At 69.9% G+C, this 55,665-nt stretch carries 53 protein-coding genes; 25 read left to right on the forward strand and 28 right to left on the reverse strand.

Annotation, left to right across the window (positions count from 1 at the left end; all coding sequences use genetic code 11):
• Together IE226_RS36615 and IE226_RS36620 are read right to left on the reverse strand one after the other, a co-directional pair.
• Positions 1 to 2,873 (reverse strand): non-ribosomal peptide synthetase (locus tag IE226_RS36615; protein WP_190085815.1); only part of this gene is annotated, 2,873 nt, incomplete at its 3' end.
• The gene (locus IE226_RS36620; protein WP_190085816.1) at positions 2,870 to 9,526 is read right to left on the reverse strand and encodes a non-ribosomal peptide synthetase; all 6,657 of its coding nucleotides are present in this window, start codon (positions 9,524 to 9,526) and stop codon (positions 2,870 to 2,872) included. The genes IE226_RS36615 and IE226_RS36620, both read right to left, overlap by 4 nt.
• Positions 9,527 to 9,840: 314 nt before the next feature.
• Here IE226_RS36620 and IE226_RS36625 point away from each other — a divergent pair, with 314 nt between their 5' ends.
• Positions 9,841 to 11,499, forward strand: a complete 1,659-nt coding sequence (locus IE226_RS36625; RefSeq protein WP_190085817.1) for a catalase — start codon at positions 9,841 to 9,843, stop codon at positions 11,497 to 11,499.
• A 107-nt stretch (positions 11,500 to 11,606) separates the two neighbouring features.
• Positions 11,607 to 11,924 (forward strand): hypothetical protein, encoded by a 318-nt coding sequence (locus IE226_RS36630; protein WP_190085818.1) that lies wholly within the window; start codon positions 11,607 to 11,609, stop codon positions 11,922 to 11,924.
• A 386-nt stretch (positions 11,925 to 12,310) separates the two neighbouring features.
• On the opposite strand, the gene IE226_RS36635 is transcribed toward IE226_RS36630, so the two are convergent.
• Together IE226_RS36635 and IE226_RS36640 are read right to left on the reverse strand one after the other, a co-directional pair.
• Positions 12,311 to 12,799, reverse strand: coding sequence for a DUF5709 domain-containing protein (locus IE226_RS36635; RefSeq protein WP_190085819.1), 489 nt, complete (start codon positions 12,797 to 12,799; stop codon positions 12,311 to 12,313).
• 477 nt (positions 12,800 to 13,276) lie between these two features.
• Positions 13,277 to 14,101 carry a SigB/SigF/SigG family RNA polymerase sigma factor gene (locus IE226_RS36640; RefSeq protein WP_190085820.1) on the reverse strand — a complete coding sequence of 275 codons (825 nt, stop codon included), beginning with the start codon at positions 14,099 to 14,101 and terminating at the stop codon, positions 13,277 to 13,279.
• Between the two features lie 470 nt (positions 14,102 to 14,571).
• Between IE226_RS36640 and IE226_RS36645 the strand changes: the two genes are divergently transcribed.
• Both IE226_RS36645 and IE226_RS36650 read left to right on the forward strand, forming a co-directional pair.
• Positions 14,572 to 15,771, forward strand: coding sequence for a hypothetical protein (locus IE226_RS36645; RefSeq protein WP_190085821.1), 1,200 nt, complete (start codon positions 14,572 to 14,574; stop codon positions 15,769 to 15,771).
• Between the two features lie 10 nt (positions 15,772 to 15,781).
• A complete protein-coding gene (locus IE226_RS36650; RefSeq protein ID WP_190085822.1) occupies positions 15,782 to 16,372 on the forward strand; it encodes a hemerythrin domain-containing protein in 591 nt (196 codons plus the stop codon).
• A 174-nt stretch (positions 16,373 to 16,546) separates the two neighbouring features.
• Here the strand turns inward: IE226_RS36650 and IE226_RS36655 are convergent, their stop codons facing one another.
• Together IE226_RS36655 and IE226_RS36660 are read right to left on the reverse strand one after the other, a co-directional pair.
• Positions 16,547 to 17,347 carry a bestrophin-like domain gene (locus IE226_RS36655; RefSeq protein WP_190085823.1) on the reverse strand — a complete coding sequence of 267 codons (801 nt, stop codon included), beginning with the start codon at positions 17,345 to 17,347 and terminating at the stop codon, positions 16,547 to 16,549.
• 167 nt (positions 17,348 to 17,514) lie between these two features.
• Positions 17,515 to 19,047, reverse strand: coding sequence for a monooxygenase (locus IE226_RS36660; RefSeq protein ID WP_190085824.1), 1,533 nt, complete (start codon positions 19,045 to 19,047; stop codon positions 17,515 to 17,517).
• 64 nt (positions 19,048 to 19,111) lie between these two features.
• On the opposite strand from IE226_RS36660, the gene IE226_RS36665 reads away from it, so the two are divergent.
• On the forward strand, positions 19,112 to 19,777 hold the full coding sequence (locus IE226_RS36665; RefSeq protein WP_190085825.1) for a TetR/AcrR family transcriptional regulator: 666 nt from the start codon (positions 19,112 to 19,114) through the stop codon (positions 19,775 to 19,777).
• A 292-nt stretch (positions 19,778 to 20,069) separates the two neighbouring features.
• The gene (locus tag IE226_RS36670) at positions 20,070 to 20,969 is read left to right on the forward strand and encodes an LLM class F420-dependent oxidoreductase (RefSeq protein ID WP_190085826.1); all 900 of its coding nucleotides are present in this window, start codon (positions 20,070 to 20,072) and stop codon (positions 20,967 to 20,969) included.
• A 140-nt stretch (positions 20,970 to 21,109) separates the two neighbouring features.
• On the opposite strand, the gene IE226_RS36675 is transcribed toward IE226_RS36670, so the two are convergent.
• Both IE226_RS36675 and IE226_RS36680 read right to left on the reverse strand, forming a co-directional pair.
• Positions 21,110 to 21,655, reverse strand: coding sequence for an anthrone oxygenase family protein (locus tag IE226_RS36675; RefSeq protein WP_229871769.1), 546 nt, complete (start codon positions 21,653 to 21,655; stop codon positions 21,110 to 21,112).
• A complete protein-coding gene (locus tag IE226_RS36680) occupies positions 21,652 to 22,503 on the reverse strand; it encodes an SDR family oxidoreductase (RefSeq protein ID WP_190085827.1) in 852 nt (283 codons plus the stop codon). Before IE226_RS36680 ends, IE226_RS36675 begins: the two co-directional genes overlap by 4 nt.
• Positions 22,504 to 22,568: 65 nt before the next feature.
• Here IE226_RS36680 and IE226_RS36685 point away from each other — a divergent pair, with 65 nt between their 5' ends.
• The 5 genes from IE226_RS36685 (at position 22,569) to IE226_RS36705 (ending at position 26,623) form a co-directional block, all read left to right on the forward strand.
• Positions 22,569 to 23,060 carry a MarR family transcriptional regulator gene (locus tag IE226_RS36685; RefSeq protein ID WP_190085828.1) on the forward strand — a complete coding sequence of 164 codons (492 nt, stop codon included), beginning with the start codon at positions 22,569 to 22,571 and terminating at the stop codon, positions 23,058 to 23,060.
• Between the two features lie 426 nt (positions 23,061 to 23,486).
• Positions 23,487 to 24,104, forward strand: a complete 618-nt coding sequence (locus tag IE226_RS36690) for an ABC transporter ATP-binding protein (protein WP_190085829.1) — start codon at positions 23,487 to 23,489, stop codon at positions 24,102 to 24,104.
• Positions 24,101 to 24,937, forward strand: coding sequence for an ABC transporter permease (locus IE226_RS36695; protein ID WP_190085830.1), 837 nt, complete (start codon positions 24,101 to 24,103; stop codon positions 24,935 to 24,937). The genes IE226_RS36690 and IE226_RS36695 overlap by 4 nt, the downstream gene beginning before the upstream one ends.
• Before the next feature lie 133 nt (positions 24,938 to 25,070).
• Positions 25,071 to 26,090, forward strand: a complete 1,020-nt coding sequence (locus IE226_RS36700) for an SDR family NAD(P)-dependent oxidoreductase (RefSeq protein ID WP_190085831.1) — start codon at positions 25,071 to 25,073, stop codon at positions 26,088 to 26,090.
• Positions 26,087 to 26,623 carry a nitroreductase/quinone reductase family protein gene (locus tag IE226_RS36705; RefSeq protein ID WP_229871770.1) on the forward strand — a complete coding sequence of 179 codons (537 nt, stop codon included), beginning with the start codon at positions 26,087 to 26,089 and terminating at the stop codon, positions 26,621 to 26,623. Before IE226_RS36700 ends, IE226_RS36705 begins: the two co-directional genes overlap by 4 nt.
• Positions 26,624 to 26,699: 76 nt before the next feature.
• Here the strand turns inward: IE226_RS36705 and IE226_RS36710 are convergent, their stop codons facing one another.
• The 4 genes from IE226_RS36710 to IE226_RS36725 all read right to left on the reverse strand — a co-directional run bounded on the left by IE226_RS36710 (position 26,700) and on the right by IE226_RS36725 (position 30,080).
• Positions 26,700 to 27,500, reverse strand: coding sequence for an inositol monophosphatase family protein (locus tag IE226_RS36710; protein ID WP_190085833.1), 801 nt, complete (start codon positions 27,498 to 27,500; stop codon positions 26,700 to 26,702).
• 116 nt (positions 27,501 to 27,616) lie between these two features.
• Positions 27,617 to 28,603, reverse strand: a complete 987-nt coding sequence (locus IE226_RS36715; RefSeq protein WP_190085834.1) for an aldo/keto reductase — start codon at positions 28,601 to 28,603, stop codon at positions 27,617 to 27,619.
• Between the two features lie 53 nt (positions 28,604 to 28,656).
• Complete coding sequence (locus tag IE226_RS36720; RefSeq protein ID WP_190085835.1) at positions 28,657 to 29,547, reverse strand: helix-turn-helix transcriptional regulator; 891 nt, start codon at positions 29,545 to 29,547, stop codon at positions 28,657 to 28,659.
• A 77-nt stretch (positions 29,548 to 29,624) separates the two neighbouring features.
• Positions 29,625 to 30,080, reverse strand: a complete 456-nt coding sequence (locus tag IE226_RS36725) for a MarR family winged helix-turn-helix transcriptional regulator (protein ID WP_190085836.1) — start codon at positions 30,078 to 30,080, stop codon at positions 29,625 to 29,627.
• Between the two features lie 71 nt (positions 30,081 to 30,151).
• Between IE226_RS36725 and IE226_RS36730 the strand changes: the two genes are divergently transcribed.
• Together IE226_RS36730 and IE226_RS36735 are read left to right on the forward strand one after the other, a co-directional pair.
• Positions 30,152 to 30,943, forward strand: a complete 792-nt coding sequence (locus IE226_RS36730; protein ID WP_190085837.1) for an SDR family NAD(P)-dependent oxidoreductase — start codon at positions 30,152 to 30,154, stop codon at positions 30,941 to 30,943.
• A 246-nt stretch (positions 30,944 to 31,189) separates the two neighbouring features.
• The gene (locus IE226_RS36735; RefSeq protein WP_190085838.1) at positions 31,190 to 32,191 is read left to right on the forward strand and encodes an aldo/keto reductase; all 1,002 of its coding nucleotides are present in this window, start codon (positions 31,190 to 31,192) and stop codon (positions 32,189 to 32,191) included.
• Between the two features lie 24 nt (positions 32,192 to 32,215).
• Here the strand turns inward: IE226_RS36735 and IE226_RS36740 are convergent, their stop codons facing one another.
• The 4 genes from IE226_RS36740 to IE226_RS36755 form a co-directional block, all read right to left on the reverse strand.
• Positions 32,216 to 32,923 carry a nitroreductase gene (locus IE226_RS36740; protein ID WP_190085839.1) on the reverse strand — a complete coding sequence of 236 codons (708 nt, stop codon included), beginning with the start codon at positions 32,921 to 32,923 and terminating at the stop codon, positions 32,216 to 32,218.
• Between the two features lie 86 nt (positions 32,924 to 33,009).
• A complete protein-coding gene (locus IE226_RS36745) occupies positions 33,010 to 33,744 on the reverse strand; it encodes an NADPH-dependent F420 reductase (protein ID WP_190085840.1) in 735 nt (244 codons plus the stop codon).
• Positions 33,745 to 33,889: 145 nt separating this feature from the next.
• On the reverse strand, positions 33,890 to 34,486 hold the full coding sequence (locus IE226_RS36750; protein ID WP_190085879.1) for a TetR/AcrR family transcriptional regulator: 597 nt from the start codon (positions 34,484 to 34,486) through the stop codon (positions 33,890 to 33,892).
• A gap of 341 nt (positions 34,487 to 34,827) precedes the next feature.
• Complete coding sequence (locus IE226_RS36755) at positions 34,828 to 35,511, reverse strand: GntR family transcriptional regulator (protein WP_190085841.1); 684 nt, start codon at positions 35,509 to 35,511, stop codon at positions 34,828 to 34,830.
• Positions 35,512 to 35,619: 108 nt separating this feature from the next.
• On the opposite strand from IE226_RS36755, the gene IE226_RS36760 reads away from it, so the two are divergent.
• Both IE226_RS36760 and IE226_RS36765 read left to right on the forward strand, forming a co-directional pair.
• Positions 35,620 to 36,786: a mandelate racemase/muconate lactonizing enzyme family protein gene (locus IE226_RS36760; RefSeq protein WP_190085842.1), complete on the forward strand. Its 1,167-nt coding sequence runs from the start codon at positions 35,620 to 35,622 to the stop codon at positions 36,784 to 36,786.
• Between the two features lie 171 nt (positions 36,787 to 36,957).
• Entirely contained in the window at positions 36,958 to 38,355 is a 1,398-nt protein-coding gene (locus tag IE226_RS36765; RefSeq protein WP_229871771.1) for a cation:dicarboxylate symporter family transporter, read from the forward strand.
• A gap of 163 nt (positions 38,356 to 38,518) precedes the next feature.
• On the opposite strand, the gene IE226_RS36770 is transcribed toward IE226_RS36765, so the two are convergent.
• Positions 38,519 to 38,746: a hypothetical protein gene (locus IE226_RS36770; RefSeq protein WP_229871772.1), complete on the reverse strand. Its 228-nt coding sequence runs from the start codon at positions 38,744 to 38,746 to the stop codon at positions 38,519 to 38,521.
• An 81-nt stretch (positions 38,747 to 38,827) separates the two neighbouring features.
• Between IE226_RS36770 and IE226_RS36775 the strand changes: the two genes are divergently transcribed.
• Positions 38,828 to 39,154 carry a hypothetical protein gene (locus tag IE226_RS36775; protein ID WP_190085843.1) on the forward strand — a complete coding sequence of 109 codons (327 nt, stop codon included), beginning with the start codon at positions 38,828 to 38,830 and terminating at the stop codon, positions 39,152 to 39,154.
• 244 nt (positions 39,155 to 39,398) lie between these two features.
• On the opposite strand, the gene IE226_RS36780 is transcribed toward IE226_RS36775, so the two are convergent.
• Both IE226_RS36780 and IE226_RS36785 read right to left on the reverse strand, forming a co-directional pair.
• A complete protein-coding gene (locus tag IE226_RS36780) occupies positions 39,399 to 39,890 on the reverse strand; it encodes an SRPBCC family protein (RefSeq protein ID WP_190085844.1) in 492 nt (163 codons plus the stop codon).
• Positions 39,887 to 40,285 (reverse strand): metalloregulator ArsR/SmtB family transcription factor, encoded by a 399-nt coding sequence (locus IE226_RS36785; protein WP_190085845.1) that lies wholly within the window; start codon positions 40,283 to 40,285, stop codon positions 39,887 to 39,889. The genes IE226_RS36780 and IE226_RS36785 overlap by 4 nt, the downstream gene beginning before the upstream one ends.
• Before the next feature lie 184 nt (positions 40,286 to 40,469).
• On the opposite strand from IE226_RS36785, the gene IE226_RS36790 reads away from it, so the two are divergent.
• Entirely contained in the window at positions 40,470 to 41,264 is a 795-nt protein-coding gene (locus tag IE226_RS36790) for a 2OG-Fe dioxygenase family protein (RefSeq protein ID WP_190085846.1), read from the forward strand.
• On the opposite strand, the gene IE226_RS44950 is transcribed toward IE226_RS36790, so the two are convergent.
• The 4 genes from IE226_RS44950 to IE226_RS36805 form a co-directional block, all read right to left on the reverse strand.
• On the reverse strand, positions 41,251 to 41,379 hold the full coding sequence (locus IE226_RS44950; RefSeq protein WP_268251309.1) for a hypothetical protein: 129 nt from the start codon (positions 41,377 to 41,379) through the stop codon (positions 41,251 to 41,253). The genes IE226_RS36790 and IE226_RS44950 overlap by 14 nt on opposite strands.
• An 18-nt stretch (positions 41,380 to 41,397) precedes the next feature.
• The gene (locus tag IE226_RS36795; protein WP_190085847.1) at positions 41,398 to 42,174 is read right to left on the reverse strand and encodes an SDR family NAD(P)-dependent oxidoreductase; all 777 of its coding nucleotides are present in this window, start codon (positions 42,172 to 42,174) and stop codon (positions 41,398 to 41,400) included.
• A gap of 86 nt (positions 42,175 to 42,260) precedes the next feature.
• Entirely contained in the window at positions 42,261 to 43,019 is a 759-nt protein-coding gene (locus IE226_RS36800) for an SDR family NAD(P)-dependent oxidoreductase (RefSeq protein WP_190085848.1), read from the reverse strand.
• Between the two features lie 138 nt (positions 43,020 to 43,157).
• Positions 43,158 to 43,385 carry an Atu4866 domain-containing protein gene (locus IE226_RS36805; RefSeq protein WP_190085881.1) on the reverse strand — a complete coding sequence of 76 codons (228 nt, stop codon included), beginning with the start codon at positions 43,383 to 43,385 and terminating at the stop codon, positions 43,158 to 43,160.
• Between the two features lie 181 nt (positions 43,386 to 43,566).
• On the opposite strand from IE226_RS36805, the gene IE226_RS36810 reads away from it, so the two are divergent.
• On the forward strand, positions 43,567 to 44,415 hold the full coding sequence (locus IE226_RS36810) for a helix-turn-helix transcriptional regulator (protein WP_190085849.1): 849 nt from the start codon (positions 43,567 to 43,569) through the stop codon (positions 44,413 to 44,415).
• A 64-nt stretch (positions 44,416 to 44,479) separates the two neighbouring features.
• Here IE226_RS36810 and IE226_RS36815 read toward each other — a convergent pair whose 3' ends face one another.
• A complete protein-coding gene (locus IE226_RS36815) occupies positions 44,480 to 45,934 on the reverse strand; it encodes an NAD(P)/FAD-dependent oxidoreductase (protein ID WP_229871773.1) in 1,455 nt (484 codons plus the stop codon).
• A 46-nt stretch (positions 45,935 to 45,980) separates the two neighbouring features.
• Here IE226_RS36815 and IE226_RS36820 point away from each other — a divergent pair, with 46 nt between their 5' ends.
• Positions 45,981 to 47,156 carry a carboxylate-amine ligase gene (locus tag IE226_RS36820; protein WP_190085851.1) on the forward strand — a complete coding sequence of 392 codons (1,176 nt, stop codon included), beginning with the start codon at positions 45,981 to 45,983 and terminating at the stop codon, positions 47,154 to 47,156.
• Positions 47,157 to 47,344: 188 nt separating this feature from the next.
• Here the strand turns inward: IE226_RS36820 and IE226_RS45295 are convergent, their stop codons facing one another.
• Both IE226_RS45295 and IE226_RS36830 read right to left on the reverse strand, forming a co-directional pair.
• A complete protein-coding gene (locus tag IE226_RS45295) occupies positions 47,345 to 47,491 on the reverse strand; it encodes an LPXTG cell wall anchor domain-containing protein (protein WP_373307093.1) in 147 nt (48 codons plus the stop codon).
• A gap of 77 nt (positions 47,492 to 47,568) precedes the next feature.
• Positions 47,569 to 47,994: a hypothetical protein gene (locus IE226_RS36830; protein ID WP_190085853.1), complete on the reverse strand. Its 426-nt coding sequence runs from the start codon at positions 47,992 to 47,994 to the stop codon at positions 47,569 to 47,571.
• Positions 47,995 to 48,610: 616 nt separating this feature from the next.
• Between IE226_RS36830 and IE226_RS36835 the strand changes: the two genes are divergently transcribed.
• Positions 48,611 to 48,994, forward strand: a complete 384-nt coding sequence (locus IE226_RS36835) for an immunity 53 family protein (protein ID WP_190085854.1) — start codon at positions 48,611 to 48,613, stop codon at positions 48,992 to 48,994.
• Positions 48,995 to 49,008: 14 nt separating this feature from the next.
• Here IE226_RS36835 and IE226_RS36840 read toward each other — a convergent pair whose 3' ends face one another.
• Positions 49,009 to 49,419: an arsenate reductase ArsC gene (locus tag IE226_RS36840; RefSeq protein WP_190085855.1), complete on the reverse strand. Its 411-nt coding sequence runs from the start codon at positions 49,417 to 49,419 to the stop codon at positions 49,009 to 49,011.
• 138 nt (positions 49,420 to 49,557) lie between these two features.
• Here IE226_RS36840 and IE226_RS36845 point away from each other — a divergent pair, with 138 nt between their 5' ends.
• From IE226_RS36845 to IE226_RS36855, 3 genes are read left to right on the forward strand one after another with little or no spacing between them, the layout of a single operon-like run.
• Complete coding sequence (locus IE226_RS36845) at positions 49,558 to 49,863, forward strand: ArsR/SmtB family transcription factor (RefSeq protein WP_190085856.1); 306 nt, start codon at positions 49,558 to 49,560, stop codon at positions 49,861 to 49,863.
• A complete protein-coding gene (arsB, locus tag IE226_RS36850; protein WP_190085857.1) occupies positions 49,863 to 50,975 on the forward strand; it encodes an ACR3 family arsenite efflux transporter in 1,113 nt (370 codons plus the stop codon). Before IE226_RS36845 ends, arsB begins: the two co-directional genes overlap by 1 nt.
• A complete protein-coding gene (locus IE226_RS36855) occupies positions 50,972 to 52,027 on the forward strand; it encodes an ArsO family NAD(P)H-dependent flavin-containing monooxygenase (protein ID WP_190085858.1) in 1,056 nt (351 codons plus the stop codon). Before arsB ends, IE226_RS36855 begins: the two co-directional genes overlap by 4 nt.
• Positions 52,028 to 52,243: 216 nt before the next feature.
• On the opposite strand, the gene IE226_RS36860 is transcribed toward IE226_RS36855, so the two are convergent.
• A complete protein-coding gene (locus tag IE226_RS36860; RefSeq protein WP_190085859.1) occupies positions 52,244 to 52,609 on the reverse strand; it encodes an ArsR/SmtB family transcription factor in 366 nt (121 codons plus the stop codon).
• A 321-nt stretch (positions 52,610 to 52,930) separates the two neighbouring features.
• On the opposite strand from IE226_RS36860, the gene IE226_RS36865 reads away from it, so the two are divergent.
• On the forward strand, positions 52,931 to 54,292 hold the full coding sequence (locus IE226_RS36865; protein ID WP_190085860.1) for an NAD(P)-binding domain-containing protein: 1,362 nt from the start codon (positions 52,931 to 52,933) through the stop codon (positions 54,290 to 54,292).
• Between the two features lie 5 nt (positions 54,293 to 54,297).
• Positions 54,298 to 55,524, forward strand: a complete 1,227-nt coding sequence (locus IE226_RS36870) for an MFS transporter (protein ID WP_229871774.1) — start codon at positions 54,298 to 54,300, stop codon at positions 55,522 to 55,524.
• Positions 55,525 to 55,665 lie beyond the last annotated feature (141 nt).

A 55,665-nucleotide genomic window follows, 5' to 3' on the forward strand; every position in this document is an offset into this window, starting at 1 on the left:
AGCGGCAGCCGGTCCAGCATCACCAGGACCGAGGGCACCATGAACTCCGGCAGCCGCCCCGCCGCGAAACGCCGCAACTCCCTCGGCGACACACCGGCGGTGAGGTCGACGTCGAGCTGGCCGAGGCTTTCGACGGTGCCGATGCCGCCCTCCATGCCGACGGGCACGACATAGCCCACCAACTGCTTGATGCCCCGGCCCGTGCGGGTGACGACGACGGCCTGGGACACGCCGGGGTGCGCGGTCAGCGCCGCCTCGACCTCGCCCGGTTCGATGCGGAAGCCGCGCACCTTCATCTGCGCGTCGTCGCGCCCGGCATACTCCAGTTGTCCCTCGCTGTTCCACCGCGCCAGGTCGCCCGTGCGGTACATCCGTGACCCCGGAGCCCCGTAGGGGTCCGCCACGAACCGCTCCGCGGTCAGAGGCGCACGGCCGTGATAGCCCCGCGCCACATACCCCGCGATGTACAGCTCGCCCACCACGCCCGGAGGCATCGGAGCAAGCCCGGAGCCCAGCACATAGGCCCGCATGTTCCCCAGCGGCGAACCGATCGGCGCGGCGTCCGTGCCGTCCGTGTCGGCGCCGGACGGCACCACGAACGTCGACGCGTAGAAGCTCTCCGTCTGCCCGTACGCGTTGATCACCCGCACGCCCGGAATGGCGTCGCGCACCCGCCGCACCAGTGAGGCGGGCAGCGTCTCGCCCGCGAACACCACCGCGTCGGCGCTGATCTTTCCGCGCGTCTGGTCGAGGAGTTCGGCGAAGACGGACGGCACGGTACTGATCACACCGCCGTTCCAGCCGTCCCGTTCGCCGAGCACCAGCACGTCGCGGACCACCTCGACGGTGCCGCCCGCGCACAGTGTGGTGAAGATTTCGAAGACGGAGACGTCGAAGTTCACCGAGGTGCCGGCGAGGACCCGCGAGCCCGCCTCGATGCCGGCCCGCTCGGCGAGCCGCAGCACGCCGTTGACGACGTTGCGGTGGGTGATGGTCACGCCCTTGGGTGTGCCGGTCGAACCGGAGGTGTACATCACGTACGCCGCGTTGTGCGGCCGCGGCCGCACCGGCGTCCGTCCGGCGTCCGCCGGGAGGGCGCCGCTCGCGACATCGGCGACGAACAGCCGCGGGACGTCGCTTGCGGACAGCACGCCGGCCGACTCGGCGGCCGTCAGGACGAGGGCAGGCCGTGCTTCGGCCAGGATGTGATCCAGACGGGCGCTGGGGTACTTCGGGTCGATCGGCAGATAGGCGGCCCCGGACTTCAGCACGCCAAGGAGCCCCACGAGGAGGTCCGCCGTGCGCGGCAGCGCCACCGCGACCACCGACTCGGGGCGTACTCCACGCCCTGCCAGGGCGCGGGCGACCTGCTCCGCCCGCGTGTTCAGCTCCCCGTACGTCAGCGCCGCACCGTCCGACACCACGGCCACCGCGTCGGGAGTGGCGGCCGCCCGGCGCTCGAAGAGGGCGGGGACCGTCACGTCGGGGGCCGGCACCGTCGTGCCGGTGAACTCGTGCAGCAACATCGCGCGCTCCGCCGGGTCCAGCACGTCCACCGAGCCGACCCGTGCACCGGGATCGGCCACGAACGCGCGGACCACCCGCACGAAGCGGGCGGCGACGGCCTCCACGGTGTTGCGGTCGAAGAGGTCGGTGGCGTACTCCAGCGTGCACCGCATGGACCGCTCGTCGGGGTCGATGCCGAAGTTGAACTCCAGGTCGAACTTGGAGGTCGCGGTCGGAATGGCCTCGAGACGCGCCCGCACCCCCGGCAGGGCGACGTCGACGCGGGAGTCGCCCTGCCAGGTGAACATCACCTGGAACAGCGGGTGGTAGGCCGTGGAGCGCTCCGGGTTCAGTGCCTCGACCAGCCGCTCGAAGGGAGCATCCTGGTTCTCGTAGGCACTCAGCGCCTTGTTCCGCACCCGCTGGAGCACCTGTTCCAGCGTCGGGTTCGCGGCCAGGTCGGTCCGCAGCACCCAGGTGTTGACGAAGAATCCGACCAGGTCGGCCAGTTCGGAGTCCATGCGGCCCGCGACGGTGGAACCCATCGTGATGTCCTCGCCGGCACCCAGATGGTGCAGCAGCACCGCGACGGCCGACTGCATCACCATCGACGGGGTCAGTCCGGGGATGGCCCGGTCGTCGGCCAGGTTCTGTACCGCGGCAACCAGGGCCGGCTCGATCGTGAACTCCACGCTGTCGCCCCGGTGACTGGCGGCGGAGGGCCGCGGCCGGTCCGTGGGCAGCGGCAACTGCTCGGGGGCGCCCGCCAGTTCGCCCTGCCAGTAGCGCAGCTGGGTGGCAAGAACACTGTCCGGGTCGGACTCGTCGCCCAGGAGTTCGCGCTGCCACAGGGTGTAGTCGATGTACTGCACCGACAGTTCCGGCCACTGCGGGGCCTCGCCCGTCAGACGGGCCGCGTACGCGGCGGCCAGGTCGCGTGCCAGCGGCTCCATCGACTGGCCGTCGCTCGCGATGTGGTGCATCACCAGGACCAGTACGTGCTCGTCGGCGGTCCGGCGCAGCAGATGGGCCCGTACGGGTATCTCGGCCGCGAGATCGAAGCGGTGGGCCACCGCCTCGGCGACCGCGCCGGCAAGCTCGGCCGGTGCCACGTCGGTCACGGGCACCGGAAGCAGGATCTGCTCGTCGGGCAGCACCCGCTGGCCCGGCACGCCCGCCTCGTCCTGGCCGAAGACTGTGCGCAGGCTCTCGTGCCGCACGACGACGTCACGCACCGCCGAGGTCAGCGCGGCCACGTCGAGGCGGCCGCTCAGGTGGAGGACGAAGGGAAGGTTGTAGGCCGCGGACGGGCCCTCGAACCGGTCGATGAACCAGAGCCGACGCTGCGCGAAGGACAACGGGATCATGAGTACTTACTCCTATCCATCTTGCGCAGGCGAGGTCGGCTCGATGCCGGGGGCTCTTTCGCAGGGCTCGCAGAGGTGTCCTGCACCCTGCTCGCCAGGTCGGTGATGCGGGGGGTGTCGAAAATGGCCCGCAGGGGCACGTCGGCCCCGAGTTCGGAACGGATCCGGCCGAGGAGGCGGGCGGCCAGGAGGGAATGGCCGCCCAGGGCGAAGAAGTCGTCGTCCAGTCCCACCCGCTCCACGCCGAGGACTTCGCCGTACAGGCGGCACAGGGCTTCTTCCTTCGGCGTCCGGGGTGCGCGGTAGCGGCCGGTGGTGAACTCGGGCTCGGGCAGCGCGGCGCGGTCCAGCTTGCCGTTCGGCATCAGAGGCAGCGCGTCCAGCGGTACGACGGCCGCAGGCACCATGAACTCGGGCAGCCGCGCGGCGGCGTGACCGCGCAGTTCGCCGGGATCGGTGCCGCCCGCCGCGCACGGCACGACATAGGCCACCAACTGCGTGGCCCAGCCCGTGCCGTGTCCGTCCCTGGCGACGACGACGGCCCGGTCGACCCCGGGATGCGCGGTGAGGACCGCCTCGACCTCGGCGGGCTCGACCCGGATGCCCCGGATCTTGACCTGCGCGTCGCCGCGCCCGGCGTACTCCAGATCACCGTCCGCGTTGAAGCGGCCCAGATCCCCGGTGCGGTACATCCGCGTTCCCGGCGGCCCGTACGGGTCGGCGACGAAGCGCTCGGCGGTCAGTGCGCTCCGGCCCCAGTAGCCGCGCCCCACCGAGGCGCCGGCGACGTACAGCTCGCCCGCCGTCCCGGCAGGCACCGGCAGCAGTCCGTCGTCCAGGACGTACACACGGTTGCCCGGCAGCGGGGTGCCGATCGGCGCGTTCGCCGCGGCCGACCACTCGTCCGTCCCGGCGACGGCGAACGTGGTCGCGTAGAAGGTCTCGCTCTGGCCGTAGGCGTTGACGACGCGCACGCCGGGCAGCGCCTCGCGCACCCGGCGCACCAGTGAGGCGGGCAGCGCCTCACCCGCGAACACCACCGCGTCCGCGGTGATCTTGTCGCCCAGCTGGTCGAGGAGTTCCGCGAACGCGGAGGGGACCGTGCTGATGACACCGCCCGACCAACCGCCGCGCTCGCCGGGGACCAGTACGTCCCTGACCACCTCGACGCTGCCGCCGGTGGACAGCGTGGTGAACAGCTCGAACACCGACACGTCGAAGTTGACCGACGTGCCCGCCAGCATGCGGTACCCCGGTGGAATACCGAGCGCGGCCGTGAGACCGGGCAGACAGCCGGTCACGTTGCGGTGGCTGACCGCCACGCCCTTCGGCGTTCCGGTGGACCCGGAGGTGTACATCACGTACGCCACATGGTCCGGCCGCAGGGGCCGCACCCGCTCCCCGTCCCCGAGGCGGCCCGCTCCGCTCCCGTCGGCCGTGATCTCGTCGAGCCCGGCACGGGGAGTGCCGTCGTCGGGAAGCACCGCGGTGCCGGTGGCGGGGTCCGTGAGCACCAGGGCGGGGCGCGCGTCGCGCAGGATGTGCGCGAGGCGCCCGCTCGGGTACTCCGGGTCGATCGGCAGATAGCCCGCGCCGGCCTTCAGCACGCCCAGGAGCGCGACGACCAGGTCGGCGGAGCGCGGCAAGGCCACTGCCACGACGGTCTCGGGACCGGCCCCGCGATCGGCCAGGCCGCGTGCGACGCGGTTCGCCCGCTCGTCGAGTTCGCGGTAGGTCAGCGAGATCTCGCCGTACACCACCGCCACCGCGTCCGGCGTGGCGATCGCCTGCCGCTCGAATGCCTGCGGGATCGTCAGCGCGGGCTCTGGTGCCGGTGTGGCGGCGAACCGGCCGAGCAGCCGCTCCCGTTCGGCCGGCTCCAGGACGTCGACGGTGCCCACGCGCCGGCCGGGGTCCGACGCCAGCTGACGCAGGATCCGGCCGAATCGGGCTCCGATGCGGTCGACCTCGTCGTGGTCGAACACGCTGCGCTGGTACTGCAGTGACAGGCGCAGCCGGTCGGAGTCGGCGAGGGCCATCACGGTCAGCGGGTAGTGCGTGGTGGCGAACGGGCGGATGCCGGTGACCGTGATCCCGGCGGTCCGGCTCGCTTCCTCGATGCCGGATCGGTCGAGGGGGAAGGACTCGAAAGCGACGTAGGTGTCGAACAACGTACTCAGGCCCGTGGCCCGCTGGGTTTCGGTGAGGGGGTGGTGATGGTGGTCCAGGAGCGCGGCCTGCCGGTCCTGGAGCGCGGTCAGGAGTTCGCCGAGGGTGTTGGCGGGGGCGCACCGCACACGTATCGGCACTGTGTTGAGGAACAGGCCGACCATGGAGTCCACCCCGGGCACGGCGGGCGGCCGGCCGGAGACGGTGGCGCCGAACACCACGTCCTGGCGGCCGGTGAGCCGGGCGAGGAGGATCGCCCAGGTGCCTTGGACGACGGCGTTGACCGTGACGCCGAGCTCGGCCGCGCGTCGGGAGAGGACGCGCGCGATGTCGGCGGGCAGCGGCACCTCCACCTGGCCGATGCCCGTGAGGTCCGTGCGGGGCCCGTCGGCGGGCACCAGCAGGGTGGGCTCGTCCAGGCCGGCGAGTTCCCCGGCCCAGGCGGCGGCCGAGGCCTCGTGGTCCTGCCGCGCCAGCCAGCCGAGGAAGTCTCGGTAGTCGTGGACGCGCGGCAGTCCCGCCGCGTCGCCGCCGGCGGCGTAGAGCCGCAGCAGATCCTGTGTCAGGTGCGGCAGTGACCAGCCGTCGAACAGGACGTGGTGGGCGGTCAGGACCAGTTCCGCACGGTCCGCGCCGAGCGTGAGCAGGGAAAGCCGCAGCATCGGCGGGGCCGCGGAGTCGAAGTGGGTGTCCAGGTCCTCGGCGAGGAACCGCTCGAACGCGTCGGCCTGTCCGGGCCCTTCGAGACCGGAGAGGTCGCGGTGGAGCCATGGCAGCGCGACTCCGTCGACCACCAGTTGGAGCTGGTCGCCGTTGTCGTCCGACACGAACGCGGTCCGCAGGGCGGCGTGCCGGTCGAGCAGGGCCTGTCCGGCCGCGCGCATCCGCTCCGGGTCGACGGCTCCGGACAGGTGCAGCGTGTACTGCACCTGATACGCGTCGAACGCGGAGTCGCCCAGTCGCGACTGGAACAGCAGTCCCGACTGGAGTGCGGTCTGCGGCCAGATGTCGGTGAGTCCCGGATAGCGGCGTTCCCAGGTCTCGATGGCGCTCTGGGTCACGGTCACCAGGGGGACGTCCGACGGCGTCAGACCACCCGCGTCGGCCTGTGCGGCATGCCGGGCGAGGCCGGCGAGGGCGTCGCACCACAGGTCGGCGAGCTCGTGCACGTCGTCGGGGGAGAGCACGCCGGCCGGGGCGCCGAAGACGGCGCCGAGGCGGGGTCCTTCCGGGGTGTCGGTGACGGTTGCGTTGATGTCGACCTCGCACAGCGCGGGCATCCGCGGGTCGTGCCCGGCGTCCAGCTCGGCCAGTTCCGCGAAGTCGGCCAGTTCGGCGGTCTGCGTGAAGCCGAGTCCGCGCAGTTCGTCGGGCATGTCGGCGGCGGAGAACCGGCCGAGGTAGTTGAAGCCGATCTGGCCGATGGGATGGTCGCGGAGTACCTCGGCGGTCTGCGGGTTGAGGTAGCGCAGCAGGCCGTAGCCCATGCCCTTGTCGGGGAGGGCGAGGAGCTGCTCCTTGACCGCCTTGACCACGTCATCGGCGGCGGTGCCGCCCGCGAAGGCGTCGTCGATGTCGGCTCCCGCGAGGTCAAGGCGCACCGGGAAGACGCTGGTGAACCAGCCCACGGTGCGGGACAGGTCCGCGCCCGGTGCCACGTCTTCCTCACGGCCGTGTCCTTCGAGCCGGATCAGGGTCGAGGGCTCGTCGACGCCGCGTCGGCGGCGCCACTTCGATACGGCCAGGGCAAGTGCGGCCAGCAGGCCGTCGTTGACCCCGCCGCGGACGGCTGCGGGCAGTGCCGTCAGGACGGCTTCGGTGACCGGGACGGGCAGCAGGACGCGCACCTTCTGCACGGTGGCCATCACGTCCGTGGCGGGATCCAGGCGCCGGGAGCCCAGGACCGGGTCGGGGCCCGCGACCACCGAACGCCACAGCGGCAGTTCCGCGACCCGTGCCGGGGCGGTGGCCGCGTCCGTCAGGGCGTGCACCCAGCGCCGAACCGATGTTGTCGCCGGGGCCGGGGCGGGGTCCGTGTTCGTGTCGTGTCCGGCCCGTACCCGCGCCCACGCCGCGGCGAAGTCGGGCATCAGGATCCGCCACGACACGCCGTCGATCACCATGTGGTGGAACGCGACCAGGAGCCGGCCGGGACCGGCGGACGCCGTGGAGTCGGGTGCAGCCTCCGTGCCGGGGGCGGCGGGCCCCTCGTCCCCGCCGGTGGCACGCGGGTCGAACCACACGAACTGCGCCACCACACCCGCTGCCGGATCCATCCTCCCGGCAGCCGCGTCGAGTTCGTCGACCAGCAGAGGGCGCCAGGACTCCGCGTCCCAGTAACCGGAGCACCCGACGTGCCGGATCAGCGGGTCCACGTCCACCGAGCCCGGCGGCCCGACGTGCAGACCCACGCCCTCGTCCGGTACCCCGGGCTCAGCGTCTTGCCCGCCGGTCACCAGGCGAGCGCGCAGCAGATCATGCCCGTCGATGACCGCGCCGAGCGTCGCGGCCAGGCCGGCCCGGTCGATGCCGTCCGGCAGTTCGAGTACGACAGCCTGGACGAGCCGGTCGAAGCCGGGACCGCGTTCCATGATCCACCGCGCCACCGGCATCAGCGGCATCCATCCGGTGCCGCCGCCCGCCAGCTCGGCGAGTACCGGCCGCGTGTGGGACCCGCGGCGCGCGGCAGCCCCGGCCAGGGCGGCCACGGTCCGCTGCTCGAAGATCTCGCGCGAGCTGATCTGCGTGCCCCGGGCGCGGGCCCGCGACACGATCTGGATGGACTGGATGCTGTCGCCGCCCAGCGCGAAGAAGTCGTCGTCGATGCCGACCCGGTCGAGGCCGAGGACCTCGGCGAACAACCCGGCGAGCAGCTCCTCGCCGGGCGTGCCCGGCGCCCGGTACGCGCCGCCGCCGAACTCCGGCTCCGGCAACGCCGCCCGGTCCAGCTTCCCGTTCGGGGTCAGCGGCAGCTGGTCGAGAACCGTGAAAACCGAGGGCACCATGTACTCGGGCAGGCGGCCCGCGAGGAACCCGCGCAGGTCCCCGGCCCGGAAGCCGGAGCCGATGGCGATACTGCCGCCGGCCGGCCCCCACCCGACGGCTTCGGAGCCGACCGGGACGACATACGCCGCCAGTTGCTTGTTCCCGGCCCCGCCGGAGGTCTCACGGGCGATCACCGCAGCGTGCGCCACGCCGGGGTGGGAGAGGAGCACCACCTCGATCTCGCCGGGCTCGATCCGAAAGCCCCGCACCTTCACCTGGGTGTCGACCCGCCCCTGGTACACCAGTTCGCCGCCGGGGGCCCGCACCACCACGTCGCCGGTCCGGTACATCCGCTCACCGGTGCCGCCGTACGGGCAGGCCACGAAGCGCTCCGCGGACAGCCCGGGCCGGTTCAGATAGCCGCGCGCCACCCCGACACCGGCCAGGTACAGCTCACCGGCCGTCCCCGTGGGGACCGGGCGTAACCGGTCGTCCAGTACGTGGGCGCGCATGTTGTCCATGGAGCGCCCGATGGGGATGCTGTCGCCGACCGGCTCCGCGGGGTCCACCGCATGGCAGACGGCGAAGACCGTGGTCTCCGTGGGCCCGTAACCATTGACGAACTGCGTGTGCGGGCAGGCCTCGACGGCGCGTCGGACGGCACGCGAGGTGAGTCGCTCGCCGCCGATCCAGACGGCCCGCAGCCCGGCCAGGCAACGCGGGTCCTCCTCGGCCAGGAGGTTGAACAGCGAGGTGGTCAGGAAGAGAGCGGTGACGCCGTAGTCGCTCACCAGGTCCGCCAGAACCCCGGGGGTCAGGTCACCGGAAGGGGCCACGACGACCGCGCCACCGCTCAGGAGCGGCACCCAGAGTTCGTAGATCGAGGCGTCGAACGCCAGTGGAGAGTGCAGCAGCAACCGCTCGTGGGCGCCGCCGCGCCAGCAGCGGTCCAGTGCGAGACCCACCACGTCCCGGTGGGTGATGCCGATGCCCTTGGGAACCCCGGTCGAACCGGAGGTGTAGATGACGTACGCGAGATGCTCCGGGTGTACGGACACGGCGAGAGCCGGAGTGCTCTCGTCCGCCTGCGGGGCCGCCTGCCGGGCCGGTACGACCGCCGCGTCCAGTTCGTCGAGTACGAGGCTCGGGCAGGCGGCGGAGGGCAGGCTCGCGGCGGCGGACGAGGAGGTGAGCAGCAGGACCGGCCGCACGTCGCGCAGCATGAACTCCACGCGCTCGGCCGGATAATCCGGGTCCAGGGGCAGATACGTCCCGCCGGCCTTGAGCACCGCGAGGAGGACCGTCACCAGGGCCGCCGAGCGGGGCAGAACCACCCCCACGACCGCTCCGTGGCACACGCCGCGCCGGACCAGTTCCCGCGCCAGCCGCTCCGAGCCGTCGTCGAGCTCCCGGTAGGTCAACGACGTCTCGCCGGCCACCACCGCGACGGCGTCCGGAGTACGGGCAGCCTGTCGCGCAAACACTTCGTGAATCGTCACGTCAGCTACGGCAACTGCTGCCGTCTCATCGAGTTCCTGCAGCGAACGGCGTCGCTCCACCGAATCCAGCACACCATCACCCCCAATTTTGACGAGTGAAACAGGCGCTGCTCGAGTCCCTCTCGATCGTCCGCCTGCCTGTGCGGTGAGGCAGTTGCCGGATGAGGCGGGAGCAGGAGTGCGACCCGGCCAGTTGAGCCGGACGGGGTCGACGTGCTGACACGGTCGCCCGCTCCTCAGCCCGTCGGCCTCACCTCGCATAGCTTTATGAATCGGAGCAAACGAACGCATTCGGGTCGAAGGAGACGACGAACGTGACGGATGTATCGAGCAAGGGCCCCGCGTCGGACGACGGTCGGGAAGTGCTCACCAACCGGCAGGGCCATCCGGTCTACGACAACCAGAACCAGCGCACGGTCGGCTCACGCGGCCCGGCGACGCTGGAGAACTACCAGTTCCTCGAGAAGATCAGCCACTTCGACCGCGAACGCATCCCCGAGCGCGTCGTCCACGCCCGCGGCGTGACGGCCTACGGGTACTTCGAGGCCTACGGCGCTCTCGGTGACGAGCCCATCGCCCGCTTCACCCGCGCCAAGCTCTTCCAGGAGCGCGGCAAGCGCACCGATGTCGCCGTGCGCTTCTCGACGGTCATCGGAGGCCGCGACTCCTCCGAGGCGGCCCGCGACCCCCGTGGCTTCGCGGTCAAGTTCTACACCGAAGACGGCAACTGGGACTTGGTCGGCAACAACCTGGGCGTCTTCTTCATCCGGGACGCGATCAAGTTCCCCGACGTCATCCACGCCCTCAAGCCGGACCCGGTGACGTTCGAGCAGCAGCCGCGGCGCATCTTCGACTTCATGTCGCAGACGCCCGAGTCCATGCACATGCTGGTCAACCTGTTCAGCCCGCGTGGCATCCCCGCCGACTACCGCCACATGCAGGGGTTCGGCGTCAACACGTACAAGTGGGTCAACGAGCAGGGCGAGTCCGTCCTGGTGAAGTACCACTGGATGCCCAAGCAGGGCGTCCGCAGCATGACCGAGGAGGACGCGGCCAACGTACAGGCCGAGGGCCTGGGGCACGCCACCAAGGACCTGTACGAGGCGGTGGGGCGTGGCGAGTACCCGGAGTGGGAGCTGCTCGTGCAGATCATGGAGGACCACGACCACCCGGAGCTGGACTTCGACCCGCTCGACGACACCAAGACCTGGCCCGAGCAGGACTTCCCGCCCAAGCCGGTCGGCCGGATGGTGCTCGACCGGATGCCGGAGAACTACTTCGCGGAGAACGACCAGATCTCGTTCGGCACGGGCGTCCTGGTGGACGGCCTCGACTTCTCCGACGACAAGATGCTGGTCGGCCGCACCTTCTCCTACAGCGACACCCAGCGCTACCGCGTCGGCCCGAACTACCTGCAACTGCCCGTCAACCAGGCCAAGAACGCCGAGGTCCGTACGAACCAGCGTGACGGACTGATGGCGTATCACGTCGACGGCTGCGGCGAGAACCCCATCGTGAACTACGAGCCGTCCATCACCGGCGGCCTGCGGGAGGCCCAGTACCCGACCCACGACGAGGTGGGACCGGAGATCCACGGCCGGCTGACGCGCAAGCGGATTCCGCGCACCAACGACTACCTCCAGGCGGGCCAGCGCTACCTCCTGATGGAGCAGTGGGAGCGCGACGATCTCGTGGCGAACTTCGTCGACCTGCTTTCGCAGTGCGACCGGGCGGTCCAGGAGCGGATGGTGTGGCACTTCCTGCTCGTCGAGAACGAGCTGGGCCTCAAGGTCGGCGAAGGCATCGGCATCGGCCCGAAGGATGTCGCAGGTCTGCGGCCGCTGACCGGCCAGGGCCTGACCGAGGAGGACCGCAAGCGGCTCGCCAACCTGGGCGACAACCCGCCGCGCGACGTCAGCGGTCTGACCATGACGCACTGCGTCCCCGACGAGCGGCACGTCGTGACCCGCTGACTCCGGTGCAGGACTCGCCCGCGTTCACGCCTGGCCCCGCGAGGCCGGCCGCGTACGCGGGCACGATCCGCCCCCGGGGCCCGAAGGCACGAAAGGAATCGGTGAGCATGGCTCGGCACGCGCAACGGACGACATACGCGGTGGCGGCTTCCGGCCAATGGGTCGACGAGGAAGAGGGGCGCCGCCGGCTGCCCGCCGGTGAGGCGCACGCTTGGGAACAGGGCCGCAACGAAACCGTCTGCGGGCTCTCCCTCAGCCGCTCGCAGCTCACCCGCTTCCCGCACGTGCCCTGGACGGACGCCATCCCCGAGTCCGGCGGCGCGGCCGACCGCATCCAGCGGCTGTGCAGGCGGTGCGCCTCCGTGGCCGGACGCACGGGGGCCGATGCCAAGCCTCCGTGGCGACGGGAGAATCCCCGCCCGTGAGCAGGGCACCGGGCCGGGCCCGCCGCCGCCCTCGGCGGCCGTCGCCCCGGCCGCCGAGGCACGCGGCGTGACCGGCATGTTCAGTCCGTCATCCCCGACGTCCACCCGGACAGGGCTTTCCGCTGGGGATCCCCGTCCGGGAGGGGCCGGGAAGCCGGTTGTCGACCTTGCCCTGAATGGCGCGGCGGTCGCGCTCCGTACTCCGGTTCCGCCTCGCCGCGCGAACCGGTCCACCGCGCGAAGGAACTTCCCGAGCGGGTCCTGTCCGTAGCCCGAAGGCGATAAGACCGCTACCCCCAGCCGTCCGTTCCCGCGCGCCGACCCACCGGGGTGCCTCTGGCGTGTGATCGTGCGTGCCCGGACCGGGTGTCCCGCAACCGACCCCGTCAGTCGTGTCCTCCGGGGGCCGGCGGCAGCTCCTCGTCGGGGACGATGTGTACCGCCGCTTCCTCGGCCCCCGCCGCGCCGCCGTCGATTCCCTCGTCCGTGGCGATGACCTCCTTGGTGGTGTCCGGATGGGCGCCCTCGTCCGGGGCCACCAGACGCCCCGCGCGGCTCTCCCCGGACTCCGGGTCGAGGGGCTCGCCCTCACCTCCAGGCAGATCACCGACGCCGTCACCGGCGGGCGGCTCCGTGTCCGGGACCTCCTGCTCGAGACGCTCGTCGAGCGTCTCGCCCTCGTGCTGCTCCTCCGCCGTCGTCCCCGTCTTGGTGACGCCCAGCGGCTTCTCCGGCGGCGAGTAGCCCTCGTCGAGCATGTCGTCGTAACTACGCTCGTCCACCGCGTCCTGGAGGTCCAGCGGGGCGGCGTCCGCCTGCTCCTCGTTGTCGCCGGTGGGCTGGTAGGCGTCGTCCGCCATGTTCTGGTCGCTCATGACTACCTCGCGCTAGGGGTTTCGTGAGATCGCGCTTCGCCCTTAGATCGTCGCGCGTCGGTGCTCGAAGTGCCCGCGGCGGACCCCGCCAAACGCCTCATCAAGAGGTGCGACGACGCGCTTTCGGGGCACTCCCGGGACATGTGTGACAAGCGGCCGCGGGCCCCCGTCCGGCGGGCCGGATGCCCATGGGGGAGGCGGCACAGTGGCTGGTGGCGTGAGTTGGCGCGAGGAGAGAAGAAACGACAAGGGGGGGTGTTCCGAGCCGTGAGCGGTCCGGCTGACCTGTGTTCCTGCACACGCTGCGGGAACTGACCCGTTTGGTGGAAGAACGCCGTCAGTGCCTGTAGGTGTTGTGCTGGGCCGTACCACGGCTTCCCTGCTGTGCGGGCTGGCTACAGGGCCCGGGATGCTGAGCCGTCCTTATCGGTGCCGCCTTCGCCGCCGTGTGGGCCCTGATGTTCCTGCTGCCCAATGTCAGGCCGCGAGGGCGGGTTGCCGCTGGTCTGTCGCGTCGCGTTCTATCTGCCTCCGTACGCGTTCGCAGGCGCGGCTGAGCAGACGGGAGACGTGCATCTGGGAGATGCCGAGTTCTTCGCCGATCTGGGCCTGGGTCATGTCCCGGAAGAAGCGCAGGTACAGGATGCGGCGTTCGCGTTCGGGCAGGCGGGCCAGGAACGGCCGCACCGCCTCGCGGGCGACGACGGTGTCGTAGCGCGGCTCGCTGTGGCCCAGCAGCTCACCCAGTACCGGAGACTCGCCCTCGAAGCCGCCGGCACCGAGCTGGGCGTCCAGCGACACAGCGCGGAAGCTGTCGATGGCCTCCATGCCGGCCAGCACGTCTTCCTCGCTCATCTGGGTGTGCTCGGCGATCTGCGCCAGAGTGGGAAGCCGGTAGCCATTTGCGAGCGAGAGCTCGCGGACGGCGGCCCTGACCTTGTTGCGCAGCTCCTGGATCCGCCGGGGCACGTGCACGCTCCAGGCGTGGTCGCGGAAGTAGCGCTTGACCTCTCCGACAATGGTGGGCACCGCGTAGGGCGCGAAGGGACCCCGGGCCGGATCGTAACGGTCCACGGCCTTGACCAGACCCAGGGCGGCGACCTGCTCCAGGTCCTCGAGCGGCTCCCCGCGGTCGCGGAACTTTCCCGCGAGCCGCCGTGCCATCGGCAGCCACGCCTCGACCAACTCCGCGCCGAGCCGCTGTCGTTCCGCCCCCTCGGGCAGGGCGTGCAGACGCTCGAAGGCGGCGGTGGTGTCCGGGGCGTCCGCGTCTGAGGGGCGGTGTGTTGTCTGTGCGGTCATCTGCGGGCCTCCCGTCGAACTGCTGTGATCCGGCAGCACGGGAGGGCGACGAAACACACCGCAGGACGGCCGTTGTCAGGCGCACTCCCGTGTATGTGCCTAAGCACGTCGAAACGACTACTGACCCTGATCGGCGGGTCTAAACAGGCCGAACGGGCGCAGGTGATCACCATGCGGCGGCAGCGTCTCCGGTGCATCCGCGCAGTGCCGTGACGGGCGGGCCGTGTGGCTACGGCACACCAGCGTGGCTACGGCACATCAGCGAAGTGCCGTCCTCGACCTGCTGATGAGATTGCTGATCCGGCTGCCGATCCGGACCTGTGTGGCTGGCCGGGCGTGTGTGCCGGCGGGCCTGCGGACCCGACGGAAGGGCGGGCGGATGGTCCCGGTGAAATCGGCGGATGCGCGACATGGGGCGCGGTTGCGGGGGTACTTCGCCCACCCGTCCCTCAATGAGGAGGAGGACTGTCGTGACGTTCAATCCGCTCGAACAGCGGGGGATACCCCTGGATCGGCAGTTGCGCAGCTGGCGTGAGCTGAACGTCGATCCGATCGATCCGGATCACTGCGACCCGTACACCCGTTGCCGGGTCATCGCGATGAACGGCATCGAGGTCGAAGCGATCATGTTCAGCCATCAACTGGCCCGCAACACGGTCGCCCCCGAGGTGAAGCAGCAGCTGGCGCGCACCCGCTACATCGAGGCGCAGCAGCAGAAGGTCGTGAACTGGCTGCTGCCGGGGGTGGCCTCGGTCCTTGAGACGACGATCGCCTACGAGCAGGTCGCGGTCGACCTGACGGCGTGGGTGGCGCGGATGGAGCCCGACCCGCAGCTGAAGCAGGCCTACCAGTTCGGTGTGCTGGAGGACTTCGACCACCTGTACCGGTACGCGAACCTCTACGAGATGATCGAGCACCGCAAGGCGGAGTCGATCGTGGAGGGTCTGACCGAGGTGATGCCGGGCAGGCCGACGCGCTTGCACCACCGCGACCCGGTGGACAACGTGCGCCGGCCCTATGCCAGGGACGAGACGCATCCGCTGTCGAAGCTGCACGCCCTGACGATCATGGCGGCGGAGCAGCAGACGATGAACTTCTACATGAACACCGGCCCCACCTACATGGAGCCGATCGCCCGCCAGCTCTACCAGGAGATCGGGCTCATCGAGGAAGAGCACGTCACCCACTACGAGTCCCTGGTGGACCCGGGCGAGACCTGGTGGGAGCAGCTGGTCAACCACGAGTACAACGAGTGCTACCTGTACTACTCCTTCATGGAGCAGGAGAGCGACCCCAAGGTCAGGGCGATCTGGGAGCTGCACCTGAACATGGAGCTGGAGCACCTGCACCTCGCCTGCGACCTGATGCGCCGCCACGACGGACGCGAACCGGAGTCGGTGCTCGCCTCCGAGCTGCCCGATGTGCTGACGTTCGAGCCGAACAAGCGGTACGTGCGCGAGCTGCTGGACACCCAGCTGGACCTGACCACGCTCGGCACCGGCTATGTGCGCGACGCGCATGAGCGGTTCGAGCAGATGCAGGAGCAGATCCACGGCGGCGAGGCACCGCCCAGCGACCGGGTCATGGTCGAACACGGGGCGATGTTCGGCCGCGAGTACCGCGTCCAGACCGAGGGCGACCACCCCGACCCCTCCCAGCGCGAGAAGTGAGGCACCGCAGATGAGCGAACTCACCACCCCGCACGCCGGTGACGACCACGCTGCGGACACCGACGTCGTCAGCCTGCTGATGCGCCAGCACGGCGACATCCGCAACCTGTTCGACGAGGTCGAGGCCGCGGACGGCGAAGAACGCCGGGACGCGTTCCGCCGCCTGGTGCGCCTGCTCGCCGTGCACGAGACGGCAGAGGAGGAGGTCGTCCATCCCTTCGCCCGGCGCGGACTGACCGGCGGCCGGCAGGTCGTCGAAGAGCGGCTCGCCGAGGAGAAGGCCGCCAAGGAGACCCTGGCGGAACTGGACGACTACGACACCGACGACCCGAAGTTCATCCCCCAGCTGCTGAAGCTGCGCAAGGACGTGCAGGAACACGCACGCGCCGAGGAGCGCTACGAGTTCACCCACATCCGCCGCAGCACCGACAGCGCGAACCTCGCCGCGATGGCCAAGGCCGTGAAGGCCGCCGAGGCCATGGCCCCCACTCGCCCCCACCCCGGCGTCGAGTCCGGCACGGCCAACATGGCCATCGGGCCCCTCGCCGCCCTGATGGACCGCACCAAGGACGCCGTCCGCAAAGCCATGGACACGGGCTGACGACTTCCCCGGGGGGCGGGCCGTACACCGGCCCGCCCCTCCGTACGGCTGGCTCCTTGAATCGTGCGTGCGGCGCAGACCGCGGTCTGTCCGGTCTGTCCGTGAGCGGGCAAGACGACGCTGCTTCGCGTCCTGGCGGGCGTCCGGATCTGTACGGGCGCGCGGGTGCGGGGCTCAGGCGTTCGTGCGGTTGCCCTGCCCGTCGCAGGGCAGATCTGCCGCCGCGTGGTGGGCGAGGAAGTCGCGATCGGCCTGGCGTTCCACATCCGTAATGGCGGTGGGCTTGATGTCGATAATGCCCCCGAAGGGACGGTCGACATCGCGGATGATGCACAAGGTGGCGGTGAGGAGTGCGGTGATGACGGTGAGGGTGATGAGCTGTCCGCGGTTGTTCCTGCGGGGGATACACGTTCCGAGGGCCATCACGGTGATGACGAGGGTGGCGAGCAGGAACCAGAAGATCGTGCCGGGAATGCTGGCGGTGGCCTGGGTGAGCCGCTCCTCGCGCTCCTCGGAGCGCTTGTTGTCGGCGGCGACCAGCATGCCGAAGACCGGCTTGCCCTCCACCTCGCGGAACACGCGCCGCAGGTCGGTGGACCAGACGCTCGGCGCCGAGGAGCCGTCGCCGTCGGCCATTGCGGGCCACTCCTGGGCGCGAACGGCGCGGGCGTAGCAGATGGAGTCAGCTTGGATCTTCCCCTTCTGCGTTCCGGGGGCGTACTCGGCAGCTTCGACGAGCTGGTCGACGGCACGGGCTTCGCCGCGTGAAGCGACCTCGGCCTTGCCGTACGACCCGTTGGCCGTTACCAGGACAAAGGCCAGGAGCAGCACGGTCAGTGTCAGCAGTGGACCGACCAGATCCTTGACGGCCATGCCGCTGTCGTCGTCCTCACTCAGGAGCCTGGGACGCAGAAAACGGTTGGCGGCCAGACCCGCCAGCAGGGCCAGGACAGCGACGACGATGATCAGGAGCACGGGGGGCACCTTCGGGTGGGTTCGAGGAGGTCGCCCCCGGCGCGAGGGCGTCGGGATCATGTCCCGTGCCACACATGGTCGGAACAAGAAAAACGTCTCTGCGCCTTCGAACGAGCGGACTTCTTGGGCCGGTAGGCCTCAATCCGTGGCCGGCGCGGCGCGCCTGCTCAGGCAGCCGTACCCGCCCGGGCGGTCAGTGCCTGGAGCTGGAGCTGGAATCGGTCGTGGTCGTCGGTGCGTGCGCCGTTGTCGGTGGTGCGGGTGGCCCACGCCACGTGGCCGTCGGGGCGTACGAGGACTTCCCGCACTCCGTCGAGGTCCGCACGTTCGTCGTACGTGTCGACGGTGACGTGCTGGACGTGCGCGCCCAAGCCCTCCTCGAGGGCCGTTCGAGGGGCCGGGTCTCCGGCCAGCGTGAGCAGAACGAAGCGGCCTTGGTGGAGCAGTTCGTACACCCGTGTCGCCTTCCAGCCGGCTGTGGTCAGGCCGACGTCGGGCATACGCCGCCCCACCAGCGGATCGGCGCCTGGGGCCGCCGGGGGATAGACGGTGCCGAGCGCGGACACCTGATCGGCGAGCCGGCGGTTGACCTCTGTCATGCCCAGCAGTTGGTCGAGGAGCGTGCGCAGGGCGGCGGCCGGACGCTGGTACTGCGCGACCAGCGTGAGTTCCGCCAGCAGTGTCTGGACCTCGGTGTTGTCGGTGACCAGCTGGCCGACCGGCCGGCGCTCCCGGTCGTAGCTGTCCAGCAGCCCGGGCGGGGCCCAGCCGTTGACCCGGGCTGCCAGCTTCCAGCCCAGGTTCATGGCGTCCTGGAGCCCGGTGTTGAGCCCCTGGCCCGCCGCGGGGAAGTGGATGTGGGCGGCGTCGCCCGCCAGCAGGACGCGTCCCGCACGGTAGCTTTCCGCGAGCCGGGTGGCATTGCCGAAGCGCGACAGCCAGCGGGGCTCGCCGATCCCGCAGTCGGAGCCGCAGATGCGGGTGAGCGAGGCACGGAACTCCTCCAGGGTCACCGGCGTCCGGGACGGCACCCGTATCCGCTCCGGATCCATGTAGACGAACCGGGTAATTCCTCCCTCCAGCGGCGCAATGATCACGCCGCGGGCCCGTGCCGCCTCCAGGGCGCCCGGCCGGGCGTCGACGATCGCGAAGTCCCCCAGCACTCCGGTCAGGGTCTCGTCGGTGCCGGGGAAGCCGATCCCCGAGCTCTGCCGCACGACACTGCGTCCGCCGTCGCACCCGACCGCGTACAGGGCGCGCATGGTCTCCGTGGCGCCGCCAGGGCCGCGCACCTGCACCTCGACCCCGCCCGCGTCCTGGCTCACGGCGAGCGTCTCGTATCCGCGCCTGATCTCCACGCCCAGCTCGTGCGCCCGCTCCTCGAGGAGGGCCTCGGTGTGCGCCTGGGCCAGGAAGAGGGTGTAGCCGTGGCGGGAGTCGAGCCCGCTGAAGTCCAGCTGGGTGCGCAGCCCCGCGAAGTGCCAGCCCGGCACGGTCCGGCCGAGCGGCAGGAACCGGTCGAGCAGCCCCCGCTGGTCCAGCAGTTCCACGCTGCGCGGGTGCAAGCTCAGCGCCCGCGAGTCGCGCTGCGGTCGGGTGCGCCGCTCCAGGACCCGGGTTCGTACGCCTGCCAGTGCCAGCTCGCAGGCGAGCATCAGCCCGGTGGGGCCCGCCCCTGCGACGATCACATCGGTGTTCATGGGCGATGCTCTCCCTATTTAGTGAACAGTGTTCACGTGAACGATGTTCACTAGAATAAGCTCCATGAGCTCCCCGTCAACCCCGACCAGAGGCCGGCCCGCACGACTCGACCAGGCCCGCACCATCCAGACCGCACTCGACCTGCTGGACGAGTCCGGTCTCGACGCGCTGACCATGCGCCGGCTCGCCGACGCGTTGGACGTCCGGGCGGGTGCGCTGTACCGCTACTTCGCCACCAAGCAAGACCTCCTCACCGCGATGGCCGAGCGCATGGTCGACGGTGTCGGGGCCGCCGCCGGACTCACGGGCGACGACGACTGGAGCGAGGGAACGGCGCGCCTGGCCCGCGCACTGCGCACGGCCCTGCTCGCCCATCGCGACGGCGCACGCGTCTTCGCCGGCACGCACTCGACCGGACCCAACACCCTGGGCTTCGCCGACAGCCTCGTCGGCGTGCTGCGAGAGGCGGGCTTCGGCGACAGCGAAGCGGCGCGGGCGCTGTACGCGGTGGCCAACTTCACCGTCGGCCACACGCTGGAGGAACAGGCCGCCCTCCGGCCGGGGAACGGGAGGCCCGCCGACGCGGGGGACCTGCGCGAGGCGGTGACGGCAGGCGCGTATCCACACCTTGCCGCCACCCTGCCGGTACTCACCAGCACGGACGTCACGGCGCACTTCGAGTTCGGTCTGCGGCTGCTTTTGGACGGACTGCGTGCTGTGCGGCGCTGAGCGCTTTGGCGACTCCACCTTGGGGCCGGCTCGGTGACGCTGCGCAGGGGTGCACGGACTGCAGCATCGGTACGTCGGTAACCGAGTCACCGTAGGCGTGGCAGGCAAGCTTTCCGGTGATCCGGTGATCCGGTGCAGTTTCCGCGGTCGTCCTCAGCTTCTGATGACTCGGTAGTTCGGCCGAGAAGCTCGCTTCTCGCGGTCACATGCGTCCCGCCCGCCGGGGATTCCAGCAAGGGCCGGCCGCCCGAAATGCGTCCTGTGCAGTCTGCGGGCGCGGTAGCCTCGGCGGATGGTCAACATCAACTTCAGCTCCCCGGTCGGTGTCTGGTGGACCAGCGATCGGTGGCCGATCGCCGACGTGATCGCCCGGGCACGCGAGATCGAGCAACTCGGTTACGGATCGTTGTTCTACGGCGAAGCCGGAGGCAAGGAGACGCTGACCCAAGCCGCTGCTCTGCTGGGCAACACCGAGCGGCTGGTGGTCGGGACGGGCATCGCGAACATCCACGCCCGCAGCGCTCCGGCCAGCGAAGCAGGCGCCCGTACGCTGGGAGCGCTGCACCCGGGCCGGTTCGTGCTCGGACTGGGTGTCAGCCACGCTCCGTTGGTGGAGCACAGCTATGCCGGCTCCTACGAGAAGCCCCTCAGCACCATGCGCGAGTATCTGCGGGTCATGGACGCGGTGCCGGACGAGGTCGAACCGGGAGGGCAGCGCCCGGCCCGGCTCCTTGCCGCGCTGGGCCCGAAGATGATCGAGCTGTCCGCCACGGCTGCCGACGGGGCGCACCCGTACCTGGTGACTCCGGAGCAGACCGCGAGGACGCGCGATCGGGTAGGGGCCGACAAGTGGGTCGTCAGCGAGCAGGCCGTCGCGCTCACCACCGACCGTGAAGACGGTCTGCGCCGGGCACACCAGCACCTGCACATGTACTCGCAGCTGCCGAACTACCGCAGTTCCTGGCTGCGGCAGGGGTTCGATGAGTCCGACGTGGTCGTGGGCGGCTCGGACAAGCTGGCGGATGGCATGGTCGCCATCGGCGACACGCAGGAACTGGTCGCGCGCGTGCAGCAGCACCTGGATGCGGGCGCCGACCACGTGGTCGTACAGGTTCTCGGCGAGGATCCCTCGTCCGACCCGCTGCCCACGCTGCGTGAACTGGCCCCGGCCCTCAACTTGAGCAGCACGTAGCACGGCACGTTCTCCTCGCCCCCTCGGATACGGCCGGCTCGATCCGGGGCGGGCGGGGAGACGCACCGCCGATTGCGACCTCTGCCAGGCCCTCGGCGGCATCACGGCGGCCGGCCCGTGCCTGCGGCCGGCCGACGCGGTCATGCAGGGGCTGCCGCCGACGCGTCGGCCGCCTTTGCGGCTCTCTTTGTGGCTCTGCCAAGGGTGTTGCCGGTCCGGTTGTCCGGGCGCAGTGCCATCGCCGTGGCCAGGACGGCGAAGGCCGTGAGAGCGGCCAGGGTCCGGATGAGGTGGGCCAGTTGCCACCGGTTTCGCTGGTGTTCCCAGTCGGCGGGTGGCGTGGTGACGGACCAGTCGAGCTGGTCGCTGTTGATGGGCACGTTGACACTGGCGGTGAGGATGAAGATCGCGGCCATCAGCAGGAGCGCCGCGAGCGCGAACCAGCGTTCCTTGGCCCGCGTGCGGAAGGCCAGCACGGCCAGGACGAGAACGGCGGCCGCCGCCGGTGCCAGAGTGGCGAGGGCCAGTTTGTCCAGGGCGTCGAGCTCTACGTGCCGGACCTGGGTGTAGACGGACGCGGTGTGGGAGCGCAGGGAGTTCTCCAGTACGAGCACTGCCAGGAGGAAACCCGCGAACAGACCGCTGAACAGCAGGCCCGTGAGGTGGGCGAGGCGTCGCGCGTTCACTGGTCGGCGCCGGTGAAGTCGGTGGCGTGCTCGGTGGCCCACTGCGCGAAGGTCCGCCCGGGCGCGCCGGTCGCCGAGGTGGCCCGGGCCGGTGTTTTCTCGCCGCGTTCGTATCGCGCCATCAGTGCCCGGACGAAGGGTTCGGGTAGTCCACCGGAGCGGATCATGCCCTGCGCGGCGGCTTCTGCGGGGATTTCCTCGTAGCGGAGCGGGCGGCCGATCGCCCGGCCGATGGTCGCCACGGCTTCGGAGTGGGTGAGGTTGTGCGGTCCGGACACCGGCACATACCGGCCGGTGAACGCCTCGTCCCGCAGGGCCCGGGCGATCGTCTCCGCGACGTCCTTCTCGTGTACGAGTGCCTCGGCGAAGCCCGCGTAGGGGCCGCGCACCACGTTCCCCGCCCGTATCTGACCGGCCCACATGGTGAGGGTGTTGAGGGCGAAGGACGTGGGCCGCACGCTCACCCAGGGCAACGGGCCCCGGACGACGGCCTGTTCGACCTCCTTGTTGCGGTCGCCGTTGTAACGCGAGGGCTGGTGGTCGAGTTCTTCGTCGACGTTGATCGCCGACATCACGACCACACGTCGTACGCCCTGCTCGGCTGCCGCGGTCACCAGCTTGCCCGCGGCTTCCTCGCCGACGGCCCGCGGGTGGACGAACAGGGCGGTTATCCCATCGAGGAGATGCGGCCCGGGTTTGCGCGCGTCTCCTTGCACCACCTCTGTGCCGGCCGGGAGACCGGCGGCTGAAGGGTTGCGGCTGATCGCGCGCACGGCTTTCCCGTCCGCGAGCAGGGCTTCGACGAGCGGCCTTCCGATGGATCCGGTCGCCCCGGTGATGAGGTACATGACACGGTCCTCTCTTCCCCATAAGGTATGAGAACCGTAACACTTTGATTCGAGGTCCGTATAGTATGAGTTCCGTAAGACCTAATCCCCGCGACCGACGCCGCACCACGACCGAGATCAAAGGCGCGCTGCGAGCGCTGAGCCTCCAACTCACCGTCCTCAACCGGCAGGTCAGTGCCCGCCTCGCCCTCAAGGACGTCGATCTCGACTGCCTCGACCTGATCAACAGCAACGGTCCACTCGCGCCCACGGCACTGGCCCGCCAGGCCAATCTCCACCCGGCCACCCTCACCGGCATCCTCGACCGACTCGAACGCGCCGGCTGGATCGCCCGCGAACGCGACCCCTCGGACCGCAGGGCCGTCCGTATCCGCGCACTGCGCGACCGCAACGGCGAACTGATCTCCCTCTACGCCGAGATGAACTCCGCGATCGACACCATCTGCGCCGACTACAGCGAAGCCGACCTTGCCCTGCTCAACGACTTCCTCACCCGCGCCACGGACGCCGGGCAGGAAGCCTCCCGGAACCTGGCCGCCCCACCCGGCGAACGGTGAAATAGCCGGCCGGCGGGGCGCAGGGGTCCACGGCTCCGCCCAGGTATGGGATCAGGCGCAGGCGCGGAGCCGCAGGCGCCGGTCCAGCCGACCACGCAGACGCGCAGAAGCCCCGCGAAGAGTTCCGAGTTGCCGCACTTCTGCCGCCGCGAGTTCCGTCCGTCCCGCCAGCGCGAGCACAGCGGCATAGGGCCGTTCGCCCTCGGCGAGCTTCGCCGCCACGGCGTCACGGACAGCTCGCAGCACCGAGCGGTCCGCGCCGGTGGGCTCTGGTCCCGACCAGCTTCCGGCGTTACAGGACAAGCCTCTGCCGCGGGACTCGCAGCCGATCGCTGCAATCACGCCTGGTCCGCGTGTCCGTGGGCCCCGGCTCGCGTTGGCCTGGCGAAGATTGCTGGTGCGGCAGGCGGCGAAGGACACAGGGCGATGACATCAGAGACGCAGTTGCAGATCCGGGCCGTGCACAAGGCATATGGACGGCGGGCAGTGTTGCGGGGCGTCGATTTCACGGTGTCGGCGGGCATGCTCGCCGGCGTGGTGGGCGAGAACGGCTCGGGCAAGAGCACATTGCTGCGGATCGCCGTGGGGGAGCTCGTGCCTGACGGCGGTAGCGTGCAGCGCTTCGGAGCTTTGGGGTATTGCCCGCAGCAGGCAGTGGTCAACGACACGCTGACGGTCGCCCAGCATCTGCGGTTCTTCCAGGTCGCCTACCGGCTTCCGCGGCTCACTGAAGCGTGGGAGCTGGTGGACCTGCTGGGTTTTGGTGCCGAGCGGCGTACGCGGGCCGGAGAGTTGAGCGGCGGGACCCGGCAGAAGTTGAACCTGACCCTGGCGTTGATGCACGATCCGCCGCTGTTGGTCCTCGACGAGCCCTATCAGGGCTTCGACTGGGACACGCACCAGCGTTTCTGGCAGCTGGCGGTCCAGCTGCGTTCCCAGGGACGTTCGGTGGTGGTGGTCTCCCATCTGCTGCACGATCTGCAGCACTTCGACACCGTTCACCATCTGCGCGATGGCCGCCTGCACGAGGGAGCAGCCCGGTGAAACACCAGTGGACGGCGTTCACCGTGGCCCTCGGCTTCACGCTGGCCGGCCACCTGCGCAACCGCCTGGCGATGGGCATGATCGCCTTCTTCATTCCGACCTGGATCTATGTGGTGCGGGCGACCGCACTGGACAAAGACATCACGTTCACCAGCGTCCTGGGCATGGAGGTGACCGCGTCGATGAACCGCACCATCCAGATCTCCAGCGCCCTGCACGCCGTCACGGTGATCGCCGGATTCATGATGTTCATGGCGACCTTCAACGCCCGGAGCATGGATCTGCGCCTGGTCCTGGCGGGCTATCCCCGGCTGCAACTCCTGACCGCCAAGATCCTCGCCCTGTTCGTCATCACGGTGCTGCTCACCGGCTACACCACCGCTCTGCTGTGGATGTCCTGGCCGCTGACCCAGCCTCATGCGGTCGCGGCCGCAGTGGCCGCGGCGATCCTTGCGTACGGCGGTCTGGGCATCATGGCCGGCTATCTGCTGCGCGGTGAACTCGAGGGCTTCTTCGTCGTGGTGATGACGACGCTCGTCGATGTCGGCATGCAGAGCCCGGTCTCGAATCCTTCCGGAGACCAGGCGCTGCTGGGCGCCCTGCCGCTGTACGGGCCCGCGCAGGCTGCCCTGGCCGCTTCCTTCACCCATGCGCACACCCTCGCCTGCGCCGGCCGGGCGCTGCCCTGGTTCGCCGCCACCAGTGTCGGTGCCCTGGTCATCTTCTGCCTGCGCACCCGCCATTACGGGCGGTCGGACCCGGCCTGCCCGCGGCGTCCCGGCTCGCGATCGCACCCGGATCCAGGTCCCGCTCGGTCGGAGTCGGCGGGCTGAGGGGCGCCTCCGCAGGGGGGCCGGGCCGGCGAAGTTGTGGCACGCTCTCGCCCCCGGCGGGCGCGGCCGTTGCCTGCCCGGCCCGGGCGTCGTTGCACCAAGCATCCATGACGACGAGGCGAGGGCGCCGACGGTGAGCGAGGGAAGAAACGCAAGTCTGCCCGGCCCGTGGCGGCGTTGGCGCGTCGGAAACACCGGGTGGACTCCGGCGCAGGCCGGCGATCTTTCCGGACGTACCGCGGTGGTCACGGGCTCCTCTCGCGGCATCGGTGCCGCGCTGGCCGAGCACCTGGCCCGCCACGGAGCACATGTGATCGTCCTGTGCCCCTCCGAGACCCACGGGCGGGCGGCGGCCGCAGCGGTACGTCATCGCGTCGCAGCCGCCCGGCTGGACAGTGTCGTGTGCGACCTCTCCCAGCTGGGCCAGGTCCGCGAGGCTGCCGGGCGGATCACGACGATGGCGGCAGGGAGGCTGGATCTTCTGGTCAACAACGCCGGTGTGGCCGCGCTGCCCCGCACCCGCTCCGCGGCGGGCTGCGAGATGCACTTCGCCGTGAATCACCTCGGTCATTTCGCGCTGACCGGACACCTGCTGCCCGCTCTGCTCAATACGCCGCAGCCTCGGGTAGTCAACGTCTCCTCCGTCCTGCACTGGCTGGGCCGGTGCCACCCCCGCCGACCGCACCGGCCCCGCCTCTACCTGCGCTGGATGGCCTACTTCGACTCCAAAGTCGCCAACTTGCTGTTCACACGCGGGCTTTCCGCATGGGCTCACCTCCACCAGTTGCCGCTGCGCGCCGTCGCCGCCCATCCCGGCCTGGTGAACACCTCCCTGGGCTCCAGCGCCCTGCACGCCGACGGCCGGCACCGCCAGGCGCTATTGCTGGAATGGATGCAGGCGCGGTGGCACTGTCCCAGCCAGGCGGCCTGGCCGCTGTTCAGGGCCGCCACGGAGCCACACGTCGCGGGCAGTGAGTTCTTCGGGCCGGGCGGCCGCTGGGAATGGTCCGGCCCGCCCGTGCCGGTGCGCGCCGCCCGACGGGCATGCGAGGCACGCGCCGCCGAGCAGTTGTGGCAGCTGTCCCAACAGCTGACCGCCTATCCGTTCGCCTGCCTCCCAGAAGGTCCGGGACAGGGAGAGGAGTACTCGTGACCACGCCGCCATCACGCCCAAGCCCGCCCCCCGGCCGCAGACGGCGCGTGCTTCGCGCGGTCGGCAACAGCTGGCTCCTGCGCCACTGCGGACCTCACCTGCTGCCCCGCCTGGACCGCTGCTTCCACCGTTGGACCCGGGGCCGCTGGATGCCCAGCCGCCTGCTGGTTCCGGTCCTGATCCTGCACACCACACGCCGCGACGGCACCACCTGCCGCACGCCCCTCCTGGCCGGCCGGACCGCACCAGACACCTTCATCGTCATGGCCACCAACTTCGGCCGCCCCCGGCACCCCGCCTGGTCCTGGCACCTGCTGCGCGAACCGCACGCCAGGGTGCACTGGCGCGGCCGTTCCTGGCCGGTCCGAGCACGCCTGCTGTCCCCCGAGGAACAGCGAGAAGCCCGGGACGAGATCCTTGCCGCAATGCCGTGCTTCGACGACTACGCCCGCCGCAGCGGACGAGATATCCGGGTCTTCGTCCTGCGCCCAACCTCCCTGCACGTATCCGCGCCCGGACGCCACCTGAACTGAGCCCCGGTACGCGTACAGGTCCCTCCCCGTCGCAGGCCGCCCGGCCCGGCCCGGCGAAAGCCGTGCGGTCACAGCACTAGCTTCCGCTGGGCATCATCGACATCAGCAGTTCGTGAGTCTCGACGTCGGCGGCGGCCACAAGTCCACGGCCCGACTCACCGATCGGGGAACCGTCGATCCCGGTGACAGTGCATCCGGCCGCCCGGCACAAAGCGATACCGGCCGCAAAGTGCACACTCCCGGAGAGGTCGCCGCCATCGGTGACATACGCGGCGCGCTTACCGGCCGCCACCCAAGCCAGCGCCAAGGACGTGGACACGACGCGCGGCCGGAAACGCTCGACGAACTCAGCGCGCGCCAGCAGGTCAACGGCGCGGAACCCGGGTGCATGGGGAAACGGCGGGTCCAGGTTGACGTCCACCAGACGGGTGGCAGCGGTAGGCATCAGGAGCGCGTCGTCAGCCCCGTCACGCCGCACCCGGGCGGCCTCGCCGTCGGTGAAGAACACCTCTCCGCTGAACGGGTCGGCCACAGCCGCCGCCTCGTCGCGCAGCGCTACGTTGACGGCCACCAGCATGTTGCCGACAGCGTAGTTCAGCGTGCCGCACAGGGGGTCCACCAGCCACTGGCGCACCGTGGCGGCGGCACCCTGCTGCCCGCCTTCCTCTCCGAGCACCGCGTCGTCGGGTCGCGCGGCGCGGATGACGCCGAGGATCGTCTTCTCGGCCTCCACATCGGCGGCGGTGGCAAAGTCCCCGGCGCCCTTGTCGATGCGGTCGAGCCGCTGGCCGTACATGCGCCGGATCACGTCAGCGCCGGCCCGCACCCCGGCTATCGCGACTGCGGCATCGTCAGAACCCGCGTATGAGTTGATCACGCTCGCAGCCTAGCGAGGCGATAGCCGCCGCCAGGCCGGATCCCGTCGGGGCCGGCGGCCTCCCATTCCGGACCGCCGGGCCCGACCGGCCGGCAGCCGGGCCTGGCATGGCCGGGTTATCCGTCTACCAGGTTCATGTGCATTTCGTTGTAGCGGTCGCCGCGGACGCCGATGCGGGCCGCCAGCGCGTCCAGATCCGCTCGCTCGTCCGCGGACAGTTCGACCTGCGTGGCGGCGGCGTTTTCCGCTACGCGGGCGATGCGGCGGGTGCCGGGGATCGGCACGATCCACGGGTGCTGGGCGAGCAGCCAGGCCAGGGCCACCCCTCCGGGGGTGGCGTTTTTCGTGTGGGCCAGGGCGGCGACGTGGTCGATCAGTGCCTGGTTGGCGGCGAGGTTGTCCTGGGCGAACCGCGGAATGGTCGTACGGATGTCGCCGTCGGTGAACGCGGTCGTGGTGTCGACGGTGCCGGTGAGGAAGCCCTTGCCGAGCGGGCTGAAGGGGACGAATCCGATGCCGAGTTCGGCAAGGGCGGGCAGGACTTCGGGCTCGGGGTCACGGGTCCACAGGGAGTACTCGCTTTGTACCGCGGTCACGGGGTGGACGGCGTGCGCCCTGCGGATCGTCGCGGCGCCGGCCTCGGACAGGCCGAAGTGCCGTACCTTGCCGTCCTGCACCAGTTCGGCGACCGCGCCCGCGACGTCCTCGATGGGTACGTCGGGGTCGACCCGGTGCTGGTAGAAGAGGTCGATCGTGTCCGTGCGCAGGCGGCGCAGTGAGGCGTCGGCGACCCGCTTGATCTGCTCCGGCCGGCTGTCGAGGCCGACAGGCTTGCCGTCTTCGATGCGCCAGCCGAACTTGGTGGCGACGACGACCGGTTCGCGCACTGGAGCGAGTGCTTCACCCACGAGTTCTTCGTTGGCGTAGGGGCCGTAGACCTCGGCGGTGTCGAAGAACGTGACGCCGTGATCGACGGCGCCGCGGAGTACGGCGATCATGTCCTGCCGGTCGCCGGGGTTGGGCCCGTAGCTCTGGGACATGCCCATGCAGCCGAGGCCGATGGCCGAGACCTCAAGGCCCTGGCCGAGGGTACGCGTGTGCATGGTGGTGCCTCCTGTGTTGTCAGTAATCGCGATGCGGCGGGCGGGATCACGGTTCAGTGGCTGCTGGTGGGATCCGGGTCTGCGGTTGCCGCGGCGTCCTCGGTGACGGCCCATGCGGCCAGCAGGTGCAGTGCGTCGCGGGCAGGGGTGTGCGGGGCGGCGCTGTACGCGGTCAGGGTCAGGCCGGGCTGTGCGGGCAGTTCCATGGCGTCGAAGTCGAGGGTGACCTCGCCGACGACCGGGTGGCGGAAGGTTTTGTGTCCGGTGTGGTGCAGGCGCACGTTGTGCTTGGCCCACGCGGTGCGGAACTCCTCGCTGCGCGTGACGAGTTCGCCGATCAGCCCGGTGAGGTCGCTGTCGCCGGGGGTCCGGCCGGCCTCGGTGCGCAGCAGGGCGACGGTCGTGTGCACGGACTGCTCCCAGTCGGGGAAGAAGTCCCGGCCGTGCGGGTCCAGGAACTGGAAGCGGGCGACGTTGACCGGGCGCGGGGCGTCAGCAGTGAACAGCGGTGCGTACAGGGCGCGGCCGAGGCGGTTGACGGCGAGGATGTCGAGGCGGCCGTTGCGGATGAAGGCGGGGGAGTCGGTCATGGAGTGAAGGACGCGCAGGACACTGTCCGGGAGCGGGCCTCGGACGCGTTTGGCGCGGCGGGCGGGGCGTTTGGCGACGGCGCGGGCCAGGTCGTACAGGTGGGCGCGTTCGGCTTGGTCGAGCCGCAGGGCGTTCGCGACGGCGTCCAGGACGCTCTCGGAGGCCCCGGCGAGGTGGCCGCGTTCCAGGCGGACGTAGTAGTCGATGCTGACTCCGGCGAGCATGGCCACTTCCTCGCGGCGCAGGCCGGGCACGCGCCGGTTGCCGCCGTAGGCGGGCAGTCCGGCCTGCTGCGGGGTGATCTTCGCGCGGCGGGATGCCAGGAAGTCGCGGATGTCGCTCTCGGTACTCACGTCTTCCAGGCTATTTCCAGGCTAGGCGGGCGGGTGCGGACGAGGGGGGCTCTGTCGGTACCTGTAACGGCCGGTGCTCAGGCTTCCCGGGCCACGTCGGCCACCTGGTCGAGCACGTCCCGCAGCTGGGCCGATCCCTTCGGGCCGAGAGCGCCGGTGATCTGCAGCTCGATGCCGGCGATCACTGCGTCGGCCTCGCGCAGCATGGCGCGCCCGGCGTCGGTGAGGTGCAGTTCCTGCACGTGCCGGTGGCGCGGGTGTTCGCGTCGCTCCACCTGCCCGCGGCTCTCCAGGCGCGCCACCAGCGAGGCCACGGCCTGGGGGGTGACGTTGAGCCGGCGGGCCAGCTCCGCGCCGGTCAGTCCCGGCTCGGAATGCACCGAGATCAAGAGCGTGTAGTGCGAGGCGGCCAGGCCCAGCGGGCGCAACCGCTGCTCCTTCAGTGTCTGCACAGCCAGTTCCGCGCGGCGCAGCGCCCAGGTGACCCGGTCAAGAGCGCCGGCTCCGACGGGATCCTCGTCGTTTCGTGTCACGGGACAAGGATATGGCACTTCATGGCTATCAAGCGTTTGACAGCTGACCAACGCTTGAGGACAGTGGTGGCATGACTCGCACCATTGCTCTGATCACTGGCGCCTCCTCCGGCATCGGCGCCGCCTACGCCCGGCTCCTGGCGGACGACCACGACCTCGTCCTGGTGGCGCGGCGCGCCGACCGGCTCGCCGACCTCGCCGGGGAACTCCGCGCCCGCGGGGCAGGCGTCGAGGTGCTGCCCGCCGACCTCATGACCCACGACGGCATCGCCGCCGTCACCGGCCGCTTGGCGGACGCGGACGTCGGCATGCTGGTCAGCAACGCCGGCGCCGGCGGCTACGCCCCGCTTACCGACGCTGAGCCGGCCGACATCGACGGCCTGCTCACCCTCAACGCCGTGGCCCCGATTCAACTGGTCCGCGCTGCCCTGCCCGGAATGCTCGCAGCAGGCTCAGGCGCGATCATCACCGTCGCCTCGCTGCTCGCTTTCAGTGCGGGCGTCACGGATCCGCGAGCGCCCCGGCGCACCCTGTATGTCGCCGCGAAGGCCGCCACCCTGGGCTTCACCCGCACCCTCGCGGCCGAGATCGCCGATACCCCGGTCCGCGTTCAGGTCGTGTGCCCCGGCGTCGTGGCGACGGACTGGAACGGCGGCGCCGGCCATGACATCCCCTGGGCGATGTCGCCCGAGGACGTTGCGTCGGCCAGCCTGATCGGCCTGCGCCTCGGCGAGACCGTCTGCGCGCCCGGTCTGGAGGGCCAGGACGCGGCCTTGGATGCCCTGCTCGCCGCAGAGGACGCGTTCGTCACGGGCGGCAACCAACCCGCACTCGCGGCCCGCTACGCACAAGCGCGAGCCTAGGACTGCGACGGCGAGTGGGCAGGTGACCCCTCGCGCAGAGCGCTGCCGGATCATTGTCCTCCGGCTTCCTCCGGCGTCCGTACGCCGGCAGCAGGAACACCGAAGCTCACCCGTCTGCAGCAGATCGACCCGGCCACGTACTCCGCCAAGCCGGCCGACAGCCCCGGCTCCCCGCGAGGCACCACCGCGAAAGGGGTACTGACAGAGCCTCCCGCGCCCGCCCGCGACCGCGTATCACTGTCGATTATGGAATACACGCGCCTTGGAACCTCAGGCCTCACCGTCAGCCGTCTCGCGCTCGGCTGCATGACCTTCGGAGACACCTCGACCGGTTTCAGCAAGTGGGCACTCGGCGACGAAGAATCCGAGCCGATTTTCCGGCAGGCCATCGAATCGGGAATCACGTTCTGGGACACCGCGAACGCCTACAGCTATGGCACCTCGGAAGAAATCGTCGGTCGTGCCGTCAAGAAGTACTCGCGCCGCGAGGACATCGTGCTCGCCACCAAGGTCTTCTACCCCATGCACGCCGGCCCGGGCGGATCCGGAACGTCCCGCAAGGCGATCATGGAGCAGATCGATGCGTCGCTGACCCGGCTCGGCACCGACTACGTGGACCTCTACCAGATCCACCGCCTCGACTACGACACGCCCGCCGAGGAGACGATGGAAGCCCTCCACGATGTCGTGAAGGCGGGCAAGGTGCGCTACATCGGAGCGTCGTCGATGCTGGCGTGGGAGTTCGCCAAGCTGCAGCACACAGCCGACCTGCACGGGTGGACGCGGTTTGTGTCCATGCAGGACCAGTACAGCCTCCTCATGCGCGAAGAGGAACGGGAGATGTTCGGCCTGCTCGCTGATCAGGGTGTCGGCAGCATCCCCTGGAGCCCGCTGGCACGCGGCCGGCTAACCCGGCCCCGGGGCGAGGAGACCCGCAGGTCCGAAACCGACCCCGCGTACGAGCGCCTCTTCGTCGAGGAGCAGTCCAACCGGAAGATCATCGAGGCAGTGCAGACGGTGGCCCGGGCCCGCGGTGTGTCGATGGCCACGATCGCGCTCGCCTGGGTCCTGGCGAACCCGGTGGTCAGCGCCCCGATCGTCGGGGCATCCAAACCGCATCACCTCAAGGACGCCGTCGCAGCCCTCGACATCACCCTGACCGACGAAGAGGTCAGCGCGCTCGAGGAGCCCTACACACCGCGGCTCGCCACCGGCATGAGCGCCGCGGACCGCCCACCGGCCCGCTAGCCCGAGGGGCCCGGGTACTGCGTGCTACTGCGCGTCGAGGATTCCAGGCGTGTCGTGCAGGACAACGCTCTGTTCGAGCGGGACGCGCCCCATGTGGAAGCTGTTCGCCGGTGCGGCCAGGTCGGCGTTGCCGAAGGAGATGCCGAACAGCAGCTTGAGATCCTCGGGAACGCCCAGGAACTCGCGGACGGTGTCGGCGTACATCCCGAGCATGGTCTGCGGAATGCCGCCGAGCCCCCGGGCCGTCAGTGAGAGCAGGAAGTTCTGTGCGTACATGCCGATGTCACCGGCCACCCGCACGCCGTCGCCGAACGCGGGCATGAAGAGAAACGCGGCATGGGGGGCTCCGTGGAAATTCAGGTTCTCCCTGGCATGCGCATTCCTTGCTGCCCGGTCCGAGCGGGGTATCCCCAGAGCCCCGTACACGGTCGCGGCGTGGTCGTGCGCCCGGTCGAGATAGGCGCCGTCGCCGAAGTCGGCGTAGCTGAAGGAGAAGTCGGAGGAGAACCGCTCTTCCTCATCGGCCTTGAGCAGCTCCTTGCTCAGGGCGTCGCGCGCCGCACCCGAGACGACATGCACCGTCCAGGGCTGGGTGTTGCAGTTCGAAGGGGCAGCCTGAGCGTCTTCCAGCACGCCGCGGATGTCCGACGGGGCGAGCGGTGTGGGGTGGAACTTCCGCACGGAGTACCGGGCGCGCACGATGTCGGTAATGGGCGAAGCTGTGGCAGGCAAAACGATTCCTTCCAGGGGGGACGGTCGGTGACCGCGGTTGCGTCTGAGGGGGGTGTGGTGGGCTCGGCGGCGGTGCCGGGTGCGCGTCAGCGGTGGAGGGAGCGGTTGAGCTCGACCGTCTCGTCCAGCGTGGGCATGGAGGTGAGGACGGCGAAGCGCTCCATCTGGCGTTCCCGGTTGCGCGGCGCCTCGGCCTTGTCGGCTCGTTCCAAGGCCGACTTCAGGTCCGTCAGGCCCAGTTCGGTGCAGTAGGCGGGTGTCATCGGCTGCTGGCGCCAGGAATCGGCCAGCACTCCGGCGTCGTACGGGTCGAAGCCGCTCTCGTCCACCAGGTGCATGGCCACGCGCCGTGCTTCCTCAGAGTCGCCGGCGACGGGGAGTGCGATGCGGCCGGGAGTTCCGGCCGGTACGCCCTTGGACTGCAGGGTGCCGGCCAGGGCGGCGTTCCACGCCTTGACGATGGGCCGCCCCAGTTGCCCGGCGACCCACAGACTCTCCACCTGGCCCTGCTCGACCGCGTCGATGGGACCGCTCAGGTGGGGGAAGTAGTTCGAGGTATCGATGACGACGGTCTCGTCGGCGACGGCGTCGAAGAGGGCTCTCAGGGACGGGATCCGTCCGAAGGGGACGGAGAGGATGACCACGTCCTTGTCCTGAACGGCGTCCGCCGCGCGTACCGCCTGCGCGCCGTACTCCAGCGCGGCGGCGTCGATCGTCTCGGGGCCCCGGGAGTTCGCCACCTGGACCTCGTGTCCGGCCGCGCTGAACTTGCGCGTCAGCGTGGCGCCGACCGCTCCTGCGCCGATAACACTAATTCTCATGATTTGTCCCTCTCAATGTCGCACTACCCCCAGAGGGGCGGCGGGGTGTGACGGTTGACCGCGCGGGGAGGAGGCCGCCGGGCCCTTCGACGGCGCCGGCGGCGGCCGACGGCGGCCGGCTGCGGGGAATGCGGTGGCCGGTGGCCTACCCCTTGTCGTTCTGTTCGCGGTATCCGCTCTCGATGAGCGTGCGCAGGCGGCCGAGTGATTCTTCGTCGGTGGCGCCGGTGCCGCTGATCCAGGCGGTGGAGACGGCCGCGAGGTACAGGTCGTACCCCGTCACCGAAGGCCGCGCGAGCCCTGCGGTCTGCGCGGCGCGCAGATACTCCTCGGTGGTGGCGATGAGGTCGTCGCAGGGGAGGGTGAGCGGGTTGTCCGGCTCCCGCTCCCTGGCCGCGGCCATGAGGGGTTCCGGCAGCCCGCTGAAGGCGCTGAAGTACTCCTCCATCGCGCGCAGCCACTGCCGCAGCCTCTCGGAGGCGTCAGCGAGCCGCGCGATCTCCGCCCGGCGGGCCACCAACTCCTCGGAGCGCGTCTGGAGCACGGCCGCCAGCAGCGCCTCGCGGGTCGGGAAGTGCCTGTACAGCGTGGCGGGCCCGACACCTGCCTCCTTGGCCACCGCCTCCAGGGAGGCGCCGACGCCGTCCCTCAGGAAGTGACGCTGCGCCGCTTCCAGGAGAGCCGCACGGTTGCGCTGGACGTCCGCACGGGGCTTGCGCTCTCGCTGTTCCTTGACGCCCATGTGCCCTCCGACCTCGTGCGTTTCTGCGATCACAACAAAACGGAGGCTGACTCCGTACAGGATCGAGAGTAAAACGGAGGCAGCATCCGGTCAACCCGGCACTCTTGCTTCGTCCGCGCCGCCGGGACGGAATGGGGACGGTCAAGCCCTCGCACCCACTGAGCGAAAGGGCCTCCGTGACTGTTGACTGCCGGATCAGGGCCTGGGGCCGGGTCCGGTTCCGCCCCGGGCGAGCCGGTCGGGCATGGCCGCAGACGTACGGCGCGGCTGCCGCCCGGTGGACGTCGCCGCGATCGCCGATCGCCGGAAGGCACCCCAACTGACGGGCATCCGACGGCGCTTCACACCGTACGGACACCCTCGCGGTCTTCGAGGGCGCTGATGGCGGTGGCGGTGAGGCTGTGGGTGATGTGATCGCGCATCAACTGGGCGGCCTCAGCGGCTCGTTCCTCCGCGATGAGGTCGACCAGCCGGTGATGTTCCTGGAGGTCGCGGGTGCGGGGCTCATCGCCGGGCGGGAGTTCGAGGCCGAGGCGACGGTAGCGGTCGGACTTGTCCCACAGGTCGTCCAGGAGGCGGATGAGTACGTCGTTGTGCGAGGACCGGTAGAGGGCCTGATGGAAGGCGCGGTGAGCGGTGAGCGCTTCCTCGCCCCACTGCCGGGTGACAGGCAGCAGCCTGTCGGCGGCCGTCCGCATGGTGGCGATGTCGTCCTCGGTCCGCCGTCGCGCGGCAAGTTCGGCGGCGGTGGGATCCAGCGACAGCCGCACTTCGAACAGCTGGCGGGCTTCGTCGGAGTTCATGGTGGAGACCCGGACATCGCGGTGCGTCTCCACGGTCACGAGCCCTTCGCTGCTGAGGCGGCGGATGGCCTCGCGCAGGGGTGTGATGCTCATGCCCAGGGACTCCGCGAGGTCGTACTGCGCGAGCCGTGACCCCGCGGGCAGCGTGCCGAAGAGGATCTGACCGCGCAATTCCGCGTAGGCAAGGTCGCTCTTGCTGAGGAACAGGTTCGTGTCGGCCATCGCCCCGTACGCATCCTCTCCGGGTGCCCCGCACCCCTTGACAGTCCCGGTCAGGACAGCTCAGCCTAACACCGACGTAACTTATAAGATATTAGAGAGGGCGCCGCAGTGAAGATCACCAACGTCTACGAAGGCGTAGTTCCGATCAGTTCCTCGATCCGCAACGCCTGGATCGACTTCAGCTCCATGGACTGCTCGATCGTGGCGATCGAGAGCGACGTCATCCGCGACGGCAAACCGCTCGTCGGCTACGGCTTCAACTCCAACGGCCGCTACAGCGCCGGCGAGATCCTGCGCCGCCGCGTCCTGCCCCGCCTGACGGCCGCCGAGCCCGACAGCCTCCTCGACGAGCAGGGCAGCCTGGATCCCGCCAAGGCGTGGCAGGTCATGATGCGCAACGAGAAGCCCGGCGGGCACGGCGAGCGCTCGGTCGCGGTCGGCGTGGTGGACATGGCCCTGTTCGACCTGGCGTCCAAGATCGAGGGCAAGCCGCTGTACCGGTACCTGTCCGAGCGCCACGGCGACGGGCAGCCCGACGACTCCGTGTTCGTCTACGCCGCAGGCGGCTACTACGCCCCCGACAAGACCCTCACCGACCTGCAGGACGAGATGCGCGGCTTTCTCGACCTCGGCTACGACGTCGTGAAAATGAAGATCGGCGGCGCCGGCCTGGCCGAGGACCTGCGCCGCATCGAGGCCGTGATCGACGTCCTGGACGGCGACGGCTCCCGGCTGGCCGTCGACGTCAACGGCCGCTTCGACCTGGCCACGGCCCTCGAGTACGGGCGGGCCATCGAGCCCTATGGCCTGTTCTGGTACGAGGAGATCGGCGACCCTCTCGACTACCACCTCAACGCCACCGTCGCCGAGCACTACGCCGGCCCCATCGCCACCGGCGAGAACCTCTTCTCGCTGCAGGACGCCCGCAACCTGATCCGCTACGGCGGCATGCGCCCCGACCGCGACATCCTCCAGTTCGACCCCGCCCTCTCCTACGGGCTCACCGAGTACCTGCGCATCCAGGACATGCTCGGTCGGCACGGCTGGTCGTCCCGCCGCTGCATCCCGCACGGCGGCCACCAGTTCTCCCTGCACATCGCCGCCGCCCTCAAGCTCGGCGGCAACGAGTCCTACCCCGGCGAGTTCCAGCCCACCGGCGGCTTCGCCGACGACGCCGTCGTGGAAAAGAGCAGGGTCGGCCTGACCGACATCCCCGGCATCGGCTTCGAAGGCAAGGCCGCCTTCTACAAGGTGCTGCGCGACCTGCACAGCTGACGGCACGGCACGGCACGGCAGGGCGGCTCGCTCGCGCCGCGGGCCGCCCTGCCGCCGGCGCGGCTCCACCGAGCGCCACGTACGAGACCGGGGACGCGAGGCGCGTCACGTCCCCCCGCACCCCCCACGGGACAGGGCTACACACGATCGTCGTGCAAGGGAGCACCAACGATGACAAGCACCATCACGGCCGACCGCCCCCAACGGTCACGGCTGAACCGCCTGATACGCGAGCTGTGGTTTCAGGTGGTGCTGGCCGCGGTCCTCGGCATCGCCGTCGGCATTCTCGCGCCCGGACTCGGTGAGGAACTCAAACCGCTCAACGACTGGTTCATCGCACTGGTCAAGATGATCGTGATTCCGGTGGTCTTCTGCGTGGTCACCACAGGCATCGCCTCGATGGACAACCTGCGCAAGGCGGGCCGGATCGGCGTGAAGGCGATCGGCTACTTCCTGGTGCTCTCCTTCGTGTCCATGCTCATCGGCCTTGTGATCGCCAACATCTTCCAGCCCGGCTCCGGACTCAGCGTCGACCCCGCCTCGCTGAACGCGGACGACGTACCCAAGACGGCCACGGAGCACGCCACCTTCACCGGCTTCGTCTCCTCCCTGATCCCCGCCTCACTCCTGGGCGCGATCACCGGTGACGCGATCCTGGCCGCGCTGATGGTCTCGATCGTCTTCGGCGTGGCCCTGAACATGGCCGGCGAGGACGGCGCTCCCCTGACCCGCGGCATCAAGGCGCTCTCGGACGTCGTCTTCCGCATCGTGGGCTGGGTGATGAGGCTGGCACCCCTGGGCACGTTCGGCGCCCTGGCGACCGTGGTCGCCACCTACGGCGCGGACAGTCTCAAGCAGCTCGGCTACCTCATCATCCTGTTCACGGCGACCTGCATCCTCTACGTCCTGGTCGTGCTCGGGGCCATCATGCGGGCCTGCCGTCTGAGCCTGTTCGGTCTCATGCGCTTCCTCAAGGCCGAGCTCCTGATCGCCCTGAGCACCTGTTCCAGCGAAGCCGTACTGCCGCAGCTGGTGCGCAAACTGGAGACCCTCGGCATCGGCCGGCCCGTGGTCGGCATCGTCATCCCCTCCGGGTTCTCCTTCAATCTGGACGGCTCCGCGGTCTATCTCACGATGGCGTCCTTGTTCCTGGCCCAGGCCATGGGTATCGATCTGTCCTGGCAGCAGCAGCTGATCATGGTCGGCGTCATGATGCTCACCAGCAAGGGGACCGCGGGCATCGCGGGCGGCGCGTTCATCGTGCTCGCCAGCACCGTCACCGCGGTCGGCCATGTGCCCCTGGCCGCGCTCTCCCTGATCGTGGGCATCGACCGCATCCTCAACGAGGGCCGCGTCTTCATCAACGTCCTCGGCAACGCCGTCGCCACCATCGTGATCGGCAAATGGGAGAAGGACATCGACATGAACCGGGCCCGTGCGGTCCTGAGTTCCGGCGCGACCCCGCCGCAGCCGGCCGGGGCCACGGAGGTCGAGGCGGCGTCCGAGGCCGACACGTCCGGGGTTGACACGTCCAAGGCCGACACGACCGAGGCCGACGCGTCCAAGTGACCGCGCCGGCCGTCCGGGGCGATGATCCGTCGTACCGGACGAGGAGGCGCGGGGCCGGCCTTCGCGGCCGGGGAGCATGGTCAGGCACCGCCCGCTCGCCATCGGAAAGACCCGTTGGATACGCCCGCCGGTCGACCACATCTGCCTTCCCGAGGCACAGGCACTACCAACTCGCCTGCCCCGAAAGGGACCCCTCAGGCACCCACCAATGAACGCTCGAGGCGATGACGGTGTCCCGCAGCCTTGCCGAGGTGGTCAGGTCCCGCTCCGAGGGTGCTTCGCCGATCAGGGCCAGCGTGGCACCCGTGGTCGCCGCGTGGATGACGCGGGCCGCCTGTTCCACCGGAACCCGCAGGCACCCTGCTTCGGCCGCCCGGCCCAGCAGGCTCACCAGCGGCGAGCCAGCCAACGCGCGTCAGGACCAGCGGATCAGCGGATACTTGCGGCAACCCGTCCTTCGGCGCTTGTGCCGGTGGGCACCGAAGACGGCGGCGTTCTCTTCTACGCGCGGATGTATGCGGCCAAAGCCGTCCCGCTCTGCGTGCTCGCCGCCGTTATTCCGCTTTTCGCCACGGGAGCAGTAGCCGGCCTGTGTCTGCTCGGCGCAGCAGCCTCCCAGGTGATGGACGCAGCAATCGGCTCGGGCGAGGCAACCTGCGTCAGGTCGGCGGCGCACTGTCGCGGCCGTCGTGCATGCCCTGGTCGCCGCCCTGACCTGGTGACGAGCGTGAGGATGTTGCTGTTGCCGCGGGATGTCCCGGCCTCCGACTGGCAGTTGCGAATGTCCGATGAGTGGTGAAGCGGCAGCGAAATCGGCCGTGACGGGCGGCACCAGCGGCACGTCGAACGCAAGGTGTGTCCGGCGGGTCGAGTGTCCGGGCGCCCGCAATGCAGGGACCCACACTCATACACGGCGGCCGTTCTCCCGCACTTCGTTGCTCGACATCTCGAAGCGTGGAGAAGGCCGCCTCGGCTGTCCCATGTAGAACCACAGATCAGCAGGTCAGAGGACACTAGAGGTTAATCGAGCTTGGGAGGCAAGCTCAGGTCAGGGACTCGAAGTAGGCCTTCTGCGCGGGGTAGTAGTCCTCGAAGTCAGGCCGTGGTCCGCCCGTGCGTGCGGCGGTGAGCATGTCCAGGTAGTACTCCCAGCCGGGGCCGGTCTGGCCGAGGTGCTCCGTCGAGGCGAGATGATGGACCAGCCGGAGTTCGGTGGTGCCGTCGCTCTCGGCCAGCAGCAGCTCCATCGACCAGGATCCGGCCTCGTCCTCCATCGAGACGGCGAGTCGGCGCGGCGGTTCGCAGGCTTCGATTCGCAGTGGGCACCAGGGCGCCGACTCCTCGAACACCATCTGCACTTCGATGGTGCGGCCGGCCGCCGCATGGCCGCGCCACGGGCCGAACCAGCGGGCGGTGCGCTCCGGCTCGGTGACACTTGCCCAGACGTCATCGGCGGAGACGCGGTAGCTGCGGGTAAGGATCAGGTCGTGCCCCGTCGGGGTGGGGACGAGCTGTCCGCTGGGCTCAAGAGTCATGCCGTGTCCTCCTTGGAGTGGCGCGCGATGTGCTGATCGGCGGCGGGCTCAGCCCGGTTGCGGTCCCGTCGGGTGCGGTGAACCTCGGTCTCCAACGCCGCCAGGCGCTGCGACCAGTCGACAGGCACAGGCTGGGTGTCGAACTGGGCGAGCCAGGCGGCCAGGTCACCCAACCGGGAGCGGACGAGGGAGTAACGCCGATGGCGTCCGATGTGCTGGTCCCGGACCAGGCCGCTCTCCCGCAGCACGCGCAGGTGACGGCTGATCGCGGGTCGGCTGATGGCGAACCGGGCAGCGATGTCGCCAGCCGTCAGTGGTGTACGGAGCAACATCATCAGGATCTTGCGGCGCACCGGATCGGCGATGGCGTCGGCCACCTTGCTCAGGTCGTCCACACCAGAAGCGTAACCTATAGGTTACGCGTCAAGGCGGCATGCCCCAGTTTGCACCCAGCACGGGGGTCGAAAGACCGGTAGTCGTAGCCCTCGTCGCCTGATCAAGGCGCCCCGTCGAGGGGTGCTGTCGCCAAGCAGGAGCTCTGCTGATGCTGCGGATGACGGCCTGTAGGAGCATGGCCGCATGGATGATGACCATGGCTTCACGCAGCTCGCCCCGGACGGGGCGGGCCGGGGAAGCGGGGACAGCACGGCCACGGGCGATGCGGCGGCCCTGCAGGTCCGGGCGGCGCGGGACGCTGTCGTCGGCCGTGGCTGGCATCTGATGGAGCCGGCTGCGGTCTCCCGGTGCGTGGGTGCCGGTCCCGCCGTGTGGGAGCAGTTCGCCGCGCACTGGGACGACCTGGTGACGGATCCGTACGCAGCCGAGAAGGGCACGTGCCGTCTCAGGCGTTACGGACAGTTCCTGCTGTCCCGGACCGGGGAGATCACACCGCTGGGCCACGAGGCGTTCGTGCAGCCCGAGGACAGCAACCCCCTGTACGTGGATATCGAACGTCGTTTCGAGACGCTGACCGCGGAGTTCCGGGCGGAACCGGTGCTGTACGCGCTGATCCGGCTGCTCGGTGAAGTGGCCGCGGGGATGGACGATGCCGCCGACTGGACCGTCAGAGTGCATCCCTTCCGGGTCGTCGCACGGGCCGACAGCCTGGCGCAGCCCACCCCGGAAGGCCGGCACAAGGACGGCGTCCACCTGGTCTCCTCGATGCTGATCGGCCGGGAGAACGTGACCGGCGGCCGCAGCACGGTCTACGACGCGGACGGCCGCGAGATCGCGGCCACCACGCTCAGCGAACCCCCGAGCCTCCTGTTGAGTGATGACCGGGCGACCTGGCACGCCGTCTCGCCGGTCCGCCCGCAGGACACCGGCCGGCCCGGCCGCCGGGATGTCCTGGTGACGACGCTCACCGCCCGCTGACCTCGTCCCGGGCCACCACACAAGCGGGCGGTGACCGGCACGAGCCGTACATCATCCGGTGGAAGGGGCCGACTGGGCCGACGACCAGGGCCCGCGGGCCCTGGTCGTCGGACATGTACTTCCTGATGCATCGTCAGATCGCGGTGAAACCGCCGTCAGCGGCGATCACGGCTCCCGTGACGAAACTGGAGCGGGGCGAGACGAGGAAGCACAAGACCTCGGCGATCTCCTCGGGCTGTGCCACACGTCCCAGTGGCTGCGCGGCGGCGAAGGACGCCAGGTACGCGCGGCTGTCGGGGCGGATGGTGTCGAGGAAGTCCGTCTCGATGACGCCCGCGGCAACGAGGTTGGCGCGGATGCCCAGCGGGCCGCCCTCGACGGCGAGCACCTTGGTCAGTTGGGCCAGAGCGCCCTTCGACGCACTGTAGGCGACGCCTTCGGGCAGGGCGACGGTGGAGGCGTACGAGCCGGTGCTCACGATGGCGCCGCCGCCGCGGCTCTGCATGGCCCGGAATGCCTCGCGGGCGCAGAAGAAAGAGCCGCGGGCGTTGACCGCCATGATGGAGTCCCAGTCCTCGGCCGTGGTTTCGGTGACGGGCTTGTTCTGGGTGCGCCCGGCATTGTTCACGAGGATGTCAAGGCCGCCGAAGGCGTCCAGGGCCTCGCCCACCGCGCGGTGGGCGGTCTCCTCCCGGGTGATGTCGCCGTGCGTCGTGACGACGCCGGGGAACTCCTCCGCCAGGTTCGCGACATCGGGGCGGAGGTCGAGGGCGACGACCCGGGCGCCGCGGGCGTGGAGGAGCGCCACGGTCTCCCGGCCCACTCCTCGCGCGGCTCCGGTGACGAGGGCGACCTTCCCGGCGAACTCGGCGGTTTCAGGGGTGGCGGCGGATGCGGTTGCAGGTGTCATGGTGCGGTCCCTGGAGAAGGTGCGTGTGAGTGCAGGCGCCGGTGCAGGACACCCGGCCCACGTGGACGTCCGTACGGCTGGGTCGTTCAGTGCGCGGTGAGCCCGCCGTCGACCACCAGCTCCGCGCCGGTGACGAAGGAGGAGTCGTCGCAGGCCAGGAAGAGGATCGCGGGGGCGACCTCGTCGGCGCGGCCGGCTCGGCGCATGGGGGTGCGTTGGATGTCCGGCTGCTGGTCGCCCTGGTCGTCCAGGAGGTCCTGGATCATCGGGGTGGCTATCACCCCTGGATGCACCGAGTTGATCCGTACTCCCTGGCGGGCGTACTCGACCGCGGCGGTCTTGCTCAACAGGCGCACGGCCCCCTTTGACGCCTGGTAGGCCGCAGCCGCACCGCTTCCCACCAGGCCGAGTACGGACGACGTATTGATCACCGACGCGTTGCCGCTCGCACGCAGGAGCGGCATCGCCGCCCTCATGCCGAGCCATGTGCCTTTCTGGTTCACGTCGATGACGCGGTCCCACGCCTCTTCCCGCGTGTCCTCGATACCTGGCCAGTCCACGATGCCGGCGAGGTTCACGAGCACGTCCAGCGTTGCGAACCGGTCGCGTACGAGGGTGATCACTTCGTCCCACTCCCGCGCGGAGGAGACATCGAGGCGGGCGGCGACGACTTCCGCACCGCGTGCCTCGAGCCGGTGGGCGAGATCCCGCAGGGGGCCTTCGGCGACATCGGTGATCACCAGCCGGGCGCCTTCGTCGGCGAAGAGTTCGGCGGTCGCCGTGCCGAGGCCGCCGGTCGCGCCTGTGATCAGCGCGACCTTGCCGTCAAGTCGTTGTCCTGTCATGGGTGTGGTCCTTGATTCTCGTTGGTGTTGACTGGCTGACTCTGGCTGTCTGACCGTCGTGTCGGGGCTTCCTGGTCCGCCGGCGGTGGATGCGCCTCCGATACCAGGGCGGTTGCGGGCCCGGGGGCCCGGCCTTCTCTACGACTGCTGCCGCTGCTCCCGGTAGAGGACGAGGTGCTCGTGATAGAGCACTCCGTCCCGGATGTCGCCGGTGGCGGTGAAGCCGGTGTCGTCGACGTAGTCCAGGTGGCTACCGGCCACCGTGTACCGGCCGGTGTACGCGCCGGCCCGCTCGCCGCGGGCTTCGTCGTACCGGCCGTTCGGCAGCAGCTCCTGGCGGATGTGACCGTCCGCGGTCATCCACATCCCGACCACGTCGACCTGGTCGCCCTCGACGGTTCCGGCCGTGGCGGACTCCTCTCCTCGTACGATGCGGTCCCTTCCGCTCCACCGAGTCTGGGCAGGTCACCGGCCATCGACCAGGACGCGTGCTGCCCGGGTATGGCACACCCGGGCAGCGCATCGAGCTCTCGCCTAGCCTGGACGGATGGACGACAACCACCTGGGAGACTTCCTGCGCGCACGCCGCGCCGACCTGCGGCCGGAGGCCGTCGGCATGGCGAGTTACGGGCCCCGCAGAGTCGCCGGACTGCGCCGCGAGGAGGTCGCCGTCCTGGCCGGAGTCAACGCCGACTACTACACCCGCCTGGAACAAGGCCGCGAGCGCAACCCCTCACCCCAGGTGATCGACGCACTCAGCCGCGCACTGCACCTCGACACGGAGGCCCGCGCGCACTTGTACCGGCTGGCCGGGTCCGCGCCGGACGACCGGCCCTCCGCCGGGGCCACCGAGCAGGTGAGCCCAGCGCTGCGACAGCTGATGGACGGCTACCCGAACACCCCCGCGTTCGTCATGAACCGGACCCTGGACCTCCTCGCCGCCAACGCCATGGCCGATGCCCTCTACGCCCCGTTCGATCCGGCGGACAACTTGGCCCGTATGACCTTCCTCGACCCTGCGGGCCGCAGCTTCTACATGGACTGGGACCGGGCAGCACAGGCCACCGTCGCCAACCTGCGCGAGGCAACCGGATTCGACCCGGACAACCCGCGGCTGCGTGAACTCGTCCGCACCCTCACCGAGGACAACGCGGACTTCAACCGTCTCTGGAACGCCCACACCGTGCGCGGCAAGACCCGGGACGCCAAGCACCTCCTCCACCCCGACGTCGGCCCCCTTGCCCTCACCTACCAGGCCTTCGACGTACGCGACGCCCCCGGCCAGCAGCTGGTCATCTACCACGCCGAACCAGGCAGCCCCAGTGCCCAGTCCCTCAATCTGCTCGGTTCCATCCACGCCACCCATCGCCGGCCCGCCCCTCAATCCCACCGCTGATCAGCCGACGGAACAGGGGATCGTCCGGCCATGGTGGCCGGTCGGTTTCGCCTCCGCGTGGCTGTCAGGCGGTGCCGGGTGAGCGGAGGAGCCGGGGGTGCGGCGTCAGGCCGAGGTAGAGACCCGCTGCTGCCCGGTCGGGGGTGACGGGCAGGGGCAGCAGGTCACTGGTTCCGTGGCCTGCGAGTCCGCGCGGCGGGCGCCCGTCGACGGGGCAGCGTACCTCGCGCAGGAAGACATCCACGGCGTCGGTCTGACTGTCGTGGAGATCTTCGACCCCGGTGATGATGTTGAGGAAGGACTCGTGCAAGCGCAGTTGCGCTTGATCGTGCCTGCTCAGCTGCTGGGCTGTGCGGAAGTAGGCGTCCCGCCCCTCGTGAATGCGGTAGAAGGCACTGACCAGGACGAGGAGGCGCTCGTAGGCGTGTCGGTAGGCCGTCTGATAGAAGGCGCGGGCCGCCTGCTCGGTGACTTCGCCTTCGAGCACGCTGCTGATCGAGGCGGCGGCGAGCAGTCCGCTGTACATGGCCAGGTGCACTCCGGTGGACAGCAGCGGGTCCAAGAAGCACGCGGCGTCCCCTGCGGCGAACCATCCCGGACCGCAGAACACCTCGCTGACGTAGGAATAGTCGCTCTCGGTCCTGAGCTTGCTGGTCTGTCCGGCTTGGGCGAGCAGGCCGGACAGGAGCGGGCACCGGCCGATGGCCTCGTCGTAGACGGCCTGGAGTGAGCCCTGGTGTGCCTGCCTGGACCGGGCGAAGGAGCGTTTGTCGGTGACCAGGCCGACGCTGAGAGTGCCGTCATGCAGGGGGATGGCCCAGAGCCAGCCGTGGTCGGGCAGGGAGAACACCCCGATCGCGCCGCTGGGGGCGTCGGCGAGAGGCGCCGCGCCGCGCCAATATCCCCACAGGGCAACGTTGCGGAAGACGTCGTGGACGCGCCGGGTCCGCAACTGCCGTGCAGCCAGGAGCCCCGCGCGACCGGAGGCGTCGACCATGTGATCGAACCCGATGGTGTGGGTGGTGCCGTTCTGAGTCCAGGAGGCTTCCACGGCGCGGCTCGTGCCGCTTCCTTTCGATGCGTCAGCGAAGGTGACACGGCCGGTGCGTGCCTCTTCGCGCACGTCGGCTCCCTGGCGCCGTGCGTGGTCCAGGAGCAACTGGTCGAACTCGGAGCGGATCACCTGGAAGCTGTAGGCGGCGGGTCTGCCGGGCTCGTCGAAGCCCAGTGACCATTCCTGTCCGCCCCAGCCGTAAAAGGCCCCCGACTTGCGGACGAAGCCCTGCCTTTCGATCACCTCACGCGCGCCCAGGACATCCAGGACGGGCAGCAGCGAAGGCAGCAGTGATTCGCCGATGTGATAGCGCGGGAATCGCTCTCGCTCCAGGACGATCACTTCGTGTCCCCGTCGGGCCAGCAGGGCCGCGGCAGTAGCACCGGCCGGCCCGCCGCCGACCACCAAGACCTCGGTCCGCTCATGCAAGATGTGCTCCTCCGCCAGTTCAACGGTCTTGCGCACGGTTCCTACAGACCGATCCGGCACCGTCTGAGACAGTTCCATCACTATGAGCAGTCAACCTCACGGCGGGCGGTCGGCAACAGACGCCCATGCGCCACAATCCACTCGCCATTCGCGGAATGCGGCAGGCCCGCTCACCGTCGGAATCGAAGAGGAACTCCTTCTGATCGATCCGGTCACGCGGGAACTGAGCCCCTTGGGCCCGGAATTGGTGCGAGAAGCAGTCGGTGAACTCGGCGACCGGACCGGCACCGAGCTGACCCGCTACCAAGTCGAACTGCGCACCGGCCCCCACGTCTGTTTGCGAGAGGCCGGCGAACAGATCCGCACCGCGCGAAGAACTCTCGCGGACAGCGCCAACCGTCTGGGCCTGCGCATTGCCTCGACCGGAACCCCGGTGCAGACCCCGACGGGCCCGGTCTTGTTCACGCCGGGTCCCCGCTACGCACAAAGCGTCGCCCATTACCGGGCTCTGGACGACGAACAGATCGTATGCGCCTGCCACATTCACGTAGGCTTGCCCGACGTGCGTGATGCCTTCCGGGTCAGCAATCATCTGCGGCCCTGGCTGCCGGTACTGACCGCGATGACGGCCAACTCCCCCTTCTGGGGAGGCCAGGACACCGGATACGCCAGCTGGCGTACGACCAGCTGGGGGCGCTGGCCGGTGGCCGGCCCGCCGCCCTACCTCGAATCACCCGCCCACCTCGACGAGCTCGTCGAGGCCCTCATCCGCGCTGAAGCACTCATCGACCGTGCCGGACTCTACTGGGACATCCGGCCCTCCCATCACCTCCCGACCTTGGAAGTACGCGTCGCAGACGCAGCCCTGACCCCCGACGACAGCACCCTGCTCGCCGCCGTCGTCCGAGCTCTCACCGCGACCGCTCTCACCGCCATCACGGCAGGCGAGCCGCCTCCACGTCTGGAACCGGAACTGCTGCGTGCCGCCTGCTGGCGCGCGGCACGCGACGGCTTGTCCGGCAAGGGAATCGACCTGTCCACCGGACGCCTGGTGGCCCAGAAGACGCTGGCCGAACGACTGTTGCACCACGTGGCGCCGGCGCTGGACCGGCACGGCGACCTCGGCTTTGTGCGCGGCCACTGGAGACATCTACGCATGGCAGGAACCGGAGCGGACCGCCAACGTGCCGCCTATCACCGACGCTCCAGCACGAACGACCTCATTGACTACATCATCGCGGCAACCTGTCCCGCGTGAGTGCCTGGTGGAACCGGGGCCACGGCCGGGGGAGCGGCTCCTCTGCATCGCGCGGGTGCCGACGCGGGTGCCGGCGCGGCCTGCACTTACCGACAAGGGCCCCCGGGATGCCTCCCAGGGGCCCTGCGGTCCGGTGACGCGCGGATCGGTGTCTCTTCCGTCAGCGCTGCCAGATCACGGAATCGGAATCACCGAGGCACGTTGCGGTAGTCGCGCATCTTCTTGAGGAACCTCCGGAAGATGAATCCACCCGCCACGAGCAATGCAGCACCGACGGCGGTAATCCAAGGCGACTTTTGAGGTTCCGAGGCGATATATCCCACCCCGACCGCCATGAGAAGCAGACCTAGAATTACCCCCGAGAGGCTCGGCCAAATGTTCCTCGGCTGCGTTGCGTTCACCTCGGAGATCCTCACTTAGTCTTGTAAATCGGCCACAGCTTGCTATTGGACGACTTGACTGTCGCCGGAGTCTGCGGACCGTACATATTCACGATAGCATCGAAGGTTACCGTCGATGACGGGCCGCAGACGGGAAGGTGCTTTGCGAGGCACGACTGGAGCACTACCTTCCCGCGCAGGTGCTGACGGGTGCTGTTCCCGGAAACGACGTACGGCTGAGTGAAGTCCATCTTGATGCCGAGCGCCTGGCCTTGGACGTTGTTGTGGCCCGAGAGGGAGCCCGTGACGCGAGCGATTCGGCCCTTGCTGTCCTTTACGGTGGTGACCGTGAAGTCGATCTCCCCGGTTCGCGTGCTGCCGGCGCCGCCGCCCGGATAGAAATTCCAGACCTTGGTGCTCGTGGTTTCCCCTCCCTGCGCGTGCGCTGCGGGCGCCATTGCGATTCCCGACAGAGCTGCCAGAGTGGTTACTCCGATGGCCGCAGTCTTACGTATATGCATTTATTCCCCTGTTTTGACTCGCAAAGCGGACGGTCAATTCCGCTTGCACGCACGCTACGCACTTCCGGAACGTGGGATCAACTCAGTTGAGGGAAACTTGAGCATTGCCGTCGCGGGGTCAATTGAATTCCATGCCTGACCCAAAAAGTTTCCGGCGCGACACAACCGATGGGCTCGAAATTCCGTCCAGGTCGTATCCCGGGCAGGCCGGGCCGGGTGGGCGCTCACCATGGCCCCGGGGTCGGGAGCCCGGGGGTGGCGGCTGCATACCCTGGGGAACCTAGGACTTCGACTTAGGTTGGGGTCGACTCCTCTGTCTGGGGCAACGCCTCTGGAGCGCCCTTCGCGCAGCGGTTGATGGGGAGGCCGGCAGCATCATCGCGCGTGGGTAGCGACCGAGTTGGTGTTGCCCCGCCGTACGATCTGCTGAAGGCGCTGCCCTTCGTGGTGGTCGGTCTTCGCACGCCTACCGGCTCGGCCATCGCGTCTCCCGGGGCCGGTTGAACCAGCCGCCCGCTGTCTTGGTCCTGCGGCTGACCTAGCATCCCGTGTCATGAACGAAGCCGAGAACGTCTTGGACTGGCTGCAGGGTTGGTACTCCGCGCAGTGCAACGGGGACTGGGAGCACGAGTGGGGCGTCAAGATCGACACGCTCGACAACCCTGGTTGGACAGTCCGCGTCGACCTGGAGGACACCGATCTCGAGGGGCGCGATTTCCCCCGCCGGGACCTCAGGCGCAGCAAGGACAACTGGGTCTCGGCCCGGGTCTCCGATATGGCCTTCCGCGCTGCATGCGGGCCGGGCAACCTCGCTGAGACACTCACCCTCTTCCGTGAGTGGGCGGTGGAGAAGACCCCCCGGCAGGACAGCCCCGGCTTGATGCCTCCAGCCGCAGACGCCGCTCCACCCGGTGAACCTGAGCGGTCAAAGCGCTAGCCACGGACACACCCCTACCGGGCGTCGATTTCGGCGATGAGAGCCTCGATGCGGGTCTTGATCTCGTCGCGGATGGGGCGGACGGCGTCGAGTCCCTGGCCGGCCGGGCCATCGAGGGCCCAGTCGAAGTACTTCTTGCCGGGGAAGATCGGGCATGCGTCGCCGCATCCCATGGTGATGACGTAGTCGGACGCCTGGACGGCCTCGGTGGTCAGAACCTTCGGCTTCTGGGCGGAGATGTCGACGCCGACCTCCTTCATGGCCTCCACCGCGGCCGGGTTGACCTGGCCGCCGGGGATCGAGCCTGCGGAGCGGACCTCGATGCGGTCGCCCGCGAGGTGGGTCAGGAACCCGGCGGCCATCTGCGAACGCCCGGCGTTGTGGACGCAGACGAAGAGCACGGAGGCGAGGGGAGGGGTGGTCATGAGGTCTTCCTTCGCAAGTAATGAGCGGGAGACGGGCAAGGCGGGGGAGGGGGGGCGGTCATGAGGGGAAAATTCCGGCGGGCCCTGTGAGTCAGCCCGAACTGGTATCAGCTCCGAATGATGTGACAGTATCAGTGCATGCTGACTTCAGTCGACGCTGATGTGATTCGGGTGCTCGGTGACCCGCTCCGCCTGCAAATTGTGACCCTGCTTGCCCGGGAGACGCTCTGCACGACGCACCTGGTCCAGGAGACCGGCGCCAAGCAGACCAATCTCTCCAATCACATGAAGGTGCTGCGCGAGGCCGGTCTGGTGGAAACGGAGCCGTGCGGCCGCTTCACCTACTACAAGCTGCGCCCCGAGGTCCTGGCCTCGATTTCCGAACAGTTCGCCGAGCTGGCGGCCTCCGCCCGCACTGCGGCCGACAACAAGAGGGCCTGCTGATGAGCCGCACCGACACCCCACCGCAGACGGATCAGGGCACGGCGTCAGGCGAGGGCATCGTCGCGAAGCTCTCCACCCTGGACCGCTACCTGGCCGTCTGGATCCTGCTGGCCATGGCCGTCGGCCTGGGCCTGGGCCGCCTCATCCCCGGCATGAACGACGCCCTGGCGAAGATCGAGGTCGGCGGCATCTCGCTGCCGATCGCGCTCGGCCTGCTCGTGATGATGTATCCGGTCCTTGCCAAGGTTCGCTACGACAAGCTCGACACCGTCACCGGCGACCGGAAGCTGATGGTCTCGTCGCTGGTCATCAACTGGATCGTCGGCCCGGCCGTCATGTTCTCGCTGGCCTGGATCTTCCTGCCGGACCTGCCGGAGTACCGCACCGGCCTGATCATCGTCGGACTTGCCCGCTGCATCGCGATGGTCATCATCTGGAACGACCTGGCCTGCGGCGACCGCGAAGCCGCCGCGGTCCTGGTCGCATTGAACTCCGTCTTCCAGGTCATCGCTTTCGGCCTGCTGGGCTGGCTCTACCTCGACCTGCTGCCAGGCTGGCTGGGCCTGGGCGACGGCGAGCACCTGGACATCTCCATGTGGAAGATCGCGTTGAACGTCGTCATCTTCCTGGGCATCCCACTCCTTGCCGGATTCCTCACCCGCCGCATCGGGGAGAAGAAGATGGGACGCACCGGATACGAGTCCGGCTTCCTTCCGAAGATCGGCCCGTGGGCGCTGTACGGACTGCTGTTCACGATCGTCATCCTCTTCGCCCTGCAGGGCAAGACCATCACTTCGCAGCCGCTGGACGTCGTCCGTATCGCCCTTCCGCTGCTCGTGTACTTCGCGGTCATGTTCTTCGGCACGTTCCTGCTGGGCAAGGCACTCGGTCTCGCCTACGACCGCACCGCGACCCTCGCATTCACGGCCGCGGGCAACAACTTCGAACTGGCCATCGCCGTCGCCATCGCCACCTTCGGCGTCACGTCCGGCCAGGCCCTGTCCGGCGTCGTCGGCCCGCTCATCGAAGTCCCGGTACTGATCGGCCTGGTCTACGTATCCCTGGCCTGGCGCAAGAAGTTCAGCGCGCGAGCCCTGACGACGGCCCCGTGACCCACACGGCGGATGTGGTGGTGATCGGCGGCGGGCAGGCAGGGCTCGCCGCCGGTTACCACCTGCGCCGACGCAAGCTCGACTTCGTCATCCTCGACGCCCTGGACGATCCGGGCGGCGCCTGGCAACACACCTGGGATTCGCTGCGCCTCTTCTCCCCGGCCGCGTTCTCCTCTCTGCCGGGCCGGCTCATGCCCGCCCAGAGCGGTCATGAGTACCCGGACGCCGGGCACGTCGTGGACTACCTTGCCGACTACGAACAGCGCTACGACCTGCCCCTGCGGCGCCCCGTCCGGGTCGACGCCGTAAAAACCGAGGGCGAACGGCTGCGCGTGGAGTCGGACGCAGGCGCCTGGTCTGCGCGGGCGGTCATCTCGGCGACCGGCACCTGGTGGCGCCCGTTCCTGCCCGCGATCCCGGGCCGTGAGGTGTTCACCGGCCGTCAGCTGCACACCGTCGGCTACCGCAGTCCGGCCGAATTTGCCGGGCAGCGGGTCATCGTGGTCGGCGGGGGGAACTCGGGGGCGCAGATCGCCGCCGATCTCGCCTTGGCCGGTGTCGAGTTGACCTGGGTCACCCAGCGCCCGGCCCGTTTCCTGGCCGACGACATCGACGGCCGCGCCTTGTTCGACGCCGCGACCGCCCGCCGTCGAGCCCTCGATCAAGGCAAGACCGGTACCGGCGGGGTGGCCTCGCTCGGTGACATCGTCGCCGTCCCCCCGGTCCGCGCCGCCCGCGAGGCCGGACTCCTCAAAGCGCAGTCGATGTTCCGGCGCCTCACCACGGACGGAGTGGAATGGGCCGACGGCACGAGGGCTCTCGCCGACGCGGTGATCTGGTGCACCGGCTTTCGCCCCGCCCTGTCCCACCTGGCCCCGCTCGGCCTGCGCGGCACGCGCGGGCGCATCGCCACCGAGGGCACCCGCGCCGTGGGAAATCCCCGCGTGCACCTGCTCGGCTACGGCGACTGGACCGGCCCGGCATCAGCCACTCTGATCGGCGTCGGACGCCCGGCCCGAGAGGCCGCTGCCGAGATCGCAGGGCTCCTGTAACTCCATCCCGACGATGCCGAGTCCGGGCACGGCGGCGGCGATGCCGCCGCGGTGCGGTGGCCGTCCGCCGTCGTCCAGGGCGCCGCTGCCAGGATGACGGCGGTCACTGCTTCCTCGGTCCTGTCGGCCCAGACGACCCCTTCGGCCGTGCGGCGAATGAACATCCCTCCCCGGCGCGCTGCTGCCCGCCGGACTGCGGCTGACCCGCCTCCAGGGTCAGCTGCGCAGGTCGAGCATGGCCGACATCGCGGCCACGACAGAGGGTGCGACCTGGTAGTAGACCCAGGTCCCGCGCCGCTCCGAGGTCAGCAGGCCCGCGTCCTTGAGCTTCTTCAGGTGGTGGGAGACGGTCGGCTGGGAGACGCCGACGTCGGAGATGTCGCACACGCACGCCTCGCCGCCCGCGTGCGAGGCGACCTTGGAGAACAGCCGCAGCCGCACCGGGTCGGACAGGGCCTTGAACATGGCGGCCATCCGCTCGGCATCCGCGGGCGACAGCTCCCCGGCGGTGATCGGCGGGCAGCACGGCACCACGGCGTCGGCGTCCAGTACCGGCAGTTCGACAACCTTCGATTTCGACATACGTCTATGTTGACACCCATCGATACGAGTGGCAAGCTCCAGACAACGACAGGCATCGACAGATATCGAAACAGGGAGTCCTCGTGTCTCCCGCCCTCCGTACCGCGTCCACCGCCATACGAGCCCGCCCCACCGTTCGCGTTCACCGCCATCCGGCCCGCCGCACCACCCGGCACCTGGCCCGAGCCGGCTTCTGCGACGGCTGCGCCCCTGCCGGTGACCGTGCCGCCCGAGCGGCCCGGATCCGCCGGCACACCCAGCCGGCCGCTCCTACTCACGCACGCTGACCCCGTTCACCCCGCTTCGAGGAGACCGAGCATCATGAGCACCCAGCAGCTACCCGTCATCGTCATCGGCGCCGGTCCCACCGGACTGGCCGCGGCCGCCCACCTCGTCGAGCGCGGCATCGAGCCTCTTGTTCTGGAAGCGGGCGACAGCGCCGGTGCGGCCGTGCGCGAGTGGAGCCACGTGCGCCTGTTCTCCACCTGGGGCGAAGTCGTCGACCCCGCCGCCGAGAAGCTGCTTGCCCCCACCGGCTGGGTCAAGCCGGACGGCGACACCTATCCGAGCGGCGGCGACTGGGCGACGAAGTACCTGCAGCCGCTGGCCGACGTCCTGGGCGACAGGGTCCGTTTCGGCGCGACGGTCACCGGCGTCTCTCGCCAGGGCCGTGACCGGGTCGTGGACGCCGACCGCGAGCAGCAGCCCTTCACCGTGCACGTCCAGAGCGCTGACGGCAGCGAGCAGCGGCTCATCGCCCGCGCGGTCATCGACGCCTCCGGCACCTGGTCCACACCCGGCCCGATCGGCGGCGACGGCCTGCCCGCCCTCGGCGAGCACACCGCCGGTGCGCGCATCTCTTACCGCGTGCCCGACCTCAAGAACCCGGCCGTACGAGCCCGCTACGCGGGCAAGCGCACCGCGGTCATCGGCTCCGGCGCCTCCGCGTTCACCGCGCTCGCCTACCTGGCCGACCTCGCCGTGGACGCCCCGGACACCCACGCGGTCTGGGTCCTGCGGCGCGGCATCAGCGGCTCGACGTTCGGCGGCGGGGAGGCCGACCAGCTGCCCGCACGCGGAGCGCTCGGCCTGGCGGCCAAGGCCGCCGTGGACAACGGCCACGCCGATGCCGTCACCGGATTCCGCACCGACGCCGTCGAGCAGAGCGGCGAGCAGCTGGTCCTCATCGCCGAGGACGGCCGCCGTCTCGACCCGGTCGACGAGGTCATCGTCCTGACCGGCTTCCGCCCCGACCTGTCCTTCCTGAACGAACTTCGCCTCGGCCTCGACGAGCGCCTCCAGGCTCCCCTCGCGCTGGCCCCGCTGATCGACCCCAACCAGCACTCCTGCGGCACCGTCTACCCGCACGGCGTGGGCGAACTCTCACACCCCGAGCGGGACGTCTACCTGGTCGGCATGAAGTCCTACGGCCGCGCCCCGACCTTCCTGGCCATGACCGGCTACGAGCAGGTCCGCTCCATCGCCGCGGCCCTCGCCGGCGACCAGGAGGCCGCCGAACGCGTGGAATTGACCCTGCCGGAGACCGGCGTCTGCGGCGGCGCGGGCCTCTTCGACGAGCCGGAAGCCACCCCGTCCGAAGGCGGCGGCTGCTGCGCGGCCCCGGCCACTGCCACCGTGCAGATCGGCGTCGGCGCCCCGGCCGCCGCCTCGGGCGGCTGCTGACCGACGTGCCCGACGCGAGCGCGGCAGCGGCTGACACCGGAACGCCAACGACTCCGGAACGGCCGCGGCCGCGCGCCGTGCTGCCCGCGCTGTGCGCCACCCAGATCACCGGCTGGGGGGTCGTTTATTACGCCTTTCCCGTGCTCAACTCCCGTATAACGGCGGACACCGGCTGGTCCACGACGTCCACGACCGCCGCTTTCTCCGGGGCCCTGCTGGTCTCCGCGCTGGTCGGCATACCCGTTGGCCGCGTCCTGGACCGCCGGGGCCCGCGCGCGGTGATGACCGGAGGATCGGTTCTTGCCGTCGCCGCGATCCTCGCGATCGCCTGCGCTCCCAACCTCGCCGCATTCACCGCCGCCTGGCTCCTTGCCGGAGTCGCGATGGCCGCCACCTTCTACCAGCCGGCATTCGCTGCCCTCACCCGCTGGTGGGGCGAGCAGCGAATCCGCGCCCTCACCCTGGTCACTCTCGCCGGCGGCCTCGCCTCGACCGTCTTCGCGCCGCTCACGGCCGCACTCGCCGCCCACTTCGACTGGCGCACGACGTACGCCCTCCTCGCAGTGATTCTCGCGGCCATCACCATCCCGGCCCACGCCCTCGCACTGCGCGCCCCCTGGCCACCGGCACCAACCCACGACCGGAAGGCCGCGACCAGCAACGCAACCAGTAGACCGATCACCCGCAGTCGCCCCTTCCTGCTGCTGACCGCAGCCCTCACGCTCAACGGCTTCGCGATCTACGCGGTCGGCATCGCCCTCGTACCCCTCCTGACCGAACGAGGCGCCGGCCCGGCCACCGCGGCGTGGGCGCTCGGCCTGAGCGGAGCGGGCCAGACCCTCGGCCGTACGTTGTACGCAACCCTCGCCCGCCGCACGGGAGTCACCACCCGCACCGTCGCACTCATCGCACTGGCCGGCGCCACGACGGCAGCCCTCGGCTTCGTTCCGGGACCGATCCCGCTCCTCGTGGTGCTGGCGGTGCTCGCCGGCATGGTGCGCGGCAACCTCACCCTCCTCCAGGCCACCGCGGTCACCGACCGCTGGGGCGCCACTCACTACGGCCGCCTCTCCGGCCTCATGGCAGCACCGGTCACCGTGGCCGGCGCCCTGGCTCCCTTCGCCGGGGCAGCACTCGCAGCACAACTCGGCGGATACCCGGCACTCTTCGCCGTCCTGACCGGGGCGTCTCTAGCCGCGTGCGTCCTGGCGGCTGGTTCACGCAGCCGCTGATCGAGCAACTCCGGAGGCGCCCGGGCCCCCGCCCCGGAGCGGAGCCCCTTCCCCGGAACGCCGCCAACCCGGCTGCGCCGCCCTCCACCAATTCACCGCGGATAAGCACCTTTTGAGAGCGCGCGGCCTGGGAGTAGACGC

The sequence above is a fragment of the Streptomyces longisporoflavus genome (genome assembly GCF_014649775.1).
Classification (GTDB): domain Bacteria; phylum Actinomycetota; class Actinomycetes; order Streptomycetales; family Streptomycetaceae; genus Streptomyces; species Streptomyces longisporoflavus.

Bases quoted from the DNA above. Each gene is read 5' to 3' on its own strand.
- IE226_RS36660 (WP_190085824.1), bottom strand. From the start codon at position 19,047: ATGAACACCGATGTGATCGTCGCAGGGGCGGGCCCCACCGGGCTGATG.
- IE226_RS36820 (WP_190085851.1), top strand. From the start codon at position 45,981: ATGAGCAGTCAACCTCACGGCGGGCGGTCGGCAACAGACGCCCATGCG.
- IE226_RS36830 (WP_190085853.1), bottom strand. From the start codon at position 47,994: ATGGCGCCCGCAGCGCACGCGCAGGGAGGGGAAACCACGAGCACCAAG.
- IE226_RS36860 (WP_190085859.1), bottom strand. From the start codon at position 52,609: ATGTCGAAATCGAAGGTTGTCGAACTGCCGGTACTGGACGCCGACGCC.
- IE226_RS36750 (WP_190085879.1), bottom strand. From the start codon at position 34,486: ATGGGCGTCAAGGAACAGCGAGAGCGCAAGCCCCGTGCGGACGTCCAG.
- IE226_RS36670 (WP_190085826.1), top strand. From the start codon at position 20,070: ATGGTCAACATCAACTTCAGCTCCCCGGTCGGTGTCTGGTGGACCAGC.
- IE226_RS44950 (WP_268251309.1), bottom strand. From the start codon at position 41,379: ATGTCCGACGACCAGGGCCCGCGGGCCCTGGTCGTCGGCCCAGTCGGC.
- IE226_RS36780 (WP_190085844.1), bottom strand. From the start codon at position 39,890: ATGACTCTTGAGCCCAGCGGACAGCTCGTCCCCACCCCGACGGGGCAC.
- IE226_RS36840 (WP_190085855.1), bottom strand. From the start codon at position 49,419: ATGACCACCCCTCCCCTCGCCTCCGTGCTCTTCGTCTGCGTCCACAAC.
- IE226_RS36845 (WP_190085856.1), top strand. From the start codon at position 49,558: ATGCTGACTTCAGTCGACGCTGATGTGATTCGGGTGCTCGGTGACCCG.
- arsB (WP_190085857.1), top strand. From the start codon at position 49,863: ATGAGCCGCACCGACACCCCACCGCAGACGGATCAGGGCACGGCGTCA.
- IE226_RS36800 (WP_190085848.1), bottom strand. From the start codon at position 43,019: ATGACAGGACAACGACTTGACGGCAAGGTCGCGCTGATCACAGGCGCG.
- IE226_RS36735 (WP_190085838.1), top strand. From the start codon at position 31,190: ATGGAATACACGCGCCTTGGAACCTCAGGCCTCACCGTCAGCCGTCTC.
- IE226_RS36685 (WP_190085828.1), top strand. From the start codon at position 22,569: ATGAGTTCCGTAAGACCTAATCCCCGCGACCGACGCCGCACCACGACC.
- IE226_RS36765 (WP_229871771.1), top strand. From the start codon at position 36,958: ATGACAAGCACCATCACGGCCGACCGCCCCCAACGGTCACGGCTGAAC.
- IE226_RS36805 (WP_190085881.1), bottom strand. From the start codon at position 43,385: ATGTGGATGACCGCGGACGGTCACATCCGCCAGGAGCTGCTGCCGAAC.
- IE226_RS36865 (WP_190085860.1), top strand. From the start codon at position 52,931: ATGAGCACCCAGCAGCTACCCGTCATCGTCATCGGCGCCGGTCCCACC.
- IE226_RS36650 (WP_190085822.1), top strand. From the start codon at position 15,782: ATGAGCGAACTCACCACCCCGCACGCCGGTGACGACCACGCTGCGGAC.
- IE226_RS36690 (WP_190085829.1), top strand. From the start codon at position 23,487: ATGACATCAGAGACGCAGTTGCAGATCCGGGCCGTGCACAAGGCATAT.
- IE226_RS36755 (WP_190085841.1), bottom strand. From the start codon at position 35,511: ATGGCCGACACGAACCTGTTCCTCAGCAAGAGCGACCTTGCCTACGCG.
- IE226_RS36635 (WP_190085819.1), bottom strand. From the start codon at position 12,799: ATGAGCGACCAGAACATGGCGGACGACGCCTACCAGCCCACCGGCGAC.
- IE226_RS36630 (WP_190085818.1), top strand. From the start codon at position 11,607: ATGGCTCGGCACGCGCAACGGACGACATACGCGGTGGCGGCTTCCGGC.
- IE226_RS36795 (WP_190085847.1), bottom strand. From the start codon at position 42,174: ATGACACCTGCAACCGCATCCGCCGCCACCCCTGAAACCGCCGAGTTC.
- IE226_RS45295 (WP_373307093.1), bottom strand. From the start codon at position 47,491: ATGGCGGTCGGGGTGGGATATATCGCCTCGGAACCTCAAAAGTCGCCT.
- IE226_RS36665 (WP_190085825.1), top strand. From the start codon at position 19,112: ATGAGCTCCCCGTCAACCCCGACCAGAGGCCGGCCCGCACGACTCGAC.
- IE226_RS36730 (WP_190085837.1), top strand. From the start codon at position 30,152: ATGACTCGCACCATTGCTCTGATCACTGGCGCCTCCTCCGGCATCGGC.
- IE226_RS36810 (WP_190085849.1), top strand. From the start codon at position 43,567: ATGGACGACAACCACCTGGGAGACTTCCTGCGCGCACGCCGCGCCGAC.
- IE226_RS36835 (WP_190085854.1), top strand. From the start codon at position 48,611: ATGAACGAAGCCGAGAACGTCTTGGACTGGCTGCAGGGTTGGTACTCC.
- IE226_RS36715 (WP_190085834.1), bottom strand. From the start codon at position 28,603: ATGCACACGCGTACCCTCGGCCAGGGCCTTGAGGTCTCGGCCATCGGC.
- IE226_RS36640 (WP_190085820.1), bottom strand. From the start codon at position 14,101: ATGACCGCACAGACAACACACCGCCCCTCAGACGCGGACGCCCCGGAC.
- IE226_RS36790 (WP_190085846.1), top strand. From the start codon at position 40,470: ATGGATGATGACCATGGCTTCACGCAGCTCGCCCCGGACGGGGCGGGC.
- IE226_RS36745 (WP_190085840.1), bottom strand. From the start codon at position 33,744: ATGAGAATTAGTGTTATCGGCGCAGGAGCGGTCGGCGCCACGCTGACG.
- IE226_RS36680 (WP_190085827.1), bottom strand. From the start codon at position 22,503: ATGTACCTCATCACCGGGGCGACCGGATCCATCGGAAGGCCGCTCGTC.